At 40.7% G+C, this 52,705-nt stretch carries 44 protein-coding genes; 27 read left to right on the top strand and 17 right to left on the bottom strand.

Annotated elements, in window-relative coordinates; all coding sequences use genetic code 11:
- The first annotated feature begins 349 nt into the window (after positions 1-349).
- The 6 genes from ACE1AT_RS16440 to ACE1AT_RS16415 all read left to right on the top strand — a co-directional run bounded on the left by ACE1AT_RS16440 (position 350) and on the right by ACE1AT_RS16415 (position 5,584).
- Positions 350-1,222, top strand: coding sequence for a DUF4388 domain-containing protein (locus ACE1AT_RS16440; RefSeq protein WP_374870155.1), 873 nt, complete (start codon positions 350-352; stop codon positions 1,220-1,222).
- The gene (locus ACE1AT_RS16435; RefSeq protein ID WP_374870153.1) at positions 1,222-1,770 is read left to right on the top strand and encodes an ATP/GTP-binding protein; all 549 of its coding nucleotides are present in this window, start codon (positions 1,222-1,224) and stop codon (positions 1,768-1,770) included. The genes ACE1AT_RS16440 and ACE1AT_RS16435 overlap by 1 nt, the downstream gene beginning before the upstream one ends.
- A gap of 187 nt (positions 1,771-1,957) precedes the next feature.
- Complete coding sequence (locus ACE1AT_RS16430) at positions 1,958-2,548, top strand: roadblock/LC7 domain-containing protein (RefSeq protein ID WP_374870151.1); 591 nt, start codon at positions 1,958-1,960, stop codon at positions 2,546-2,548.
- Positions 2,549-2,588: 40 nt separating this feature from the next.
- On the top strand, positions 2,589-3,143 hold the full coding sequence (locus ACE1AT_RS16425; RefSeq protein ID WP_374870149.1) for a protoglobin domain-containing protein: 555 nt from the start codon (positions 2,589-2,591) through the stop codon (positions 3,141-3,143).
- A 334-nt stretch (positions 3,144-3,477) separates the two neighbouring features.
- The gene (locus ACE1AT_RS16420) at positions 3,478-4,356 is read left to right on the top strand and encodes a DUF4388 domain-containing protein (protein WP_374870147.1); all 879 of its coding nucleotides are present in this window, start codon (positions 3,478-3,480) and stop codon (positions 4,354-4,356) included.
- A gap of 349 nt (positions 4,357-4,705) precedes the next feature.
- Entirely contained in the window at positions 4,706-5,584 is an 879-nt protein-coding gene (locus ACE1AT_RS16415; RefSeq protein ID WP_374870145.1) for a DUF4388 domain-containing protein, read from the top strand.
- A 115-nt stretch (positions 5,585-5,699) separates the two neighbouring features.
- Here ACE1AT_RS16415 and ACE1AT_RS16410 read toward each other — a convergent pair whose 3' ends face one another.
- From ACE1AT_RS16410 to ffh, 6 genes are all read right to left on the bottom strand, one after another.
- Positions 5,700-6,110: a ChuX/HutX family heme-like substrate-binding protein gene (locus tag ACE1AT_RS16410; RefSeq protein ID WP_374870143.1), complete on the bottom strand. Its 411-nt coding sequence runs from the start codon at positions 6,108-6,110 to the stop codon at positions 5,700-5,702.
- A 157-nt stretch (positions 6,111-6,267) separates the two neighbouring features.
- Entirely contained in the window at positions 6,268-7,221 is a 954-nt protein-coding gene (locus tag ACE1AT_RS16405) for a PhoH family protein (RefSeq protein WP_374870141.1), read from the bottom strand.
- 211 nt (positions 7,222-7,432) lie between these two features.
- Positions 7,433-7,609, bottom strand: a complete 177-nt coding sequence (gene rpsU / locus ACE1AT_RS16400; RefSeq protein ID WP_009455158.1) for a 30S ribosomal protein S21 — start codon at positions 7,607-7,609, stop codon at positions 7,433-7,435.
- Between the two features lie 205 nt (positions 7,610-7,814).
- Positions 7,815-8,225, bottom strand: a complete 411-nt coding sequence (locus tag ACE1AT_RS16395) for a KH domain-containing protein (protein ID WP_374870159.1) — start codon at positions 8,223-8,225, stop codon at positions 7,815-7,817.
- Complete coding sequence (rpsP, locus tag ACE1AT_RS16390) at positions 8,206-8,466, bottom strand: 30S ribosomal protein S16 (protein WP_016861838.1); 261 nt, start codon at positions 8,464-8,466, stop codon at positions 8,206-8,208. Before rpsP ends, ACE1AT_RS16395 begins: the two co-directional genes overlap by 20 nt.
- 409 nt (positions 8,467-8,875) lie before the next feature.
- Positions 8,876-10,342: a signal recognition particle protein gene (gene ffh / locus ACE1AT_RS16385; RefSeq protein ID WP_374870137.1), complete on the bottom strand. Its 1,467-nt coding sequence runs from the start codon at positions 10,340-10,342 to the stop codon at positions 8,876-8,878.
- Between the two features lie 634 nt (positions 10,343-10,976).
- Here ffh and ACE1AT_RS16380 point away from each other — a divergent pair.
- Both ACE1AT_RS16380 and ACE1AT_RS16375 read left to right on the top strand, forming a co-directional pair.
- Positions 10,977-11,984, top strand: coding sequence for a pentapeptide repeat-containing protein (locus ACE1AT_RS16380; RefSeq protein WP_374870135.1), 1,008 nt, complete (start codon positions 10,977-10,979; stop codon positions 11,982-11,984).
- A 23-nt stretch (positions 11,985-12,007) separates the two neighbouring features.
- Positions 12,008-12,649, top strand: a complete 642-nt coding sequence (locus tag ACE1AT_RS16375; protein ID WP_374870133.1) for a Uma2 family endonuclease — start codon at positions 12,008-12,010, stop codon at positions 12,647-12,649.
- Between the two features lie 50 nt (positions 12,650-12,699).
- On the opposite strand, the gene ACE1AT_RS16370 is transcribed toward ACE1AT_RS16375, so the two are convergent.
- Complete coding sequence (locus tag ACE1AT_RS16370; RefSeq protein WP_374870157.1) at positions 12,700-14,091, bottom strand: aminopeptidase P family protein; 1,392 nt, start codon at positions 14,089-14,091, stop codon at positions 12,700-12,702.
- 842 nt (positions 14,092-14,933) lie between these two features.
- Here ACE1AT_RS16370 and ACE1AT_RS16365 point away from each other — a divergent pair.
- The 4 genes from ACE1AT_RS16365 (at position 14,934) to ACE1AT_RS16350 (ending at position 19,164) form a co-directional block, all read left to right on the top strand.
- On the top strand, positions 14,934-16,646 hold the full coding sequence (locus tag ACE1AT_RS16365) for an ABC1 kinase family protein (protein WP_374870131.1): 1,713 nt from the start codon (positions 14,934-14,936) through the stop codon (positions 16,644-16,646).
- 194 nt (positions 16,647-16,840) lie between these two features.
- Positions 16,841-17,215: a hypothetical protein gene (locus ACE1AT_RS16360; protein ID WP_374870129.1), complete on the top strand. Its 375-nt coding sequence runs from the start codon at positions 16,841-16,843 to the stop codon at positions 17,213-17,215.
- Positions 17,216-17,458: 243 nt separating this feature from the next.
- Positions 17,459-18,232, top strand: coding sequence for an ABC transporter permease (locus ACE1AT_RS16355; RefSeq protein WP_374870127.1), 774 nt, complete (start codon positions 17,459-17,461; stop codon positions 18,230-18,232).
- A 38-nt stretch (positions 18,233-18,270) separates the two neighbouring features.
- Complete coding sequence (locus ACE1AT_RS16350; protein ID WP_374870125.1) at positions 18,271-19,164, top strand: ABC transporter ATP-binding protein; 894 nt, start codon at positions 18,271-18,273, stop codon at positions 19,162-19,164.
- A gap of 66 nt (positions 19,165-19,230) precedes the next feature.
- Here the strand turns inward: ACE1AT_RS16350 and ACE1AT_RS16345 are convergent, their stop codons facing one another.
- The 3 genes from ACE1AT_RS16345 to ACE1AT_RS16335 form a co-directional block, all read right to left on the bottom strand.
- The gene (locus tag ACE1AT_RS16345) at positions 19,231-22,182 is read right to left on the bottom strand and encodes a substrate-binding domain-containing protein (RefSeq protein ID WP_374870123.1); all 2,952 of its coding nucleotides are present in this window, start codon (positions 22,180-22,182) and stop codon (positions 19,231-19,233) included.
- Positions 22,183-22,436: 254 nt separating this feature from the next.
- On the bottom strand, positions 22,437-23,546 hold the full coding sequence (locus tag ACE1AT_RS16340) for a precorrin-8X methylmutase (protein WP_374870121.1): 1,110 nt from the start codon (positions 23,544-23,546) through the stop codon (positions 22,437-22,439).
- A gap of 3 nt (positions 23,547-23,549) precedes the next feature.
- On the bottom strand, positions 23,550-28,037 hold the full coding sequence (locus tag ACE1AT_RS16335; protein ID WP_374870119.1) for a caspase family protein: 4,488 nt from the start codon (positions 28,035-28,037) through the stop codon (positions 23,550-23,552).
- A 499-nt stretch (positions 28,038-28,536) separates the two neighbouring features.
- Here ACE1AT_RS16335 and ACE1AT_RS16330 point away from each other — a divergent pair, with 499 nt between their 5' ends.
- From ACE1AT_RS16330 to ACE1AT_RS16320, 3 genes are all read left to right on the top strand, one after another.
- The gene (locus ACE1AT_RS16330) at positions 28,537-28,686 is read left to right on the top strand and encodes a plasmid partition protein ParG (RefSeq protein WP_374870117.1); all 150 of its coding nucleotides are present in this window, start codon (positions 28,537-28,539) and stop codon (positions 28,684-28,686) included.
- Between the two features lie 86 nt (positions 28,687-28,772).
- Positions 28,773-29,684 carry a CHAT domain-containing protein gene (locus ACE1AT_RS16325; RefSeq protein ID WP_374870115.1) on the top strand — a complete coding sequence of 304 codons (912 nt, stop codon included), beginning with the start codon at positions 28,773-28,775 and terminating at the stop codon, positions 29,682-29,684.
- Between the two features lie 25 nt (positions 29,685-29,709).
- Entirely contained in the window at positions 29,710-30,768 is a 1,059-nt protein-coding gene (locus ACE1AT_RS16320; protein WP_374870113.1) for a hypothetical protein, read from the top strand.
- 266 nt (positions 30,769-31,034) lie between these two features.
- Here ACE1AT_RS16320 and ACE1AT_RS16315 read toward each other — a convergent pair whose 3' ends face one another.
- The 4 genes from ACE1AT_RS16315 to ACE1AT_RS16300 all read right to left on the bottom strand — a co-directional run bounded on the left by ACE1AT_RS16315 (position 31,035) and on the right by ACE1AT_RS16300 (position 36,525).
- The gene (locus ACE1AT_RS16315) at positions 31,035-32,639 is read right to left on the bottom strand and encodes an iron uptake porin (RefSeq protein ID WP_374870111.1); all 1,605 of its coding nucleotides are present in this window, start codon (positions 32,637-32,639) and stop codon (positions 31,035-31,037) included.
- Positions 32,640-32,818: 179 nt separating this feature from the next.
- The gene (locus tag ACE1AT_RS16310) at positions 32,819-33,817 is read right to left on the bottom strand and encodes a ribose ABC transporter permease (RefSeq protein ID WP_374870109.1); all 999 of its coding nucleotides are present in this window, start codon (positions 33,815-33,817) and stop codon (positions 32,819-32,821) included.
- Complete coding sequence (locus ACE1AT_RS16305) at positions 33,814-35,367, bottom strand: sugar ABC transporter ATP-binding protein (RefSeq protein ID WP_374870107.1); 1,554 nt, start codon at positions 35,365-35,367, stop codon at positions 33,814-33,816. Before ACE1AT_RS16305 ends, ACE1AT_RS16310 begins: the two co-directional genes overlap by 4 nt.
- 138 nt (positions 35,368-35,505) lie before the next feature.
- Positions 35,506-36,525: an ABC transporter substrate-binding protein gene (locus ACE1AT_RS16300; protein WP_374870105.1), complete on the bottom strand. Its 1,020-nt coding sequence runs from the start codon at positions 36,523-36,525 to the stop codon at positions 35,506-35,508.
- A gap of 680 nt (positions 36,526-37,205) precedes the next feature.
- Between ACE1AT_RS16300 and ACE1AT_RS16295 the strand changes: the two genes are divergently transcribed.
- Both ACE1AT_RS16295 and ACE1AT_RS16290 read left to right on the top strand, forming a co-directional pair.
- Positions 37,206-37,583: a LacI family DNA-binding transcriptional regulator gene (locus ACE1AT_RS16295; RefSeq protein ID WP_374870103.1), complete on the top strand. Its 378-nt coding sequence runs from the start codon at positions 37,206-37,208 to the stop codon at positions 37,581-37,583.
- A gap of 92 nt (positions 37,584-37,675) precedes the next feature.
- Positions 37,676-38,050, top strand: coding sequence for a LacI family DNA-binding transcriptional regulator (locus ACE1AT_RS16290; RefSeq protein WP_374870101.1), 375 nt, complete (start codon positions 37,676-37,678; stop codon positions 38,048-38,050).
- Here the strand turns inward: ACE1AT_RS16290 and ACE1AT_RS16285 are convergent.
- Positions 38,047-40,056 carry a caspase domain-containing protein gene (locus ACE1AT_RS16285; RefSeq protein WP_374870099.1) on the bottom strand — a complete coding sequence of 670 codons (2,010 nt, stop codon included), beginning with the start codon at positions 40,054-40,056 and terminating at the stop codon, positions 38,047-38,049. The two genes, ACE1AT_RS16290 and ACE1AT_RS16285, sit on opposite strands and share 4 nt — an antisense overlap.
- Positions 40,057-40,238: 182 nt before the next feature.
- Here ACE1AT_RS16285 and ACE1AT_RS16280 point away from each other — a divergent pair, with 182 nt between their 5' ends.
- Positions 40,239-41,174 (top strand): alpha/beta fold hydrolase, encoded by a 936-nt coding sequence (locus ACE1AT_RS16280; protein ID WP_374870097.1) that lies wholly within the window; start codon positions 40,239-40,241, stop codon positions 41,172-41,174.
- Positions 41,175-41,295: 121 nt separating this feature from the next.
- Here the strand turns inward: ACE1AT_RS16280 and ACE1AT_RS16275 are convergent, their stop codons facing one another.
- Positions 41,296-41,592, bottom strand: coding sequence for a hypothetical protein (locus tag ACE1AT_RS16275; RefSeq protein WP_374870095.1), 297 nt, complete (start codon positions 41,590-41,592; stop codon positions 41,296-41,298).
- A gap of 660 nt (positions 41,593-42,252) precedes the next feature.
- Here ACE1AT_RS16275 and ACE1AT_RS16270 point away from each other — a divergent pair.
- From ACE1AT_RS16270 to ACE1AT_RS16240, 7 genes are all read left to right on the top strand, one after another.
- Complete coding sequence (locus ACE1AT_RS16270; protein ID WP_374870093.1) at positions 42,253-43,617, top strand: CmpA/NrtA family ABC transporter substrate-binding protein; 1,365 nt, start codon at positions 42,253-42,255, stop codon at positions 43,615-43,617.
- 127 nt (positions 43,618-43,744) lie between these two features.
- Positions 43,745-44,584 (top strand): nitrate ABC transporter permease, encoded by an 840-nt coding sequence (gene ntrB / locus ACE1AT_RS16265; RefSeq protein ID WP_374870091.1) that lies wholly within the window; start codon positions 43,745-43,747, stop codon positions 44,582-44,584.
- Between the two features lie 147 nt (positions 44,585-44,731).
- Positions 44,732-46,735 carry a nitrate ABC transporter ATP-binding protein gene (locus ACE1AT_RS16260; protein WP_374870089.1) on the top strand — a complete coding sequence of 668 codons (2,004 nt, stop codon included), beginning with the start codon at positions 44,732-44,734 and terminating at the stop codon, positions 46,733-46,735.
- Positions 46,736-46,894: 159 nt separating this feature from the next.
- Positions 46,895-47,764: a nitrate ABC transporter ATP-binding protein gene (locus tag ACE1AT_RS16255; RefSeq protein ID WP_374870087.1), complete on the top strand. Its 870-nt coding sequence runs from the start codon at positions 46,895-46,897 to the stop codon at positions 47,762-47,764.
- Between the two features lie 290 nt (positions 47,765-48,054).
- Complete coding sequence (locus ACE1AT_RS16250; protein ID WP_374870085.1) at positions 48,055-48,501, top strand: DUF3574 domain-containing protein; 447 nt, start codon at positions 48,055-48,057, stop codon at positions 48,499-48,501.
- Positions 48,502-48,593: 92 nt separating this feature from the next.
- A complete protein-coding gene (locus tag ACE1AT_RS16245) occupies positions 48,594-49,082 on the top strand; it encodes a HugZ family protein (RefSeq protein ID WP_374870083.1) in 489 nt (162 codons plus the stop codon).
- An 83-nt stretch (positions 49,083-49,165) separates the two neighbouring features.
- The gene (locus ACE1AT_RS16240) at positions 49,166-49,627 is read left to right on the top strand and encodes a hypothetical protein (protein WP_374870082.1); all 462 of its coding nucleotides are present in this window, start codon (positions 49,166-49,168) and stop codon (positions 49,625-49,627) included.
- 90 nt (positions 49,628-49,717) lie between these two features.
- Here ACE1AT_RS16240 and ACE1AT_RS16235 read toward each other — a convergent pair whose 3' ends face one another.
- On the bottom strand, positions 49,718-50,122 hold the full coding sequence (locus tag ACE1AT_RS16235; protein ID WP_374870080.1) for a thiol-disulfide oxidoreductase DCC family protein: 405 nt from the start codon (positions 50,120-50,122) through the stop codon (positions 49,718-49,720).
- 295 nt (positions 50,123-50,417) lie between these two features.
- On the opposite strand from ACE1AT_RS16235, the gene ACE1AT_RS16230 reads away from it, so the two are divergent.
- Together ACE1AT_RS16230 and dps are read left to right on the top strand one after the other, a co-directional pair.
- Positions 50,418-51,470, top strand: coding sequence for an aldo/keto reductase (locus ACE1AT_RS16230; protein WP_374870078.1), 1,053 nt, complete (start codon positions 50,418-50,420; stop codon positions 51,468-51,470).
- A 152-nt stretch (positions 51,471-51,622) separates the two neighbouring features.
- Positions 51,623-52,186, top strand: coding sequence for a DNA starvation/stationary phase protection protein Dps (dps, locus tag ACE1AT_RS16225; RefSeq protein WP_374870076.1), 564 nt, complete (start codon positions 51,623-51,625; stop codon positions 52,184-52,186).
- Positions 52,187-52,705: the final 519 nt, after the last annotated feature.

Raw genomic sequence — 52,705 nt, 5'->3', positions numbered from 1 at the left:
TAAACCTCGTCCATCTTGAAAAGAGGAGTTTTTCAAAAAGGACATTATGTAGGTTGGGTGGAACGGAGTGTAACCCAACATTAACCAGACTATAATGTTGGGTTTCGCTGTCGCTACACTCAACCTACAAAACTACAGTTCTCAAAGTAGACGTGGTTTATGTGAATATTAATTGACACTTGTAAATTTCAATGCCAGTTCTGATTGAATAAATCTAAATTTGTTTAATGGCTTAGATTTGTAAATATTTGACCTGATTGAAGAGTAATAATTTAAAACTGGCAGAATATTCAATAAGTTATTAGGGTGTAATCTTCATTGATTACTTTATTTATGCTTGGATGAGCTAATGAACCTATCTAGTTCTTTCACGGATTTTTCTTTAGCTGAATTGTTTCAACTGATTGACCAAGGCAGAAAATCCGGTTGTTTAAGTGTATGTACTCTACCAGATATTCACACTCCTGATTCTAAATCGCAATATTATTATATTTGGTTTCGACAAGGACGTGTAGTTGCGGCAGCACATCGCTTAAATGGTCAGGGTTTAGTCCACAAAATTGCTCAACGAAGTTGGGTAAGCCAGCAACTTATAGAAAAATATTGTCAAATATTTTCTTCAGAAAAACCCCTTGGTTTATTTCTAAAAGCTGAAGGTTTACTCAACACCGAGCAATTAAATTTATTATTTGCTAGTCAAATGCATCAAGTACGACAGTTGTTTGAAATTCAAACAGGTGTATTTAAACTTGACAGCAAAGCACCGTTACCTGTTAAAGAAATGACAGGATTAAGTCTCAGAGCAATAGAAATAGCTCTGGTGGCTTTAAGAACACTAAAAAGCTGGAAAATATTAGCTGATGCACTCCCAGATCCCAATTCGGCTATACACAGCATTGCTCAAGGAAAACCACAAATTCATTTACATGCTTTGGAGTGGCAGGTATGGGAATTTGCCAATGGTAGCATGAGCTTAAGTGCGATCGCCAATCAACTCAATCAACCAATAGCTTTAGTTCAACAAGCAGCTTTTCGGCTGATGTTGGCTTGTTTAATCGAAGAAGTTCCCTTAAACGAATCAACACCAGAATTGAGTAATTATCCTGTAGATTTAAACTTAGTTAATTCTTCTAAAGCAGTCAAATCTCCAGTCGAGACAACCATCAAGATCAGTACTTTATTTCTACAAAATATAGTTGGCTTTTTGAGGAGTAATAATTGATGGAGATCCTACGCATTGTGATCACTGGAGGCGTAGGTGCAGGTAAAACCAGCTTTATTCGTACCATCAGTGAAATTGAAACGGTAGATACCGATAGAAAAGCAACTGATGAAATCGCACTCCTGAAAGAAAAAACTACAGTTGCATTAGATTTCGGGCGATTAACTATTGCACCTAATCAGTCACTACATCTTTATGGCACGCCAGGACAGGCGCGATTTGATTTTATGTGGGATATCTTAATTCAAAAAGCCCATGCCTACATTTTACTAATAGATACACACCGTCCAGAACACCTGCGCTATAGTCGAAAAATTCTGCAATTTATGAAGCATCGGGTAAAAATACCGTGTTTAATTGGGCTAACTCATACTGATTGTCCTGATGCTTGGGACATGGAAGATATCGCATTAGCTTTGGGACTATTGGATGCAAATAACAGGCTACCAATCATTTCTGTAAATGCGACAGAACCGACTTCTGTCAAAGAAAGTTTAATTGCATTGATCGAAGAAATTACCAAATATTACCAGTATTTTAGCGATTAAATGGCATTCTCTTGTGTAAACAAACTCTCAGACAGAATGTAAAAGTTAAAACATGTAACAATATTTTTATCCTGTTGTACGTGATTTTCCTTGTTACTTATATTGAGCTATCTAAAGTCTTGGAGTCAGCTATTGACGCCCAATAATGCGATTCATCACGCTATTCATAGCCTGCTGTTTAACCGTTATGCTTCTGGGCTACTTACTAAAGCGATTGACTAGGGATGTTCAAAAAATACCCTCTGTGTCAACAGAAACATCACATTTGTCAACAAAAACACATTCACCAGAAGAAACAATTGCGGAAGATACAGCACAATCGTTACCCGTAGTAACGGTAGACAATCTGTTACCAACAACTTCTGATCAAGCTCATACATCTGTACCAAAGATTGTGGAGGACAAATTTATGATTAACGTCTCAATGCTGCAAGACGAATTGCAAAACTTCGTGTCTGGAACCTCTGATATTCAAGGTGCGGCTTTAGTAAGTCCAGATGGCTTGGCTTTGGCCTCTGTGTTACCAGGTGGGATGGATGAAGAACGGACTGCTGCTATGTCTGCATCTATGCTGTCGTTAGGTGAACGTATCGGTCGCGAACTGGTTCGTGGGAATGTAGAGCGTATTGTTGTAGAAGGAGAAAAAGGCTACGGCGTGTTAGTTGCTTGTGGTAGTGATGCAGTTTTATTAGTACTGGCTAGTGCAGGTGTCAAACAAGGCTTACTGTTCCTAGAAGTTAAACGTGCTGTTTCTAGAATTGCGCCTCTGTTAGCCTGACTAGGAACAAAAAACAGTCTCATATAAGGAGAAGTCAATCATGCCTTTAGAAACACTAGCCTTTTTGTCTACGCTAGAACAGCGTGTAGGCTTGACAGATGAAGACAAAGCCATACTGAAGTCCCAAGCTGATTGGGGTTTACAAGTTGCTCCCGAAATGGCTGACCATTTTTATGCCTATTTGGGGCGTGATCTAGAAATGAATGCAATTTTACATGATGGAAGCGGGCGTATCCATCGCTTGCGTGAAACTTTCATTGAATGGTTTCACGAAATGTTTACAGGTATGGATGATTGGGGTCAAGCTTACGCCGATCGCCGTTGGAAAATCGGTTTAGTTCACGTCCGTATTGGTATTGGACCTCAACACGTTGTTCCAGCAATGGCGACAGTAATTCACCAAGTAGAAAAACGCCTACAAATTGATGGTCAAACTCCAGAACTCAAAGATGCACTCAGTCGCATTTGCATGATTGATTTAGCATTTATTGAGCAAGCTTATGTAGAGGTATCATCAGATGCTGTTCTCAGAGAAACTGGTTGGACTCAAGGTTTGTTTAGGCGTTTAATTGCTACTGGCGCACGCTCAATGTAATTCTATATAAACACCATGCTATCTGATTGATTTAACTATTGATTAGTGGCTTGCAAAAACTCCTACCTGTGTTTAGAACAATAAATTACAGGGTGCATTCTCCACATAGCCTTAAGATTAATACTCTCATTTAAATTAAGAAAAATTTCTTATTTGTTAATAAAATTAAGCAAAAAATCCAAATTTTAGCTATACAGTTTACATATAACTTCTCTGGCTGCGAAAGCTTAATCATAAGTAAAATTCAAAAGGTATGTATAAAACTTGCCGCAAGCACAGACATGAATTATCAGGGTGCAAGTTTGAAAAATAGCTTTTTATAATATTTGAAACAATGAGTCTACATAGTTTCTTAACAGATTTTTCCTTGGCTGAATTGTTTCAGCTCGTAGACCAAGGAAGAAAATCTGGTTGTTTAATTGTTTGTAATTTACTATATGATCCTGCTTCAGCAGGTCAATCTCGATATTACTTTATTTGGTTCCGAAAAGGATGTATTGTTGCTGCGGCAAATTGTTTAAACAGCGAAGGTTTAATGAATCAAATAAAGCAACGCAAGTGGGTAAAGCCGCAAATAATAGATGAATATTATGCGATCACACCAGCAACTATACCTTTTGGTTTACATCTCAAAACAGCAGGAGTATTAAATGCTGAACAATTAAATTTACTCTTTGCCAACCAACTACGGCAAATTCGAGAGCTTTTTGAAATTCAAAAGGGTGTATTCAGACTGGATAGCAAAGCAACTATACCTGGGAAAGAAATGACAGGGTTAAGTTTAAGCGCCATTGAAGTTGCTCTGATGGCTCTGAGAACGCTAAAAAACTGGGATATTTTAGCTGATGTTCTCCCAGATACTAATTCGGCGATATGTAGCATTACCCAAAACAAACCCGATCTTCACTTAAAAGCTTTAGAGTGGCAATTATGGGAATTTGCCAATGGTACTATATCTTTAGGTGCGATCGCCAATCACCTGAATCAACCAACAAGCTTAGTTCAGCAAGCAGCTTTCCGGCTGAAAATAGCTGGTTTAATCGAAGAAATTCCTCTTGATACATCTATTCCAGAATTGAATGATTACCCTCTAGATGTTAACAACGTAGACTCCTCTATTTTACTAAGTCAAAAATCCACAGAATCAGAAATGACTACGCTCAGTACTTCGTTTTTGCACAATCTAGTTGGGTATTTAAAAAATAAAGTTTAAGAATCCTAAATCATTTGTGAACAAAAACATCCCCGACTTTGCATAAATTGTGGGGGATCTGGCTCTCTTAATTTTCACAACTCCTACACGGATTGCTATATATGCAAAATATCAAGCAGCAAACATTATAGTGACTTCACATATCGCTATAAAATAAAGAAAAATCAAAGTTTATACAAATTTGTAAATAAACATTTAGATTGTTGAGGAATTAAGTTATATAATTCTTCTAAACTTAATGCAAAAAAAATAAAGTCTAGCTTTGAAAAAAGCAAGTAAAAAATTTGCTGCGAAGATTATCTAGTGGGTGCAAGTTAGGAAAAATAACTATTTTAGAATAATTGAATTAATGAGCTTATCTAGTTCTTTAACAGATTTTTCTTTGGCTGAACTGTTTCAAATCATAGACCAAGGAAGAAAATCTGGTTGTTTAACTGTTCGTAGATTATTAGATGGTAATGCTAGCCAAGCAAAATCCCAATACTACTTTATTTGGTTTCGGCAGGGGCGTATCGTCGCTGTGTCAAATTCTTTAGATGGGCAAGGTTTAATCACTAAAATCAGCGAACGGAAATGGGTGCAGCCACAACTTACAGAAAAATTTTTGCTGACACCAGGAAAAGAAAAACCCCTTGGTTTGAACCTCAAAACAGCAGGAATATTGAATGCTGAACAACTGAATTTATTATTTGCCAGCCAAATACAGCTAATTCGAGAGCTTTTTGAAATTCAAAAAGGTGTGTTTAAACTTGATAGCAAAGCACCCATACCAAATCAAGAAATGACAGGGTTGAGCTTGAGAGCAATTGAAGTGGCTTTGATGGCTCTGAGAAATCTGAAAAATTGGAAAACCCTGGCTGAAGCTCTCCCAGATCCTAATTCTGCCATACATAGTATGACTCAAACTAAACCAGAAATTCGTTTACATGCCTTGGAGTGGCAAATTTGGGAATTTGCTAATGGTACTATTTCTTTAGGTGCGATCGCCAATCAACTCAATCAACCAATAATTATTGTTCAACAAGCAGCTTTTCGGCTGAAAATAGCTTGCTTGATAGAAGAAGTTCCCTTTGTCAAATCTACTCCAGAAACTAGTAACTTCCCTTTAGATTGTAGATTGGTAAATTCTCCTGGTTCGGGAAATAAAAAATCCACAGAACCAGAAATGCTTAAAATAGTTACCTCATTTCTAGACAATCTAATTGGGTATTTAAGGAGCAATATCTAGGAGATTTGCAAAAAATCAATTCGTAGGAGCGCAAATCCTTACGCCCTACTCATTGGTAAAATTATTTTTCGCAAATCACCTGAATAAAAATCTTACGCACAACAACCAACTACCACTAACTAATTTCAGCTAACGGTATAGGCTGCCAAACTTCTCCATATTTTTCCCGAAGAGTGTGCCAAGCTTCCACTTGTCCTGGTTCATACTCACCTGGTTTACCCCATTGTAAAAATAAACTCAAAGCAGATTCCTGTTTCTCGTCAAGTAACCGGATAGCGTATGTCGTGAAATTACCACGCTTTGCTTCACCTGTTTCAAATTTCACTTGAGTTATTTTGTCCATATTTAAGTGAAATTCAAAACCTTCTGTATGCATATTTGCGTATTTACCCTTAGGTAACTCTGCATAAAATAGCTTTTCGATTTTGCCCCGTGCTTCTAATACTGCGGCGCTACTAGTGACAATTAAACGCAAAGTCCCCAAAGTTTCGCAAGCTTCCAAAAATTCTTTTAATGTATTGGTCATTTGTCCTTTGTTCTTTGTCATTTGTTCTTTGTCATTTGTCAGTGGATAGGGAACTCTTAACAGGCAACTCTTAACAGGGAACGGGGAATAGGAAACAAGGACATAAACTAACGACCATGCCTAATGCCCACAATGCCCAATGCCCAACGCCCATTGACTATTTTTCATACTGTTCGTATGCATTAACAATACGTTGAACTAGGGAATGGCGCACAACATCTTTTTGGCTAAATTCACAAAAAGCAATTCCTTCAACATGTCTCAAAATCTTGATCGCCACTGTCAATCCAGATTCTTGATGTAATGGTAAATCGATTTGTGTGATGTCACCAGTTACCACCATCCGGGAGTTGAAACCCAAGCGGGTCAACACCATTTTCATCTGGGAAGCTGTCGTATTTTGGGCTTCATCCACAATCACAAAGGCATTATTGAGTGTACGTCCCCGCATGTAAGCTAGGGGAGCAACTTCAATCACACCTCTTTCCATCAATGATGGTACCTTCTCTGGATCGATAAATTCATTAATCGCATCATAAAGTGGACGGAGATAAGGATTAACTTTTTGTTGCAAATCTCCGGGCAAAAAACCGAGTTTTTCACCTGCTTCAACAGCAGGACGAGTGAGAATCAGTTTTTCATATTGGTTAGCAAGAAGCGCCTGTACTGCTACAACAACCGCCAAAAAAGTTTTACCCGTACCAGCAGGCCCGGTACAGAAAATCATGTCATTTTTGTGTAGGGCTTGGATATATTGTTTTTGCCGAAATGTTTTGGCCCGGACTTCTTCGCCTCGCCGAGTTTTAGCTAAGACATCTTTTTGTAAGTCTTGCAGTTCATCTTCTCGATGGGTGTCTAAAGCTTGACGAGCTGTGAGAATATCAGCACTAGAAACAATATTACCTTTGCTCCACAGATATTCAAGCGATCGCACTAATCGACTAGCTAAATCAACTTGTTTGTCTGTCCCAGAAATGTGTAGTTCCTGTCCTCGCAGCACGAGTTTAGCACCTGTTTGCTTGGAAAGAATTTTGAGATTATCTTCTCCTTGTCCAGCTAGAGTGATTGCACTTGCGATGTTCGGCAGTTCAATTGTTAAGGCATCTGCCATAGTATGTACTGTATGATTAATATCTTAAGATTGACATAAATTATTGTTCTAATTGGGAATTTGGAATTAAGTCTTTTATTTTTAACCAATAAAAAATCATTTGCAATTTATACAAAATCCCACCCCTGTTTAGGGGTCTTTAGGGGTGGGAACGTCAAGCCTCTCTATTTTTTCTAGGTTTGACTACAACAACTATTGAAAGTATTTGATCTTAGTAACGACTACCTTTACGTGCAGCCTCCTCTTTGCGCTTGCGGCGCAGACTAGGTTTTTCGTATCTTTCTCGGCGCTTGACTTCAGATAAAATACCAGCCTTTTGAATTTTCTTTTTAAAGCGTCTTAGTGCCGAGTCAATCGACTCGTTTTCACCTAAACGGACTTCAGCCACTCTTTAGTTTCACCTCCTTACAGAGATTATCTGAGTCACTTACTCTATAAACAAACCGCAAGTAATATTTAACTGGTTTTTACTGGCGGCAAAGTCTTATCTTGAATCAATGATCGTATTAAGTGAGGGGGTTACTCCTAATAAAGGAGTAAAAAAACACAACCATTTTGTTGATTGTTAACCCCATTTTTTCTCTAGTTAAGACCTAACGGGAACGAGATTTGATTACAGGACGGCTTCCGTTAACGCGTCTTTCTCTTGATTTAGGAGGCAATCGCTCTTCTCCCTCATCTTCAAAAGCAGCGCTCTCTCGACCAACACCATTACTGCCATAGATATCTAAGTATACTGAGTGACCAGCAGCTTCAGCAGCAGCAGCGATGACTGTACGAATTGCCTGGATATTACGTCCTCCGCGACCAAACACTTTACCTTTGTCTGTGCTTTCAAAAGCGATGCGAATCCAAGCTCGCTTACGAGTGTGATACATTTCACAATCGACGCTCAAAGACTCAGGAAATTCTAAAAACGGCTGCATCAAAAAACGTACTAACCCAACGTAGTCAGGACTTACTGTTGGGGATTTTGTGACAAATTTAGGAAGCGGCTTTTGCACTGACCTGTTCAAAGACATTAGCTTTCTGTAGGATGCGACGCACGGTGTCACTTGGTTGAGCACCTTGTTGTAGTCGCTTGACGATGCCGGGAACATCCAGTCGTACTTCATCGGTTCTGGGGTTATAGTATCCCAGTTCTTCTAGAGGACGACCATCGCGGCGAGCAAGGCTGTTAATAGCAATTATGCGATAGCTCGCTTCCCGCTTTTTTCCGTATCGCTTCAAGCGCAGTTTAATCATGATTGAGAGACTTTTCTCCTATTGTTAGCAACGAGTTTGCAGATAATTAATGAGGATTTGGGGCAGGGGGAAAGAGAAATGCTTAAAAGGGATTAATTTTCCCTTTTTTCTTTCTCCTTTACCCGACGCTGGCAAGAGCAGTTTTTGTAAGAGCTTGAATTTGCTCATTACTTTGTGCTAGTTCCTCTTTCTCAAAGAGGATCATAACTTGCAGTGCCGGAATGCTAATTTTAGCACTTGCATAGGCTTAACTGCTATTGGTCAATTGTCCTTTGTCATTTGTCATTTGTTATTTGTCAAAAGCCAATGACCAATAACTATTGACTATTGTACAGACGCGTAGACGCTCGTAAGAGCGGCTTCTCGTAAGAGTATAATCGCGTCTCTACCAATGACCATTGACCAATGACTATAAATTACCAAAGCCTTTCCTTTTTTTGTCCTTTTTGGGCTTCTTTTTGGTACTAGCACCGCCACTATAACCCCGCCATCCAGGAGGAGAAGGACGATTGCCACCAGCAGCTAGGGGATTGCCCATACCGCCACCGCCGCCAAACATTCCCGGCATACCAGGAAAGCTACCTTGACCCATTTGCTGCATGAGAGAACGCATTTTTTGGAAGTCACTTACTAGCTTACTGACATCCGCTTCTTTATAACCACTTCCACCCGCAATTCGTCGTCGCCGACTAGGCGAACTAGATAATAAATCTGGATTTTTGCGTTCTTCTTGGGTCATGGAATTGATCATTGCTTCGCAGCGCTTGAGCTGAGTTTCCCCCTGTTGCAGCTGATCATTGCTAAGTTTGTTCATCCCCGGAATTAATTTCAGGATGCCGCCCAAGGAACCCATGTTTTTCAGCAAGCGCAGTTGCTTGAGAAAATCGGTAAAGTCGAACTTAGCCGACAGAATTTTCTCTTGCATTTTCTCGGCATCAGCCAAGTCAAATTCTTCTTGGGCTTTTTCCACCAAAGTGAGAACATCACCCATACCGAGAATTCGTGAAGCCATGCGCTCAGGATAAAATGGTTGCAAGGCTTCGACTTTCTCACCTACACCAACAAACTTAATTGGCGCTCCTGAGATGCGTCGTACTGATAACGCTGCCCCTCCACGACTATCACCATCCAGCTTGGTAAGAATTGCACCAGTAATACCAATTTGTTCGTGAAAAGTGCGAGTCAGATTAGCTGCTTCTTGACCAGTCATGGCGTCCACAACCAAGAGAGTTTCGTGGGGTTGGACGACTTCTTTGATCTGGGCTAGTTCCGCCATCATATCTGCGTCTATTTGCAGGCGTCCAGCAGTATCAATAATTACAGTATCAATATTTTCTGCTCTGCCCCGCTCTACACCTAAACGAGCAATTTCTACGGGATCAGCATCACTTCCCATTTCAAACACTGGTACGTCAATTTGTTTACCCAGTGTTACCAATTGCTCGATCGCAGCCGGACGATATACGTCTGTTGCTACCATCAAACAAGTACGATCTATTTTGCGGAGGTGTAAAGCCAGTTTAGCGGTAGCAGTGGTTTTACCAGTTCCCTGCAACCCAGCCATTAAAACTATCGTGGGTTGATTTTGTGCTTGTTCTAGGGGTACATTTGTTTCCCCCATAATTTGCACCAATTCATCGTGAACGATTTTGATGAACTGTTGGTCAGGACGCACCCCAGTAATAACCTCGGCTCCCTGCGCCTTCGCTTCGACTTCGTTAATAAACTCTTTAACTACCTGGAGATTGACATCTGCCTCCAACAAGGCGCGGCGGACTTCCCGTAAAGCATCCTGAATATTAGATTGGGAAATTTTGTCCTGTCCCCGCAGTTTTTTCCAAGCAGCTTCTAAACGGTCAGCAAGTGCATCAAACATAGTGACTAAATTTGTTTACAAGTAGTTAGCTAGTGATAATATCTCTATACACACTAAGCATTAAAGGGCTTTAAAGGATTTTAGCGGCTTTTACCTGAGACAGACTCTAGCCGATTCTAAATTACTAAACCAGAAATTCTGGTAAAGTTTGAAGTTACTATTTACCAGCTTAGTGGTTTTGCTCTGCGAGTGTTGCCCTCAGAGAGTTCCGATTTTAGTGAAAATTAGACTAAGCAAGCTAAATAAAATAACATAATCGCATAGAAACAAATTAAAATTTCCTTATTGACATCTGGCAGTTTTCCGAAAAAAGTGGTAAAAATTACTACTAGCTATCCTGGGTCAGCACCTACCAGTTTATTCTTAATTCATTTTGTAATTGCCGAGCCAAGAGGCTTGTCATACATATTTTTGAGTTGAGTAATAAATTCTGTCAAAAATTTTTCTAGTTTTAATATTTAATTGGGACACAGAGTCTTTATTTTTTGTTTTATAAAAAAATACTAGTAAATCTAAACTAGCTTGAGTTTAGTGGGTTTTGACTTGTCCCATAAAAAATACTTGTTTTTTTACTCATAGTTACCTTTGAGGTTAATTTGAGTTGATTTTTATTAAAGCAATGGAGTGTTAAGGCATGACTTATCAAGAATTTGATGTGAACAAGAATATACTTGAAAAATTTTTAAATAAAGAAATGATAGATCAAGATTTAAATATAAGCTTAATTCTTGCTAATTTAACCAATGCTGAATTAGTAGGTGTTAACTTTAGTAGTGTTTACCTAAATGGTGCTAACCTCAGTGGTGCTAACCTCAGTGGTGCCAACCTCAGTCACGCTAACCTCAGCGATGCTAATCTTTGCGGTACAAAGCTGGCGATCGCTCAGTTAGTAAGTGCTAATCTCAGTAGCGTTAAACTCATAGGTGCTGATCTGAGCAATGCGAATCTACAACATGCTAATCTTAGCGCTGCCAACTTGAGCAATGCTCAATTAGTAGGCGTAAATTTCAGCAGTGCTAACCTGAGTGATGCTCGGTTCACAAATGCAAATCTGACTAATGCTAATCTCAGTGGTGTGTACCTGTGGAATGGCAATCTGAACCATGCTCAATTAGTGGATACAGACTTGAGTAATGCTTATATGAACAGCGCAAAATTGAATCACGCCAATCTTAGCTGTGCTGTTCTGAAAAATGCTCAATTGAGTAGCGCCAAAATGAGAAACGCCAACTTGAAGAACGCCAATCTACATGGTACACAACTAGTGGGTGCCAGATTAGATCATGCTAATTTAGAAGGCGCTAATTTGGAAGATGCAAATTTAGAAGGTGCTGACTTAAATGGAGCTAATTTAAGTGGTGCAAACTTAAAATCTGTCAAAATCAACCAAGCAACAAAATTAGATTATAAATGGCGTTTAATTTGGGAAATTTTAAATCATCAAAATAAGCCCACAGATTTAAGAAATGCCGATTTCGAGGATGCAAATCTTCAAGGTGCTGACTTGAGAAATACTGATTTGAGTAATGTGAAATTCACGCGAGCCAAAGTTGATCATGCTCTGTTTGGTTATAATCAGGGGCTTTCTGTGGAAATGAAGCTAGAGTTAAAACTAAGAGGAGCAGTGTTTGAAGATGAATAAAAGACGAGAGTAATCATAATGCCATGACTAGCAATACTCTGATCCCGCCAGAAGAAATTATCCACTTGTCAGGTATCAGTTGGCAAACATACGAAGCACTATTAAATGAACTCAGTGCTAGTCGTCGCCTACGACTTACCTATAATTATGGCAACCTTGAAATTATGGTTCCCTCGCCTGAGCATGAGCGTTATAAAAAAGTTATTGGTAGATTTGTCGAAACTCTAGCTGAAGAATTAGCAGTTAGGATAGAACCTCTTGGTTCTACAACCTTTAAACGACCTAATTTGACTGGTGCTGAACCAGACGAAAGTTTTTACATTCTCAATCTCAACGCTGTAAAAGGTAAAAATAGAATTGACTTGCAGCAAGATCCACCACCAGATTTAGTAGTGGAGATTGATATCACCAGTGGTTCTCAAGAGCGTTTGCAAATCTATGCCAGTATGGGTGTACTAGAAGTTTGGCTATATGATGGTAATTCTTTTAGCATCAATATCTTACAAAAGCACAAATATGTGGTAGTTAAGGAAAGTTTAGCATTTCCCAATTTGCCAATTCAGGAAATTTCTCGCTTTTTAGAACAGGTCGGACAGAAAGATTATTTGGATTTGATTAAGGAGTTCCGTTACTGGGTGAGAAGTCAAGTTCAGAAAGATGATTAGTGGTTGGATAAGTTTGTAGTGAGCGGTTCTAGCCCTCAAATATTCAAGCACTAAGCGTGCTTACTACAAACTAATTCCTCTACTCCACTAGCATCAGTTGGCAAAGCCTCCGTTAGTACTTCCCTGCCATTTTTTGTAACTAAAATATCATTTTCAATGCGGATACCACGTACATCAGCAAACTGAGATAAACGCTCCCAGTTAACAGTGTATTGGTATGTAGAACGTACTTCTTGATTATTGATAATCGCTGGGACTTGATAAAACCCAGGTTCAATTGTTACTAACATACCTGCTTGTAAAGGACGATTTAAACGTAGATAACTTAAACCAAAGCGATCGCTTCTTTCTCGTCCTGGTTCATATCCCGCTAAATCTCCTAAGTCTTCCATATCATGGACATCCAAACCCAGCAAATGACCAATACCGTGAGGAAAAAATAAAGAATGAGCATTCCTTTCTACCAGATTTTCGGCATCTCCTCGCAAAATGCCTAAATCTACCAAACCCTGAGCGATCGCAGTACATCCTAACAGATGAATATCTCGATACTCTACACCAGGATACACCTCGGCAATACAAGCATCATGAGCCGCCAAAACAATATCATATATATCCCTTTGGGTAGATGAAAATTTACCACTCACAGGCCAAGTACGGGTAACATCACTTGCCCAACCCATTTCTGTTTCAGCACCAACATCAGCAAGCAATAAATCACCTGGTTGTAGGGAGTGGTGATACTGCTCGTTATGCAAAACTTCACCGTGAACAGTCACAATACTCTGGTAAGCAGTAGTCATATTCTGGGCAATAATGACTTTTTCCATCGCTGCACGTACTTCTGCTTCGATTTTGGCACTCGGTGTTGCTGCCATACCTGCTTTATGTGCCTCAACGGTGACAGCAGCAGCTTTTCGTAATTCGGCTAGCGCTTGTTGATCGTGCGTCAGGCGTAACTCGATAATTGCTTGGGCTAACTCTAAATCAATGCCTTGCAGTTGATGTCGTGGTAGAATCCATCTATTCAAGAGTTGTGACTGTTGTGTCCAACTAGCTGGATCTTGGACAGGAATTGTCGCTACTCCTTCTAAATATGACTCTAATTCTGCCATGGGATAGGCAGCATCTGCCCCGATTTGAGTAGCGATTTCTTCTCGATTGGGCATTTTGCCATGCCATAGAGCGCTACTAGGTGCGGGATCATCAATGAATAGTTCCAGCTTACCTGCTTCGAGGCGAATAGCAGCATTCGCAAGCGGTAATCCTGCAAAGTAAAGGAAATGACTGCTAGCTCGGAAAGGAAAGACATTGGCTGGATAATTGCGGGGAATATTGCTTCCTGACCAGAGAATTACTGGAAAATCAATCCGAGTAGCGAGTTTTTGTCTGCGTTGGCGTAGAGTCTCAATCAGGGAATTGCAGGTGTGATGGATGGACATGACAAGGTAAAGATGGGGATAGGGGATCAGGGATTCTGACAAGTGCAGGTTTTTAATAAAGCAATTAGTGATGAGTGTAAAACTAACAGAATAATAATTGTTTTAGAGGGGATCTAGGACTAGCCCTTTCAAGGTGTAAGTTAAAGTGATGTATTTTTCTTGGTGTCTTTGTGTCTTTGTGGTAAAAAAAGGACTTTTGAACCACCAAGACACGAAGACACGAAGGTAAAATTGTTATTGTTTTCAATTCGTAATCTTTCTAAATAAAACTTTAAATATATGATTTAGCTCAGTAAATCAATTGTGATGGTCGTACCTAAGATCAAAGCGATCGCTCGTAGTTTTAAAATGCTGAAATTCTCATCAAACAGCTAGTCAGATTAATTTGAGAGCAATAAGTTTAACTTTGATCCCTTAACCTCCTAAATTCAGGGATCAGGAAATATCAATTTATTTTATCTTTCTCACGCATAAGTGCAAGTACTCACTCTTTTGTTAGTAAGTGTAAAATTATACTCAAATTTTTGATAAGTATTTTAATCTCAAAGTAAGCAAATTCAAGCTTTTTTCTGATGATGACAGACTCAACTACACGATAAAATTAATACTGTATAGATTATTGAGATGACTAACATCAAAAATTTATCTCTTTAGCAATAAGTATATATACTTTTATGTAGTAATATAAAATAAAAGATAACAAAGTAACTTTTAGTAAAGCTTGACTAAATTCTACAAAGCTACAGAGAAATAGTCAGGTAAGTATTTGTTGAGCTGGAAGGAAACCACATCCGGTTAACAGAAAGTAAATTCTTATTTTAGATGAAGAGGTAAATAAGGGAGTGAGCCTGCAAACCCCTAAACAAAATAATCGACGCTACGATCCTGATGAGATCGCAAAGTTTTACCGCTATCGTCCTTGGCTAGCCTGGAGACGGGCGCTCAGGATTATTTGGTCTTTTGCCATATTTATCTTGAGTTTGAAGTGGGATGAGTGGCAAAATCAAATTGAGCAAAACAAACTCAAACGAGCTACTCAACTACGTGAGTTACTAACACGTTTGGGGCCAACTTTTATTAAAGTCGGTCAAGCCTTATCAACACGACCGGATTTAATACGTAAAGATTTCCTAGAAGAACTGGTGAAACTGCAAGATCAGTTACCAGCCTTCGATAATGCGATCGCCTACCGACTAATTGAAACCGAACTAGGTCGTTCCGTCGAGGAAATCTACAGCGAACTATCACCTAACCCTGTTGCTGCTGCTAGCTTGGGTCAAGTTTATCGGGGTCGTTTACACAGTGGCGAAGAAGTAGCAGTAAAAGTACAACGTCCAAATCTCCGCCCAGTTATTACCCTCGATCTTTATTTGATGCGATGGGCTGCGGGTTGGCTAGCCCCTTGGCTACCTCTAAATCTTGGTCACGATCTCAGTTTGATTGTGGATGAGTTCGGAACCAAATTATTTGAGGAAATAGATTACCTCAATGAAGGTCGCAACGCCGAGAAATTTGCTACTAACTTCCGCAATGATCCATATGTTAAAGTCCCAGCTATTTATTGGCGCTATACTTCCACACGGGTTTTAACTTTAGAGTGGCTCAATGGATTTAAGCTCACCGACACTAAAAAAGTCAAGGAAGCTGGTTTAGATCCGGAGGCGATCATCGAAATTGGCGTGACTTCAGGTCTACAACAGCTATTAGAATATGGTTTCTTTCATGCTGACCCCCACCCTGGAAATTTATTTGCCATGCCTGATGGCAGAATGGGTTACATTGACTTTGGGATGATGGATCAGCTAGATGAAACTACTAAAGAAAGTTTAGTAGATGCACTGGTACATCTAGTTAACAAAGATTACAACGACTTAGCCGTAGACTTTGTCAAACTGGGATTTTTAACACCAGATACAGATATTTGTCCGATTGTACCTGCCCTAGAAGCAACATTAGGCGATGCAATTAACAAAAACGTCGGGGATTTCAACTTCAAAACCATCACCGATCAATTCTCGCAACTGATGTATGATTATCCTTTCCGAGTTCCCGCCAAGTTTGCTTTAATCATTCGTTCGTTGGTGACTCAAGAAGGTATTGCTCTGAGCCTCAACCCCAACTTTAAAATTGTGGAAGTAGCTTATCCCTACGTAGCAAGACGTTTGTTGACAGGCGAATCTCCACAATTGCGCCGACGGTTATTAGAAGTGCTATTCAAAGATGGTAAATTCCAATGGCAACGCTTAGAGAATTTGATTGCGATCGCTCGTAATGATCATAATTTTGATGTTTTACCTACAGCCAAACTCGGATTAGAATATCTCCTATCTGATGAAGGCAAATATCTCTGGCGACAGTTGGTATTAGCTCTGACTGAGGATGATCGTTTGCATACCGAAGAAGTTCAACGTTTGTGGAACTTAGTCAAAGATGATTTAAAACCAAATCGATTGTTCGATGTCGCAATCGGAGTTTTGACAGACTTATCCAAACAGAGAGTTGCAGCAATATTACCTTCAGTAACTGCGATCGCCAATTTTGGTATGAAGCCCTAAAACCTTGATACAGTAAGCCTGGAACTAAAATTTCAGGCGAATAAATGAACTCGGTTTCAAGGTAATTCAAGAATGATTATTACGCTTGATGATAAGATAATTTTCGCTGCGAAAAATTTGTAGAGGCGTTGCAATGCAACGTCTCTACACATCGGAAAACCATTTTTCAAAATTCATACCAATCAGGAGTTTTCATGTACTACTACCCTTCACATCCGCCATATTTACTATTAATTTTTGGCTTGTTTGCTGCATTAACCTCTGGTTTAGCATTAGCCGGAACACTAAAGCTAATTGTTAACAAATGGCGGAGTGACGGAGCAGAAAAATCCAATTCTCAGTTGTCGATTAAACAATTATCTGTGCCATTTTTGGGAATAACTGGCGGTGTCGTATTATTTATGTGTTCTGGTTTTGAAATATTTGGTTTTCCACCTTTGCTTGCTTATGCAGTCGGTGTACCAGTAACTATTTTGACTGCGCTTTTAGTTTGGTTGCAGTTGGGAAGTATGATGTCTTTTGTACAACGGCAAGGAATGCAATCTCTTGATTTAGATACTTTAAAGTAAATCTAATTCATTTTTGGATTATTCACTTTCTTGCTCTGATATAAAAGAAACCCGATCGCACGGAAGCGATCGGGCTTTTTATTAATGTACAGCTTTACGCCCTTTCTACGCAACATTACTTAACATTTGTGCTAACTTTAAGGTATCTTCTTGAAAAAGCGTTATCTTTGGCTGACCAGAGCAAGATTACTTAGTCCTATTACTCACAATACTTACACTTAAGATTGTAAATAAATTAACAAAATGAAATTATGGTGTGAAGCGATCGCTGTAACTCAGCGTATTTTAATTGAATTATTACGGCGAAGACGTAGCCTGATTTTTTGGATTATTTTCCCTATTTCTATTCTGCTGATCAACGGATTTGTGTTAGCAGAAAGTATGAAGCTATCAACAGAACAAGGTTTTGAATACGCTGCACCTTCAACTTTAGTGGGAGCAGCACTATTTTTTAGCTGTTTGGGTGGTAGTGTCGCCACTGTCGTCTCAGAAAGAGAACAGCAAACACTCAAACGCTTATTTATTTCACCTTTGAGTGGAACATCCTATTTTGTGGGAATTTTTCTAGCTCATAGTTGTATTGGTTTTGGGCAAACATTAATTATTTATACTATTGCTGCTTTTTGGGGTGCTACGTTCAAGGGTTCCGTCTTTTTGGGTGCAATTATTATATTTATGAGTATTGTGGCTTATGTTGGTTTAGGCTTTATTTTGGGTACTCAATTAGCGCGTCGTACTGAAGATGTAAACTCCCTGGTAGCTGCTTTTGGTGTCCCTTTGTTGATTTTGGGCGGAGCTTTTTTCCCAATTCGCTTTTTACCGAAAGCATTACTTGATCTCACCAAAATCAACCCTATTTATCACATGAATCAAGCTCTTTTAGCAGTATCAACACAGGGGAACAACATAGAAGATATTGCGTCTCATTTCCAGTTCTTATCAGGGTTTACTTTGATCATGATTTTGGGTGGATGGTTTTCTTACCGCAGAATGGTAATGCTAGAAAGAAGACTTTAAATTAGCTTTATTTCTTGCAACCTACTTAATTATTAAATATGCTTCATATAGAAAAGCTCAATAAGTCTTTTAAAAACAGGCAAGTTCTTCAAGATTTAACATTGTATGTTGCTCCTGGAGAAATTTATGGTTTACTAGGTGCAAATGGAGCAGGAAAAACTACTACAATTAATATTATCTGTAATTTATTAAAAGCGGATAGCGGTGTAGTCAAAGTTAATCATCAGTTCGTTTCAGAAGCAACTAAAAAACTCATTGGTATTGCTCCCCAAGAGAATTTATTATACAGGGGTCTTTCTTGTGAAGAAAACATCAAATTTTTTGCAAAAATTTATGGTTTAGACAGAACGCAAAGGCAAAAACAAATTAAAGCCACTTTAAAAGCTGTAAATTTATTAGATAGAGCTAAAAGTCCGGTAGAAACCCTCAGTGGCGGAATGCAGCGACGCTTAAATATCGCTGTGGCTCTGGTACATCAGCCAAAGTTAGTGATTTTAGATGAACCAACTACAGGTTTAGATATTGAAGCCCGATATGAGATTTGGGAATTAATTAGACAATTAAAAAATCAAGGAATTACTATTTTATTAACTACTCATTTATTAGATGAAGCAGAGCGTCTGTGTAATAAAATTGGTATTTTAAAAAATGGACAGATTTTAGCTGAAGGTAGTCTAGAACAATTACGTACCTGTATTCCAGCTACAGAAATTCTAGTAGTACAAACTCCAGAAGAAGAAAAAATGATCGCACGAGCTATTACATGTGGTTTTACACCCCGGCGTTATGGTAGCGATTTAGCATTTTGGTTGCCGGAGCATTTAGAGTTAAAGGATATTATCGCGCATTTTGATGGTATTAATATTGACTCTATCTCACGCCAACCAATTAGATTGGAACATATTTATCTAGAATTGACACAAAAATTTTAGAGGACACGGGGAACACGGAAGAATTTTCTCCCTTGTCCCCCTTGTCCTCCTTGTCTCCCTTGTTCCCTATTCTTCGGGATTCTCCTGGGAAAAGTGCATACGAATGGTTTTAGCTTGCTGACCATTAGCATTTGTTGCAGTCATAACATAGTCAATTAAGCTGTCTGTAAAGGGAATACGCAGGTGGAAAGTACCATCTGGTTTCAGTTTGATAGCATGACCAGCAACAGCAACACTTGAACCCGGTTCAGTAGCTCCGTGAATAATTAACTCTGCATCAGCAATAAACCAGAAATCTTTTTCTGGGCGACTAAAAACACGAGCAGGTGCGGAACGTGCAAGTGATAACCAGTTATTATTTGCTGTGGTATAACCAATTTCAGCCATGTAATTGCGATCGCCTGTAGGGATAGCTACATAGCGATCTTCTGTAGTCTCTTCACATTCGTATTGCTGCACCAGCACAGGATTTTGATAACTCAGGTCAATGTCAGTGGCGTCATATAGCCGTAGTGTAAATTGAGAACCACCTTGCGATCGCAGTGCTTGTTTGGCTTCATCAGATACTTGCCAAGAAACGTAAGCCCATTTCGGAGTACGTGATGTGAGGACAATAATATTTTCTGACTCTACATTTTCGGGTGTGGTCGGTGCTGTGGTTACTGGGGTAGCGTTGTCCACAGTATGAGTTTGTGGTGAGTCAGGATTTTGGTTTTGATTGTTGCTAATGCCATAAATAGTAGCCCAAGAACCAATTCCTGCAACTGTCGATGGAACTTGTTCTGTGGGATGAGAGTTAATTGCAGAGGGATCTGGTGTTGGGGTAGTTTGGGTTATTTCTTCTGTGACATTAACGCTTGCTTCGGCTGTATCTGCTACTTTATCTAATAAATCCTCGGATACTTCTGGTTGTTGTGGAGTAGTTTCTACCTCTGAGTCAACAGTACTATCTTTTGGAATAGATGTATTTTCCCAAACATCAGGTAAATGAGGAAGTTCAGTATTAATAACTATTGATGGCGTTTGCAAATCTAAAGGTTGTTGATTTGTGTCAGGCTGTTGAGGAACAGTTGGTGTTTCGTGCGTGGATGTAACATCTGTGACATCTGGCAACTCTAATTCCGGCTGCTGAGGAACAGTTTGTGTTTCATGTGTAGATGTAACATCTGTGATCTCAGATAGTGATGGTAATGGTGTTTGTATGATGGTTGCATCTTCCCAAACATCTGGTAAGGGAGAATAAATATTTACCGATGGTGCTTGTGTCGGTGCTTTTACTTCAATGACATCACCATTGGATAGCATTTGCTCTGTGACATCTGAGTGTTGAGCAGATAGTATCTGAGTATTATCCTGTACTAATGTTGGTTGTGGATCAGATGAAATCTGAGTATTTGGCGACACTTGGGGATAGGAAGAATTGACAACCGTCACAGGCGCTTCTAAGTCTAATCCCGAATTATCAGCCGCAGGTACTTGTACAGAAGAAGATGAATGATTGATGTCTCTAACTGCTGTTGGCGCATCTTGATCACTAGCAACATCCTGATCTTTGGCAGTGATTTCTGCATTTTTCTCAGACCATTTCGATACTAATGTGCTTCCTGCTCCAATTGCAGTAGCACCAGCAATGCTAGCAGCAACAGTAGGAGTTAAATGCTTGGCTGTATTTTGCTCAGATGGGATGCTACTTGCTTCTTGTGTCACATCACTAGGTGTTGTTTGAGTCACAGGGTTGACATTTGTCGTCTGTGATAACATCGTGGTGGCATCTGAAGAAGAAGCAGGGGGACTAGAGTCGATTGTCACGTCTGCTGTCTGTACTTTGGCATCTGCAACGGCTGGGCGTCTTCTTCGTAAAAACCACAGTATAAACCCGGTACTAGCTCCAAGTATGAGTGCCAAAAATGACCACAACAAAAGTTGTTGTTCTGGGTTTGTTTGATTGCTCTGGACAGGAGAAGTTAACGTAGAACTATTTGTAGTATCTGCTTGAGCTGTGGTGATATTGTTTTCAACTGTTGTTGGTGAGACGCTAGCAGCAGATGTAGTATCTGTGCTAGGTGGAGTCGTGGCGCTAGTGGTTGTAGTTGCTGTTTGGGAATCAGCAGATACTATAGCTGCGATCGCGTCTGCTTCGATTTTTCTGGCTGCTTCTACTGCATCTTCTCCTGGTGCATTGGTCACGAAACCAAGAAAAGAAGCGACATTGAGACTGGGATTTTTCTTGTAGACGTATACTAAAGGCTGTGAAAAAGGATATTTAGAATTGCTCGGTAAAGTTCGATCTACCTTGAGCGATCGCACACCTTCAAGTTTCGATACCTGATTAGCCAAAACATAGCCAATACCGTCTTTACCCAACTGTTTGACAACTTCGACTGTACTATCCTCGTTTAGCTGAGTTGCAGTTGTACCAGTTGTAAATTTGGCTTTCTCGAAGGCTGGGTAACTGCGAAAAGATTCACGGACATCACTATTAGCTGGACGGTCAATAACCCGGATTTTACCCTTAGCTCCTCCGACTTCTGACCAATCTGTAATTTCTCCGCGAAAAATTTTCGCAAATTCCTGGTTAGTCAGATTTCCTTTGAAAGGATTATCTTCACCAACTATGATCGCAATCTTTTCTCGACGTAGGCGGAACTGTTCTAAACCTTGGCTTTTTTCTTCTGGCGTTAAACCACGACTAATCGCTGCGATATCTATTGTTCCTGCTTGCAAAGATTGCAGCGCCGCATCTACACCATTAGCAGCAACTTCCACCTTCACACCAGGAAACTGATTTTCAAACCGTGTTTTCATGGTTTGATTAATCATGTTCATGCTATTTGAACCATCAATCCGCACAGTAGTACCACTTGGTACTTCTTTGAGTAGCGGAAAAGACGGAACATTGGTAGATTGCGCCAGTGCAAAGTCTGACACCACAATAGAAACTGCCATGGGCGTTGTTGTTAGCATTAGCAACAACGCCAAACTGACTATTGAGTTATCTTTTTTTTCTTTTTGCCACATATGCCCTCTGGTCAACAAGTTAGAGGAAATTAGGTAGAGTAAACGACAAAAAAGTCGGTTTTAATCACATGTTGTTTAACATAATTTTTGGATAGTATTTTAGTTGAGATATTCTCCTATAAAAATAAATTTTTACTGCAATAATTTATAACTGGCATGTTAAAACAGATTCTTGGCTAAAAAGTATACTTTGTCAACTTTATGCCAAAATCCTCCTACACCCCTATACCCCTACACTCTACACCCCTAAACCCTCAATGACTCAGATAACAATGACAATCAGGCTTCTCAATCACTGACTCAACCAAAGCATTGAGTGCAGTAGCTGCTAACAAACCACCTCCGACAGTTCCTTCCACCACAATCCAAGCAGCATTTGTTTGCATCAGTTGTCGTTTAGCGGCGGGTGCATGGCTAAAGCCAATCGGCATACCAATGACTAATGCTGGTTGAATTTGCTGTTGTGCGATCGCTTGGCAGATTGATAATAAGACTGAAGGTGCATAACCTACCACTAAAATGCAATCTTTTGTTACTTGTTTTAATTTATCTCGCCATTGTTGATGTTGCCAAAAAGCTTGCTCTGCTTCAGCAGCCGTAGTTACGTGAGGATTGTCAATCAAAGTTTCCAGACGACATCCCAAATGAGCTAGTCGCGTTTGATCAACAGCTGCTGCAACCGTAGGAATATCTGCAATCACTTCACATCCAAACTTCAGAGCTTCCCGACTTTTGGCGATCGCTCCCTGACTCAATTTGAGAAACGAGACTAAACTCACATCTCCGCAAGCTAAGACTAATTGAGAAATCAAGTGTTGTTCGATCTCAGAACATGCTGATAAATCTGGTAATAAGTGTTGTAAAGATTCGTGAAAATCTTCTGGGTGAGCATGAATTTGAGCATCTAAACCGCTCCAGAGTTTTTCTAACTCCCCTAATCCGACTTTTGTTTCTACTTCGATTAACTTGAGTTGGGCTAGAACTTCAGCTTGGATAATTTGACAATCGCGATCGCGTCCCAACAAACCCTCTAATGCAGATGCAGTTTGTCGCAGTTGGGAAATTTGCTGCATCACAGTTCGATATTGCTGTTGTAGTTGCAGCATCAAATTTACATCTGTATTGCTTGGTGGTTCGACTTCCAGAATTTGGCGAATATGATTCAGTTGAAAACCTTGTTGTTTTAATGCCATAATTCGCTGTAATCGAATGACATCTGTATTTGTGTAAAGACGATAATTGCTGCGCGATCGCATGGGTTGGGGTAATAATCCTAACTGATGGTAATGTCGTACCATCCGGGGCGTGATCCCACCCCCCACCGCCTCAGTGAGTTCTTTGATCGTCAAACCATTAGCTTTCATACGCTAATTATTACAAAGATGGCGATCGCTAGGATGATTTTTCAGATAATCATCTAGGCGATCGCAAGCCTGCTTCATCAACTGATCAAAAGAGGAAATCTGCCACAAATCAACAGTATGATCGTCTCCTGCGGTAGCTAAAAACTTGCCATCAGGACTAAAATCAAGACTCCGAATGATCAACCCATGATGCCCTGTCCACATAGCAAACTGCTGTTGAATCTGCAAATCCCACAATTCTACATTACCTTTACTGTCACCACTCACAAGCATCTTGCCATCACGACTGAACGCTACTGAATTTACTTCCGCCCCATATACCTGAAATATTTTTTCATTGTCGTTGCCCTTGTCCTGCAAATCCCATAAACGGATCGTACCATCCTGACCACTGCTAGCTAGTTGCTTACTATTTAGGCTGAACGCTACGCTAAAGACAGGGCCTAAATGACCAGGAAAATCACGCAACTTTTGACCCTGCAAATTCCACAGGCGAACAATACCATTATCTCCGGCACTGGCCAACATCTGACCATCGGGACTAAATGCTACTTGCCAGACACGGTTTTGATCTGCTTTCCACTGTCCCAATGATTGACCCTGCAAGTTCCACAAGCGAACCGTTCCATCATCTGCGCTACTAACTAATAGCTTACCATCCGGACTAAAACTAACACTTCTGACCAAACCTTGATGCCCTGTGAATTTTTGCAACTGCTGACCCTCTATACTCCACAAATAGACAGTGCGGTCTTCAGCACTAGCCAACATCTGAGCATCCGGACTAAAACTGACACTTCTGACTGGGCCTTGATGCTCTATGGATTTTTGCAACTGCTGACCCTGCAAATTCCACAAGCGAACAGTACCGTCATCTCCTCCACTTGCCAGTAGTTTACCATCTCGGCTAAAACTGACACTCCTGACCGGGCCTTGATGTCCTTGCAATTCTGGATAATCCTGCAAATTCCAGATGCGGACTGTACCGTCATCTCCTGCACTTGTTAGCTGACCATCCTTGCTCAAACTGACGCTTCTAACCGGGCCTTGATGTCCTTCCAGTTTCTCCAACTGCTGACCTTGCAAATTCCATAAACGCACAGTACCATCACCTGCGGCGCTAGCCACTCGCTGACCATCCGAGCTAAATTCCACACCCCAGATTCTACCTTGATGCCCTTCCAATTGACTCAACTGCTGACCTTGCAAATTCCATAAACGCACAGTGTTGTCTTCTCCGCCAGTCGCCAGTAGCTGGCCATCGGGGCTAAACACGATACTGTTGAACTCACGTTGATGTCCTGCAAATTGCCTTAACTGCTTACCTTGTAAATTCCATAAACGCACAGTACCGTCATCTCCGGTGCTAACCAATAATTTGCCATCTGGGCTGAATACCACACTCCAGACATCATCTTTATGACCTCGAAAAGGTTGACCAATTGGGTTTCCCTGCAAGTCCCATAAACGCACAGTACCGTCCTGTCCGGCGGTAGCGAGAAGCTCACTATTTGCGCTAAAACTAAGGTTGTGAACAATGCCTTGATTTGTATTCCACGAGCCTTTGTTTTCACCCTGCAAATTCCACAAGCTGACAGTACCGTCCTCTGCTACGGTAGCTAAAAGTTGACCATCCGGACTAAAATCAAGGTTTTTGACAGTGCGTTGATTTGTCTTCCAAAAGCCTTTGTTTTGCCCGTGTAAATCCCACAGGTAAACAGTATTGTCTTCTCCAGCACTAGCTATTAACTTACCATCTGGACTAAAACGGCTTCTGACCGTGCCTTGATGTCCTTCGAGGCGATTGCTTTCTTTAACTGTGTAAACTGCCCTTTGCAGTGTTCCTCTGACTTGCTCGCGTAGCTCAGATTTTGGTGGAAATAACCACAAAAGTGGTTGTTTGAGAGAATTTCCTGCCCGTAGACTCTCAATCATCCCATCTAATACTTGCTTCTGCAACTTTATTTCTGCATTTTCTCTGGAAGTACTAGTTTGACCTATCTGTGCATTTCTTTGATTAATCAAAGTTGTGGTAGTCAAACCGCTTAAACCCAAAATTACCCCAATCGCAACGCTCCAACGCAGATGAATGTTTCTTTGTTTTTGTCTAAAGCTTTGCTGTACAAATTCAGCTTCTAATTGATTAAACCAGTTATCGGGTGAGTTGAGTTTTTCATGCAGTACTTCCAGATAGGGATTCGCATTCCAAAGAAACTGTTGTGGTTGATCACGCGATCGCTCTTGATTATCTGGTGTTTGTCGCTGCGATCGCACAAATTGATGATTTATTTTGTTAAACAAGTTTTCGATCAAGTAAAAGCTGCGATCAAGCCAATTTAAAACAGGTTCAATCTTGGCGATCGCCTTTGATGGTTGTTCGTTGCTTTTAATATTTTTCCACTCTTGTGCTGCTGGAGTCAGCCGTCGCAGCAAAATTATATTTTCTTCTGCATCTTGTTTCCACATCCCCAGTTTTTGCCATTCCTGCACTAAAGCATCATGAGCAGGTTCAACATAGGGTTGTCCTTCTACATCTTGTCCTTGTACAAGTAGGCGCGCTACCGAAAATCGCCTAATTACCTCCATCACCCTGGCGTTTTCTGGTTCTGGATACTCCAATTCCGATAATGGTACTCGTCTGCGCGCCAATTCACCACCCACCGCTACCATTCGCAACATCACATAACGGATAGTCTGCTCATAAGCTTTATCCTGTTTGACTAACTCCTCATATTCACTGTCGGCTCTTTGGGTGAGACTTTCTCTCACTCCACCCAGTTCTTGATAATCTGTTTCAGTGATGGCTCGGTCAATAGTTTCACCTCGTTGTTGAGCAATTCTCTGCCGTTTGAGATATTTAAGATAAAGCTCACTCAGTGTAAAAGATAACAGAGGCAGCGCACCGGGCATATTTGCTACTTCATCAATCAGGCGATCGATCAAAGGATAATTAGGATCGTCCGATTGAAAGTACATCACTTTGGCAGATGCTGGTTCTTCTATTGCTTGACGCAATTCTGTCCGTGTCATTGGTGGCACAATAAATCGAGCCGCTGTCCAATGTTGCTTGAATGCGGTATCTCTAAATTGAGATTCAAAATCCAAGCGTAGCGTCAGTATTAATCGCAATTGCTGGGAATAATTTTTTACTGCTTTTGCCAGAAATTTGAGAAATAATTCTCGCTCTTGTTCCTCTTTGCACATGGTAATCAGTTCTTCAAATTGATCAATTACCAGTAACAATTTTGACTGAGGATTTAACTCCATCCAAGTTGCCAATTTGGCGGAAAGAGTTTCTACTTTATCAAAGGTAGGCAGGCTGGTAATCGAAGAGATCAAAGAATTTTCTGATGTTAATGTATTATTTAAAGCTTTTAATGGAGACTCACCCGGACGCATTGGCGCTAGAATACGCCACTGTTGGTGAGTAGTGTCTAACTTTTTTATGTAAGCAATTAATCCCGCCTTCACCAAGCTGGATTTTCCCGTACCAGAAGCCCCTAAAACTATGGTCAACGGTTGCTGACAAATGTGTGTAAATAACTGTTCGGTTAATACTTGTCTGCCAAAAAACAAATTACTGTGTTCTTCGTTAAAAGATTCTAAACCGCGATAGGGATTTTGAGATTCATCCAAAGGCGGTGCGGGTGGTAAATTGAGTGGATGTCCTGGTGCAAGAAAAATATACTCGCCTTTGTCATGTTTTTTCAAAGGCCAAATACCGGGGGTTTGGCGTCGGCGATTTTCTTGGGTTGGTGGTTCAATGCGATCGCGCAAATACAAGTATAATTCAGTAGCAGTTATTACCCCGTCTCCCGCAGATATACCCTGTTTTGCTGGAGGATATATATCTGCTCCACCTTCTAACGCTTCTAATAAAGCCACAGCAAAGGGCGAATGGTTGCCAATTTGACCACGTTCTGTATTCAAATTAAAAGCATCTAAGGCTTTTTGGTCATAAGCAGCACTAGTTATTATCTGCCAAGCTGGGTCAGTAATAAAACGATCATAACGTTCTTTGTGAATGACTTCTGGCGCAGCTAATAAATCCCTTGTACTCGACCAACGAAATGCACCAGCAAAGCAGCAATCGAGAATTCCCAAGAAATGACGACAGGGTAAATTACTCAAGCACTCCTGCAAATAAGTCATTAGTAGATAGGTTTTGGGATCTCCGAGTTTGGCATCTTGGGGAATTAAATAACCTTCTGGCCCATCATCACCATTAAGGGCAATTCCATGACCAGCAAAATAAAATAACAAGCGGTCATCTGGTTGAACTTGTTGTGGTAAAGTTTTTTCGAGGAAATTTTTGAGATTGTTAAGGGTGGCTACCTCATCTAAGCATACCCATACTTGATAACCATGCTTTGTCCGCAGAATTTCTATCAGTTTTTTGGCATCATTGACCGCATTTTGCAAGGATGAAATGCCATTACCATATTTGTTAATCCCGATGACAAAAGCCATATTGCGCGAGAACTCAGACATAGCACCCTGGCTCCTTTGTTGTCTACACAAAGTGTTCAGTAAGTCAAGTTCAATCTATTTTGATGGTTTGCTTACTTAATTAAATGGGTGAAACCACACGCAACTTATGCATTTAAAATTCTATGCAGCTTCACAAAGAATTGGTATTACAGTATTTGAAGCAGAAAGCCCATGAGGGGAAGTTGCTACAGGCTGCGCGAAACACGCAAACGTGAAGGTGGAAGTTGCTGCAAAGAAGAATAATCGCCTGTTTTCAGAAGTGCATTGTTTGATTTTTGTAAGCGATCGCCCCAAATGAGCATAATGTACAAACCAAAGACCTCTCCAGAAATGAGATATCAACTCTGACTATATAAGGCTTTTATATTGTTTTTTGGAGATGTCTATTAGACCAAAAGAATTTGCTTCTTCAAGAGCATTTTTCCGAAATCGCCATTTTTACTTTTGTAGGTTTATCCATGTTGGAATCAAGCACACGAATACCTAAGCAAATAAAGAAATGCACATTAGCGTTACGGATGACTTGAAGAAGCGGTTCCATGCCACCTGTGTCATGCGGGGTAAGAAGATGAGCCAAGTAGTAATTGAGCTAATCGAGCAATGGCTCGAAAGCAATGAGGTTCCCCAAGCTGGTGAGATAAAGAGGTAAGAGGTTAGTACCAAATTGGATGTTCTTATTACTGGAAAAACTATTTGAATGAGAATCTGCTCAACTATGTAACTGGAGTTTAGTCAGTGGTACAAACAATCTTAATCTTGGCAGCAAATCCTAAAGGCACAACACCGTTGCGTTTGGATGAGGAAGTGCGTGAAATTGATGCTGGATTGCAGCGAGCTAAACAGCGCGAGCAGTTTGCCTTAGAACAGAAGTGGGCAGTCCAACCGAGGGATATCCAGCGAGCAATGCTGGATATCAATCCACAAATTATTCATTTTTCTGGGCATGGAACGGGAGATGAGGGTCTGGTATTTGAAGATGAAACAGGTTCGGCAAAGTTAGTCAATGGAGAAGCTCTAGCGGAACTGTTTGATTTGTTTGCTGATCAGATTGAGTGTATTGTCCTTAACGGTTGTTACTCTCAGGTGCAGGCAGATGCGATCGCTCAACACATTAACTATGTGATTGGTATGAGCAAAGCAATCGGAGATAGAGCAGCCATTGAATTTGCCGTGGGCTTTTACGATGCTCTAGGAGCAGGAAAGCCTGTTGAATTTGCCTATAAATTTGGTTGTGCTGCAATTCGGTTAGCAGGTATTCCAGAGCAACTAACCCCAACGTTAAAGAAGAAGCTTTCTAATGGATTTAAAGACCAGCTTTCAGTCCCCAATAAACCAGTATCTTCTCCAGATGTGGGACTAAACGAGTCTAATAGAGAAATACTTGCAAAACTCTTAACACGTAGTGGACGTGCAGAATACTCTGCTCGAAAAGCACTTTGTATAAAAATTGGAATTGAACCAAATCAACTTGGATTTTTAAGGCAACTTACCGATGATGACTTTGCCTTAGAGCTAATTAGCTATTTGCATAGTATAGATGACATACAAGCACTTTGTAAAATCTGTAAGGAACTAGAGATTGTCTTTAAAAGAGGTAAGTACTCGACTGATATAGAAAATATTAAATCAAAACTAAATTGTAAATAATATAAAAGCTTAGGTTTAAATCTTTATGTCTTTAAATTACTTAGAATTAACAGATGTAGAAAGACTAGCAAATTTATTGCTTCGTAGCGAACAGTCAAAAGCACGACAAGCACTATGTATAAGAATTGGAATCGAGTCTTCTCGACTTAGCTTTATCAGAGATTCTTCGGATTCGGACTTTGTTATACAGCTAATTGAGTATTTAGATAGAATAGGCAACAAAGAATCTCTTTGTAAACTTTGTTGTGAAGAACTATTCCCTATTTTTTGTAAATCAGAAATAGATGCATCTATTTTAAGACAAATTGCAGCCAGACTCGATTGTAATCAGAATTTGATACACAATTTAAATAATAATACGGAAAAGAAGACAACTCAGACTGAAAAGATTGTCAAGCCTAAAATTAAATTACTTGTTGGTCAAGCATCTTTTTTACTTATTTCGGCTCTGTCTTTAAGTGCTATTTACAGTTATTTATGGTTCCCTGATATATGGTTATCGGCAAAAACTCAAGTCAAAGTCAATGCTGGAAGCGATCCTTGGCTTGCTGGTATGCCCCCAAATTCTAAGGCTAGTTTCTGTCCTAACCCAAGACCAGGAGACTCTCCTAGCATAGCTCCGGAAAATTCTCCTACTGAAGTTAAAGAAATACCTATTAAACCTAGTAGTCATCTTACGTTTAAAGTTCTAGAAGGTAAAACTAAAGTCTTTAATGAACAAGATTATTTTGGACCAGAAGGTGACATTAAAGACCTAAGAACTCATCGAGTAAAGGAAGAAAACGGTATTTCTGATATCCAAGCTCCTATAAATTCTCTTGTAGGTGTATTCTTGGGCAGAGAGGAGCCAAACAAAGATTCAGCACCAAACACCTTATTTTTTGGTGAAGAAGCTAAGCAGAATTATTTAAAACTTTATCCTCAACTTAAGCAAGTATTCTTTATCGGTGATGGAATAAATAACATGGGTATACGACAAAGAGTGATTGTGCCGTTAGGAGCCACACGCCTTTATCTTGGAATCATGGATGGTTGCAATTGGAGAGACACTGACGGCTATTTGGATGTAGAAGTGCTTATTTGAGGACTAAAGTCCTCACTACAAACCTTTAATTATTTACGCTGTTCTACTTAGCTTATTTATAAATGGGTGAAACCAAACGCAACTTATGCAGTTTTATGGAAGGGATTAATTTTTAGAGGTCAAATTAGCGATCGCATGACTTCTGAACAGAGATAAACCGAGGAGTGCGATCGCAAGCTATAAAGATCGAAAATAAGAGCGAAAAGTTAACAGCAACTTTGCCTGAATCCGCGTCACTTTAGTGCGCGGAGTGGCTCAACCTAGATTTAAAAATCGAAGGTTGTGCGAATTAAACCTACATATTGTGTATCATTATTATTGTTATTTTCCGGGTTAAGAATCATCCAAAAACCGGGAGTAACTGATATATTGTCGTTGAGTTGCCAGCGATAAAATGCCTCAATGTGGTAAGCGTTCTCGCTCTCTTTACGGATATCACTGCTGGATACATGCGGTGGCACACCAATAAGAATTCCCGGTAGATTGCCTTTACCCCCAACATCAGGAAAAGACGCACCAATTGCCCCAAACCAAGCATTGGCATGATCACCATTGTTGACGGAAAGTGAATCTGTTCCACCCCTGCCATTAGAAATAGCACTGACACCAGAACTTTCAGCATTTGCCCAAATATATCCGCCCCAAGCATGAATCTGAAAGTGTGGCGAAAAGCGGTAATATCCTTGCGTACCTACTATATTACTAGAAGTAGCAATGTTATCTCCAAAAGGAGAAATAGCCAAGTTACTACCTGCTCCACCAGTAAGATTGACTCTACCACCAGGCCCATAGCCGTGGGAGTAAGCAACACCTACTGCTCCTTGCTTACCGTAATATACCAAGTGAGCTAAGGTGTTGTAGCCGCCATCAAATAAGCCGTTGTTTGAAGATGGGAAATTAGGGTTATCTGCCAAATAGCCCAGAGTCAGCATGAGGTCGTCACTAAGCTTCCAATTCACAGCCGCACCACCACCGCCTCGTCGGAACAGAGGACTGTATGATCCAAAAAGTGAGGGAACCCCGTTGCCGTCATCAGCGATAGTGGCAGGAGTTACGGTGTCTGTGATGTCGGTATAGCCAATGCCTGTAGGCCCAACGATAAAAGCAAGGGAATCACTGACCGGAAAGTAGTAACGGATGTGGGGAATACTGAGATCATTGTTGCTATCGGTATCAAAATTTAGCCGTGTCATTCCGGTTCCTGTCACCGACGCAATCTGACTATTACCATTAGAATCCAAAAAATTGCCGAATTCTAGACGGACTCGCAATAAATCTTTGCCTGTAAAACTGCTCTCCAAATTGAGACGACCTCGATCTGCAAAGTAGGTTTGAGAGCGATCGCGATCATCACCCACACTATTACCAAAAGAATCACTCACGGCAGTAATTATTTGAGCATTCAGCTTGGTAGTCGTGGAAAACTGCTGCGCCTCTAGTGTGGCTGTACGCGCCTCTAGCACATCTACCCGCCCGCGTATAGTAGCCAGTTCTGTAACAAACTCTGTCTGTAATTTTTGCAACACAGCCAAGTCTTCCCTATTAACTAGCTCATTAGTACCTGTTGCAATTAACTCACTAATCCGGTTCATGCAGGCATTTAAACCAGCCGCAAATTCATAACGGCTCAAGGCACGGTTGCCGCGATAAGTTGCATCGGGATAACCTGCAATACAGGCGTAGCGTTCGACCAGAGTTTGTAGTGATTGAAAAGCCCAATCGGTTGGTTTGACATCAGAAAGCTGAGAAACAGAAGTAACCTGTCCCTGTAAGCTGCTATTAGTATCTGCTGCAAGAGAATGATCTTTTAAAAGTGTTGCCCAGACTAATGGACATACTAATAATAAGAAAGCAAAATTTTTTACCAACATCTACAAAATCCTCCTATACCCCCACACCTTTTTTCTATTAACTCAAAACCTTAACTGAACCATAAATCTGGAAAAAGAAAATTTCTTGGTGTCTTTGTGTCTTTGTGGTGAAAAAATAATTTTTAAACACCAAGACACTAAGACACAAAGAGAGGACAAGGGAGATAAGGGCGAATCTTTTAGCGTCTAGAACGTCTGCGGAGGCGATCTATCATGACTGCCACAATAATTACCAAACCCTTGACGACTAGTTGCCAGAAGTAAGACATGTTCAACAAGGTCAAACCATTGTTGAGAACAGCAATGATTAATGCACCGAGAAGCGTGCCGCCAATAGTACCAATACCGCCTGTAAAGCTGGTTCCACCAAGAATAACAGCTGCGATCGCATCCAATTCGTAGCCTTGACCTAACATGCCAGTTGCACTATAAAGACGACTGGCACTCATAATTCCTGCCAAACCTGCCAATAATCCACTCACACCATAAACAAATAGCAACACGCGATTGACTTTAATACCGGTTAATCGTGCTGCTCGTTCGTTACCACCGACAGCGTATATTTGTACACCTAAAACTGTTTGACGCAGGACAAACCAACTCACTGCTACAGTCAATAAAGCAATGATTACTAGCCAGGGAAGGGGACCCACGTAGCTATTACCCACCCAAGCAAAATTGATGTTACGGTTAATGACTGTTGTGCCATTGGCAACCAAAAAGGCCACACCCCGCAAAGCTGTCAGTGAACCCAAGGTGACAATAAAAGGCGGCACGTCTAAAAAGGTGATCAAAGCGCCGTTGACTAAACCCAAAAGTAATCCTGTCAGCAAACCAGCTGGTACTGCAAACCAACCTAAAACCGGAAGCAGCGATACTAACACCGCAACTACAGCCGAAACAGCCAAGATTGACCCAACTGAAAGGTCAATACCGCCGGTGAGAATTACAAAGGTCATCCCGGTTGCTAGCACAATGTTGATTGATGCCTGACGTAAGATGTTGACGGCGTTACCTATTGTCAGAAAGTTGGGACTCAGGAAGGCAAATAAGATGCAGATCAGTACCAGAATCGGCAAAATACCTGCAACTTGAATTAGATTGTTGATTGATTGACGCTGGCGTGATTTGGGATGCTCACCTGGTCTATTGTTGACAGGTCTTAAAGTTTGACTCATGATGCTAGTACCTCCGCAGATCCAGTTGCATAGTGCATAATGTTTTCTTGGGTAATCTCTTTACCAGGGCTGTCGTCCAGTTCGCCCACCAGTTGTCCTTCTCGCATGACTAAAACGCGATCGCTCATGCCGACAACTTCTGGTAATTCGCTGGAAACCATGAGAATTGCCACTCCTTGGACTGCTAACTCGCTGATAATGCGGTAAATTTCGCTTTTGGCACCGATATCTACGCCCCGTGTTGGTTCATCCAGCATCAATACTCTGGGTTTAATGGCTAGCCAACGTGCTAGCAGCAGTTTTTGCTGATTCCCACCGGAAAGATCCACTGCTCTAATTTCCAAGTTAGCCAGCCGGATATTAAAGTTTTCTACTGCTTCTGTGGCAATCTGATTAACTGCACCCCAGTTAACAATTCCAGCTTTGGCATCCTGCTTGAGTCTATTAATACCAATATTCTTACGGGAACTCATCTCCAGAAATAAACCTTGGTCTTTGCGGTCTTCTGGGACGTAGCCAATACCAGCAGCGATCGCATCACTGGGCGAATTAATCTCTAGTTTTTGACCATTCAGGAATACTTCACCGCTTACCTTGCGGTCAGCACCAAAAATCAGCCGAGATACCTCTGTGCGTCCTGCACCAACCAGCCCCGCTAGTCCGAGAATTTCTCCTGCATGAAGCTGAAAACTAGTTGGCTGAACCTTGCGTCCGTCACTCATATTTCTGACTTCTAGCACTACTGGGCCAAGATTAGTTTGTCGTTGATGTTCGTAAAAGTCCTGCATTGAGCGACCGACCATCATCTGTACTAATCGGTGCGGAGAAATTTGATCACGGGTGAGACTACCGATATATTGACCATCGCGCAGCACGCTAATCCGGTCAGCCAGGGCATATATTTCTTCCATGCGATGACTGATGTAAATAATAGCAATGCCATCATTGCGTAGTTTACGAATCACTTCAAACAAACGCTCAGTCTCGCGGTCAGAAAGTGCTGCTGTTGGCTCATCCATTACTAAAATGCGGCTTTTGTCTTTCAGCGCCCGCGCAATTTCTACTTGTTGCTGTTCAGCGATCGCCAAAGTGCCAACGATATCATTTGGTGCAAAACTAGCCCCCAAGCTTTCTAGCACTTGCTTGGCTTCGAGTTCCATTGCTTTGCGGTCTAAAAACTGACCTCGCTGTAACTCGCTACCCATAAACATATTTTCGGTTACGGTTAAGTTGGGTGCGACATTCAGTTCTTGATAGATGAGATTAATACCCGCCTTACGTGCTGTACCCGGATCGGTAATTTTTACAGGCTGACCATTGATCCGAATCTCGCCTTCATCGGCAATGTAAGCCCCAGCTAGAATCTTCATTAATGTGCTTTTGCCTGCTCCATTCTCACCCATGAGGGCGTGAACTTCTCCGGGATAAATTGTCAGATTGACATTTTGCAGAGCCGGAACACCATGAAATCGTTTCGTAATCCCTTGCATTTCTAATACAGGGATGACAGTTGATGCATGAGCAAAATCTGTTTCAGTATTTGTTGTCATTAGCGAATCCTAAAAATTGGGGAATAGGGATCGAGGATTGGGGATTGGGGAACGGGGAAAAGGGGGAGACAAGGGAGAAAATTCTTCCATGTCCCCCGTGTCCTCCTTGTCCTCCGTGTCCCCTCAATCCCCGATCCTCTACCAACCTGTGTATGTACTAACGTTGTTTTTTGTAATCAGCTTGACTGGAATCAAAATGTTGGGTGACTCAGGTTTTTTCCCATGTAAAATATCATTGCCAACCTGAACTGCTTTTTGAGTCATACCTCTAGGATTTTGAGTAGCTGTCGCAGCGTATAGACTATCTTTGGAAGCGATCGCTTCTATAGCTTCTGGCGCACCGTCAACTCCAACTATGAAAAAGTCTGTGCGTTTTGCTTGGCTGGCGGCGAGGTCTACTCCTACACCACTCGGATCGTTGATCGCAAACACAGCATCAATCTTAGGAAAACTTGTCAGTAGATCACTCATGACTCTGAGTCCCCCATCTCGGCTTCCTTCTGCGTTCTGGTCTTTAGAGAGGATTTTGATATTGGGATATTTGGATAACACTTTCAAGCAGCCATTCACTCGCTGGATGACTGAAGTTACTGGAGGCCCGTTCACAATTACCATATTGCCTTTGCCTTTGAGGCGATCGGCAATATATTGACAACTAACTTCTCCGGCTTGCAAATTATTGGTGGTGACTGTAGCATCTACGTCTGCTTCAACGGCCGTGTCTACTGCAATCACGACTTTACCTGCTTGCCTTGCTTTATCAACAGCTGGTCTAATTCCTTTACTGTCAGCAGCATTCAGGATAATGATATCGGTATTAGCAGCAACGAAATTTTCGATTTGATTAAATTGCTGGTTGAGGTCATAGCCACTAGAAACTACAGTCACTCTGACATCATCACCCCCGATTTTCTTCGCTTCTTTCTCGGCTCCCTGGGCCATCACGACGAAGAAAGGGTTACTTAGATCGCCAACGGTGACACCAACTGATTGTAATTTGACATCACCATCTTTGCTCTGTGTACTTGTGTAGGTGGCGGTGTTGGTATCAGTGTTAGTAGCAGTGTTGCTATCGGGAGAATTATTTGTGCAGCTGACAAAGGCACCACTGATAATACTTAATATGCTAGCTGCGATCGCAATTTTTTTCACATTCACCTATATCAAAATCATGCATTTAAATTTGAGACAAGTCATCCGATTTTAGATTTTGGATTGGCTCCACTTCATGGAAGATGGAAGTTTGTAACATCAAATCATGATCTGATTTGAGATTCTAAATTTGATATTCAATTTTTATGTTTTCAATCAATAGGGTGAGTACTGCACTACACTAAGGCATCACATGATTTTTTGTGAATCTAAATTTGTAAGTGCATTTTGATTCTTGTATTTTTGATTTTATTTGGTTGTTTTATATTAGTTGATTTTGTACATTTTCAAAAGAAATAGCCTGCTTCAAATGACTTTAACTAAACCAATCAAAATGTTACATCTTGATCATCGAAAGTCTTTATTTTTAAACATAGTTAAAATTCAAGTGATTTTGAGCTTGAATCTAATTTTACAAATTCAACAGTTCAAAATTAAATTACGTTCACAAATTTTAACGACATACTATAACAATAATTGACTTTTAGCTTTATGATGTTAATAGGTGGATGCTTGTGTTTTTTTAATTATTAACACAAGCATAAAAGCAAAAAAGATAAGATTTTCAATAGGCAAGTTCATCAAGACTGCGACGTTTAGGTATTCTAATTTAATCTTTGTATTTGTTACTTAGTAGAGTTTCAAATTTTAATATTTTAGTTAAATATTTAATAGATGTGCTTAAAATGAGTAAACGAAAAATCTCAATTGAAGATATTGCTCGAAAAGCAGGCGTTTCTCATTCCACAGTTTCACGCGCTTTACGAGATAGTCCTCTAATTAGCCCTAAAGTGCGAGAGGAAATTAAGAAAATAGCACTGGAGATGAATTATGTACCTAATGCGATCGCTCAAAGTTTACTTTCTTCACGCACTAATACCATTGGGGTAGTAGTAACTTCAATCGCAGATCCCTTTTATGCTGAGGTAGTAGAAGGAATTGAACAGGTAGCGAGATCGGCTGGTTTGAGTGTTTTGTTAAGTGCTTCACACCGAGATTTTGACCAGGAAATAACAGCTATTGATAATTTTCAAGTCTTGGACACACTTGTATTGGTTATCTAGGTGTAGGCGATCGCAGCAGTTCCAACCAGCTGCGCTTAGAAGGATATCGGAATACTCTGAGTGAGGCTGGTTTACTATAAATTACTGACTGGGTGGCAATTAATGATGCAGATTGTACAAGAATCAGCGATGTTGATACCGGACAAAAGATGTTACCTCAACTATTGACTGCTGGGGTAACTGGCATTTTTTGTTATAACGATATGGTAGCAATTGGCGCTTTGTTGGCTTGTCAGCAACTAGGTATTTCAATTCCTCAAGATTTAAGTCTGGTTGGATTTGACGGTATTGCTCTTTCTCGTTATGTTACACCGTCACTGACGACAGTCTGCCAACCAATGTTGGAAATCGGCCGCTCTGCCATGCAAATGTTACTCGATTTATTAGCGGGAAAAACCATAGAAAACCGGGTTTTTTCACCTTTTTTGGTAAAGCGGGGTAGTAGTGCGATTTTATGTAGGAATTAGGGACGTATAGTTGTAATCACAATTTGACTGGCAATCCAATCATCATAAAGTTCTTCCTCTTCTGGCATGGCTACAAGATTGCGAGATAAAACTCTGTTCATCAAACGGTTAAGCGTTCCTTGACCTCGGCTTGCTTGTTTCACTAAGCGAGAAGGCAAATCCAGTTCTTCTTGTTCAAGTAAAGTAGCATCAAATTCGGCGGTGCTGACAATCAGTTTGAGAACGTCTTTCATCTGTGTCATTCCTTGTCTCCACAGTTTTTCTGGGATTGTGGCATAGATTTCTCTGCCACCTAATGCCCAAGCTTCTTGTTTTGGCTGTAACCAAATACCTCCACCATCAAATAAACCTGCACTGACTGCGTAGCGTTCTGTCAAATCCAACAGGGCGCAGTACAAAGGTTCTTGACTGGTATTTTTGAGTTTGACTTTAAAAGTGGGACTCTTCGATTTGCCATTTTCCTGTCGGTACTCAAGCCGAATTTGAGTATCTTGCAGTTCTTGTCCCTCTTGATAAATTAGCATTTGCACGGCATCCGGTCGAATGCGGCTGGTAGCAGGGCTGGAGAGTTCAACAATATTTGTCCAACGGGTAATATGTTCTAAGCGTTGAATCACCTGCAAGGCTGTAGCATTTGTGTAACCTTGGATAGAAGCAACTAAGGGACGATCATCGGCTGGGCGTGTGATTAAATATTTACCGTCACGGGCAAGTAACTTAAACTCAGCAGTTTCTGGTGTAGCAACTTCACGAATATACAAAGAAGGCTGGTTTCCGGAACTTGCACTCAGCAGTTTAGAGCGAACAAGTTCTAATCCTGGTGCTTCTCCTGACATTAATACACCTTTGGGCGGTAGGGGTAAACTGGTGACTACTGCCTTAAAAGTCATTTCTGGTGCTAAGTTGTCAATACCGCTAATTTGAAGTTTACTGAGTTGCGGCATGATTTCTAATACTTGAGCTTCACCGATCGCTGCTGACAATTGCTGTAGTTGTTCATTAGGTATGTCAAAAGGAAACAATGCTAACAAGGTTGTCTCATTCCCCGCAGGTTGAGGAAGCCCGTGTACAGCACCACCGTCAATTACCCAATCGTACTGTGGATGATAATACACAGTAAAGTAGGGATTGTGTCGGGCGATCGCTCCTCCTAAAAACGGTTGGTCTAATTCACTTAAAATAGTTGCTTCTATTTGCGGAGATTGATCTGTAACTTTACTACGAACTAGGGCATGAGTGCGTTTAAATAAATCTCGATAAGTCAAATTACCATTGGCTTTCTTTAAAGTATCAAGCAAAAAGTAAGAAAACACGCCTCGACTTTGCCCATCTCCGTTATACTCTTTTGCTAACTCACTATCCAGACACGCTGCTAAGAAAATATGTTTTCCTCTAGGAAAATTCCAGCCAGTAGGATTTGCTTCTAAACTACGGGAAGCAGAAAGTTGACTAGCTTCTGCTAGGGAAAAAATAAAGCTGTTTAAAGGCCGCTTGCGCCTGTCGATGGGGGCTTGACGAACTGCTGTTTCTGCTTCTAAATCACCACGAGTCCCAGAACCAGAGTGGCAACAATCCATAATCATGGCAATATGGGGATTGTTTGCGGCTACTTCTGCAATCAGTTTTGCTAATTCTTTATCAGCCAAGTCCCAACCCCCCGGACTTCGGCTGTCGTAACAAACTAAAGTTTCATTTAATCTGTCTGGTTCCAAACTCCAAAACTCTTGTGGGGCTTCCTCTTGACTACCATGTCCTGCAAAGTAAAAAAATGCCACATCTTCAGTATTAGCTTGACATAGATGCTGACGAAAACCATCAATAATAGCCTGACGAGTAGCATTTTGATTTAGTACTGTGCGTAAATATAGCTGATATCCATCTTCACTTACACGCTTTTCCAAATACTCTTTGACAGCCATGATGTCATTAACACAGCCCTTAAGTGGAGGGACAGGACTGATATACTCGTCAATGCCAACTAGTAAGGCGTAGATATTACGAGTCATAATTATTATACTTTGAAGTATAGATGCTACGATCCTCAACTACAACAGAAAATCCCCAGTTTCCAAATTTTTTGCACAAACAAAATTGTTATTTATTTTTTCTGTCTAGTTGCATTACTGTCAGATACTTTTCTGAGGCAGTAGACTGTAGCTGAAAGCAGAAAATTTGCAAAGGTAAATCAATGCTCTGGCTCATACTTATGATACCCCTGTTGGGGACTTTGATAGTAGTTGCGATCGCTTGCCAGTGGTACACAAACCAAGCGATTCGACAAGCGGAAGCATATTTTCCTCCCCAAGGAAAATATGTAAAAGTAGCTGGAGTGAGATTACACTATGTTTGCAAAGGTTCCGGTCAAGCGGTAGTTTTATTGCATGGTAATCCTGGTTTTTTGCAAGATTATCCACCCGAAACTATTGATCGCATTGCTCAAAAATATAGCGTTTACGCTTTTGATCTTCCTGGATATGGTTACAGCGATCGCCCAGACTTAGTCACACCACAGGTACAAGCGCAATTACTGCGTAACGCCTTACAAAAACTTGGGATCGACAGACCCATATTAGTTGCTTATTCAGCAAGTAGTGCGATCGCTCTTGCCTATGCACTGCGTTATCCTGACGAAGTTGCGGGTATTGTTTTCTTTTCTGCTATTACCTATAAAGTTGATCAGGCACTTTTGCCATTAGCAAGATTTGCTCAGTCGTCATTCTTGGAAACTCTGCTCAAATTTATTCCACCCGTTTTAGTAGGGTATATTTTGTTTACGTACTTAAAGAAAGCATTTTTACCTAAATCCGCAAACGCCGATTATTTAAAAGCAGCACAAGCATTGTGGACAAGACCAATTCAAATTCAAGCTTCTCTAGAAGACAGTAAAAACCTGCAAACAGCGTTAGACGAAATGAAAAAACGCTACAGCGAGATTAACGTCCCAGTTCTAATTGTTGTAGGTGATGCTGATAATTTTATATCTGCCAAAGAAAATTCTTACCGATTGCGCGATCGCCTTTCTCACTCCCAACTAGTTATTGTATCCAACACAGGTCATGCCATCCCCCAAAGCCAGCCACAAGAAGTGGTCAAAGCGATTTATATTATTGGCAAACAGATTTGAAGACAAGGGGGACATCTCAATTCAAAATACCCTTCGGGAACGCCAAGGGCGTACAAAATTCAAAATTAGAAAGGGGGACATGGGGGACACGGAGGACAAGGGAGATAAGGGAGAAGACGCCTCATACCCTTACCAATGACAAATGACCATACATTTTTCTAAGTAATTCCTCTTTTGTATAGTTTTGAGTCACTTGTGCAGAACTAGTCTTGTGTCCCAACTCGCCAAAATCTATCGTCAGTACGTAAGCCGGTTGTTTTGCCTTTAGGTTATCTGTGACTTCAATAATTTGACCAACTCGAATATCTACTTTCAGAAAATCAGCAAAAGTAATCTCTTCTAAAGTTGCTAAAGTTGATTCCTCTGTTTCCATCACTATATTAAAGTTATACTCTGCGGGACTACCGTAACTTTTCACAATTCAATAGTGTTCAAGGTTTTGCCCAAATCAATATGCAAATAATCTCCACAATAACTAATTAATTTAATATTTTGTAATATCTTCTGTAGACATAGAGAAAACTAAAACATTCCATTAGTAAATATCTATGATACGACATTCCTAAATCATTCGTGAACAACAAGATCCCCGATTTCTCAAAGAAATCGGGGATCTGAACACCTGCGACTCATCAAAATTAATGGGATAGACCACTAGTTAGCTTAATATTTGTTGAACTAAACATAGATTTTAATTTATAGAGATCATAAGAACTGAAATAATCAATATGTCTCAAACTATGTCTTGACCGCATATATAAACTTTTACTTATCTTAATAATCCAATATTTATTTAATAAAAATGCTTTCAAAACTAACTACTTTGGCTCGAAAAGCTGTAAGCTATTTTCATCAGGTTTAATTATTCTTTAATGATTGTTTCAGTAAGATACACACGGCTGTATTTGCAAACACAAACTTTTTACAAGGGGTTTCCGTCGCCTTTTTTTGAACGATAAGGGCTGATATAAATCACCATGCATAGTTTTAAACAGGTTTTTTTGTACAAGAAACATAAATTGTTTCCTGTGCCAGTTTTTCATACATACAAAGATGAAATCCACTAAAAGGAGATACTGTGTCAGACTTTTTGAATCAAATCTCTCGTCGTAAGTTTATAGTTACAGCTACTGCTTCTGCGGGTGCTGTATTTCTCAAAGGTTGTTTGGGAAATCCACCGGAACCAGGTGGGGGTAATGCTCAAACCCAGTCAGCAGCACAGCCAGTTGCTAATATTAGTCCGGAATTAGCACCAGAAACAAAAGCAGTCAAACTGGGATATATCCCGATTGTAGAATCTGCGCCTTTGATTATTGCCAAAGAAAAAGGCTTTTTTGCTAAATATGGCATGACTGACGTTGAACTTTCCAAACAAGCTTCTTGGGGTTCAGCACGGGATAACGTCGAAATTGGCTCGGCTGGTGGTGGTATTGATGGTGGTCAATGGCAAATGCCTATGCCACATTTAATTACAGAAGGTTTAATCACCAAAGGCAATCAAAAAATTCCCATGTATGTATTGTGTCAGTTAATTACACACGGAAATGGAATTGCGATCGCCAACAAACATCTTGGAAAAGGTATAAGTTTACAACTCGCTAGTGCGAAATCTCTGTTTACTCAACTGAAATCATCAACTCCCTTCACCGCAGCATTTACTTTCCCCCACGTCAATCAAGATTTATGGATTCGTTATTGGTTAGCTGCTGGTGGTATCGACCCAGATGCAGATGTCAAACTGTTGACAGTACCAGCAGCCCAAACAGTCGCCAACATGAAGACAGGTACAATGGACGCTTTCAGTACAGGCGACCCCTGGCCCAATCGACTCGTTAAAGATAAAATCGGCTTCATGGCTGCATTGACAGCAGAAATTTGGAAGAATCATCCCGAAGAATACTTCGCCATGCGTGCAGATTGGGTTGATAAAAATCCCAAGGCGACTAAAGCATTACTTAAAGGGATTATGGAAGCACAGCAGTGGTTGGATAACTTTGACAACCGCAAAGAAGCTGCTACAATTCTGGCAGCACGTAACTATTTTAACCTTCCCGCAGATATTCTTGCAGATCCATTCCAAGGCAAATATGACATGGGAGACGGTCGCAAAATAGATGATAAATCAATGGCAGCATTCTATTGGAAAGATGGAAAAGGAAGTGTTTCTTACCCCTACAAGAGTCATGATTTGTGGTTTATTGTAGAAAATATTCGCTGGGGTTTCTTACCAAAAGATTATTTAGCAAAAGCCCAAACATTAATTGATAAAGTCAACCGTGAAGATATTTGGAAAGAAGCAGCAAAAGAAGCAGGAATACCAGCCGCCGACATCCCCACAAGTACATCACGTGGCGTCGAAGAATTCTTTGATGGTGTGAAGTTTGATCCAGCAAAACCAGAAGAATATTTGAAGAGTTTGAAAATCAAAAAAGTCAGTGTTTAAGTTAGTTGTTACTTGTTAGTTGTAGTTGTTAGTTGTTAGTAGAGCAAATGAATGACCAAGCACCAACTATCAACCACTAACCACCAATTACTATCCTCAAAGCATCAACAAATAAAGGAACAAAGCAATGACAGTAGCCAGCAGAAGACGTAATAATACAAATTTAGATAATGGCTTAATATCCCGCCTACAAAAACAATTTCCTGAGCTTATACCTCCTGTTATTGCCATTATTGTCTTTCTTGCTATCTGGCAATTATTTTGTTTGCTTCCGGGAGCAACACTACCAGGGCCAGTACAGGTGATTCAAGACACCTGGATATTAATTATGTATCCCTTTTATGATAAGGGTGGTATTGATAAGGGTCTGTTTTGGCAAATTTGGGCAAGTCTCCAACGAGTTATAATTAGCTACACCCTAGCCGCAATTGTTGGTATTGCAGTGGGCATTGTCATCGGAATTAATAAAACAATGCACAAAGCTTTAGACCCCTTGTTCCAGCTATTAAGAACCGTACCACCTTTAGCTTGGGTTCCTATTTCTTTGGCAGCTTTAAGACAAAACGAACCTGCTGCATTGTTCGTGATTTTTATCACCGCTATTTGGCCAATTTTAATCAATACCTATGTAGGCGTCACCCAAATTCCCCAAGACTACAACAACGTCGCGAAGGTTCTGCAACTCAATAAAAAAGATTACTTTTTGAATATTCTCATTCCTGCTGCTTTACCCTACATTTTTACAGGTTTGAGAATTGCGATCGGTCTTGCTTGGTTAGCAATTATTGCTGCGGAAATCGTCATGTCCGGGATTGTGGGAATTGGCTTTTTCATCTGGGATGCTTATCAAAATAACAACGTCAGCGAAGTCATACTAGCCTTGTTTTACATCGGTATCGTCGGTCTGTTGTTAGATAAACTCATGGCTTGGGTTCAAACACTAATTTTGCCAGCAGAACAAAAATAATTAATTGTCAATGGTCATTGGTCATTAGTCATTAGTCATTAATAAAAATTTGAAAAATAATGAATGGCTAAGAATTAAATACCAATAACAAATGACCAATGACAAATAACAAATGACTAAGGACTAAGGACTAAGGACTAAGGACAAATGAGTGTATTCGTTGCTGTTGACCAAATTGATAAAGTTTTTAATCTCACAGGTGGTGGACAATATATTGCCCTCAAAGGTATTGACCTCCAAATTAAAAAAGGCGAATTTGTTTCCTTAATTGGTCACTCTGGTTGCGGTAAATCCACCTTATTAAATATGATTGCAGGTTTGGATTTACCAACAGAAGGTTTAGTCACCTTAGAAGGGAAACGCATCACCAAACCAGGCCCAGATAGAATGGTGGTGTTTCAAAACTATTCACTATTACCTTGGCGAACAGTCAGAGAAAATATCGCCTTGGCAGTAGATTCTGTGATGGCGGATTTACCTGCGGGAGAACGTCGGGCGATAGTAGAAAAACATATTGACATGGTGGGTTTGCGTCCCCATGCCGAAAAACCTCCGACAATGTTATCAGGAGGACAAAAACAACGAGTTGCGATCGCTCGTGCTTTAGCCATTCGCCCCAAGTTACTATTATTAGATGAACCCTTTGGTGCGTTGGATGCCCTCACACGGGGTAACTTGCAAGAACAATTAATGCAAATCTGCGAAGAAAACGAAGTTACCGCCGTCATGGTGACACACGATGTAGACGAAGCAGTGCTGCTATCTGACAGAATAGTCATGCTTACCAATGGGCCAGAATCAAAAATTGGTAACATTCTGGAAGTAGACATCCCCAGACCCCGTAAACGCATGGAAGTAGTTGAACATCCCAGCTACTACAGTTTACGAAGTGAAATGATTTACTTCCTCAACCAACAAAAACGTATCAAAAAAATTCGGGCCCGCAAAACCACAATTGTTGCCAAGCATGGTTTAGAAAAAGTCAATCTCGAAATCGGCTTCGTACCTCTGACAGCTTGCGCCCCTCTAGCGGTAGCCAAAGAAAAAGGCTTTTTTGCTAAACACGGCTTAGATGATGTAAACTTAGTCCGCGAAACCAGTTGGCGTGGTATCGTCGATGGCATTAATGGCGGATATTTAGATGCAGCCCAAATGCCCTCTGGGATGCCGATGTGGTTAACCCTGGGAGGAAATGACAATCAACCCCTCCCAGTGGTTACTTCCCTCACCATGACACGCAATGGTAACGCCATCACCTTAGCAAAACGCTTTTACGACCAAGGTATACAAACCGTTGCCGAATTTAAACAATTCTTGAAGAGTACCCGTACCCAACGGCACATCATGGGAGTGGTACATCCTTCCTCCATGCACAGTTTACTGTTACGTTATTGGCTAGCGGCTGGAGGTGTTGACCCCGACGCAGATGTCGATATTAAAACCATTCCCCCAGCCCAGATGGTAGCCGACTTGCAAGCTGGAAGTATTGACGGTTATTGTGTAGGCGAACCCTGGAACTACCGTGCTGCTTCCGAAGGTAGTGGCTTTACCATCGCCACCGACTTAGAAGTTTGGTTAGGACACCCAGGTAAAGTGTTGGGTGTACGGGAAGATTGGGCGACTGCATATCCCAATACCAATATTGCCCTCACTAAAGCTCTACTGGAAGCTTGCTATTACTGTTCGCGTCCAGAAAACGCCGAAGAAATTCGCCAAATCTTAGCGCGACGGGAATATGTCAGCACCGATATGGAGTATATCCAAATCGAAGATCCCAATAACGCCACCTGTGACTTAGACCATCCCCTGCGGGAATATGCTCATCACCAATTTTACGGAGAGTCTGCCATTAATCGCCCCAGTCGCACAGAACAAATATGGATTATGACCCAACTAGCACGTTGGGGTGAAGTACCTTTCCCTCGAAATTGGGTAGAAATCGTGGAACGTATATGTCGAGTCGGTGTGTTTAGTACCGCCGCTCGCGAATTGGGTATGGACATCAATTACACCCGTCAGCCAATCAAGCTGTTCGATGGCACCAACTTTAACGCCGATGACCCCATCGCCTATCTTAACAACCTCAAAATTAAACGCGATTTCTCAATTGCCGAAGTTATTCTCGACACTCCAGTTAGGAGAGTAGCCTGATTTTGGGACAATGAGGACAATGGGGACAACTTCTCAGTTATCAGTTATCAGTTAACAGTTACCAGTTACCAGTTTAATTTGATCACTGATAACTGATTCATGCCCAATCCCCAATCCCCAATCCCCAATCCCTAATCCCCAATCCCCTACCTATCCACCATGCAAAACCGTAACTTTACAATTACTGACACCACTACAAATACGCTGGGAAGACCTTTAGTGACTGCAACTTCTAATCGTCAACCTTACTTAGAAATTAAAGACGTTAGCAAAGTCTATCCGACAAAAAATGGGCCTTTTACCGTATTGGATGGAGTAAACCTCAACGTTGGTGAAGGAGAATTTATTTGCGTTATCGGTCACTCTGGTTGTGGTAAATCTACTCTCCTCAATATGGTATCGGGTTTCAACCATCCTACTAATGGACAGGTACTATTAGAAGGCAAAGCTATTACTAAACCCGGCCCAGATAGGATGGTGGTGTTTCAAAACTATGCCCTATTACCTTGGCGGACTGCTTTTGAAAATATTTATATCGCAGTGAATGCGGTTTATCCTAACAAACCGGAAGCGGAAAAATCAGCAATTGTCAGAGAACACCTAGCTATGGTGGGGCTGGGTGACGCTATGGAGAAAAAACCCCCGCAAATGTCAGGTGGGATGAGACAACGGGTTTCCATTGCTCGTGCTTTGGCAATTCGTCCTAAAGTCTTGATTTTAGATGAACCTTTCGGGGCGTTGGATGCGATTACTAAAGAAGAGTTACAGGAAGAATTGCTGAAAATTTGGAATGAAAACCGTTGCACAGTGTTGATGATTACCCATGACATCGATGAAGCCCTATTTTTAGCGGATAAGTTGGTCATGATGACCAATGGCCCCCGCGCTAAAATCGGCGAAGTCATGGAAATTCCTTTCCCCCGTCCCCGTGACAGATCCCGAATTATGGAAGATCCGCAGTACTACAAATTGCGTAACTATGCCCTAGATTTCCTCTTTAACCGCTACGCCCATGATGATGTTGGTTAATGTGATTGGGTGATTTTGACTTCCGCTATAAACCAATACGGTTCAGTTAAGGCTAAAAACTAAAACTAGCGTAGGTTGGGTTGAGGAACTAAACCCAACATTATCAAGGCTTTGTTGGGTTTCGCTTGCACTCAACCCAACCTACATTTCTTCTTAACTGAACCGTATTGCGCTATAAACTATACAGATCCCCGACTTTTCTAAAAAGTCGGGGATTTTTATCTTTCAAAGAAATCGGAACATGACTATCAAAACGTGAAGCTATAGCTTAGTGATTTCAATACTAAATTATGACTACTTTGCAAAAAAGTTTAAACAGTTTAATTATTACAGGTTTACTTTTTATCAGTCCTATCTATACAAATACTCTTGTTCGCGCTCAATCTTCTCAAATCTCTACTTCTCACGCAAGTGTAAAGATTCTCACGAAAGATGAGTTGTATTTTGGTTTATCTAAACCAGGAGGAAAGACAGTATCTGAGGCTGAATGGCAATTATTTTTGAACCGTGTGATTACACCTCGCCTCCCGGATGGACTCACTGTGATGGATGTCTATGGACAGTATTTAGACTATTCTGGCAAACTAACTAAGGAAAAAACGAAGCTAGTTATTTTGATTTATGAAAATAGCCAGATTCAAAATCAGAAAGTTGAAGAAATCATAGCAAGTTATAAAAAAACATTTCAACAAGAATCTGTTTTACGTGTAACTAGTAGTGTTAAAGTATCTTTTTAACAGTTAACAGTTATCAGTTATCAGTAAAAGTCAATTGAAATAGAAGCAAATGAAATGGCAACATGAGGGAGATGCCAATGTAATCTATTCTCATGAACAATCTAGAACAAGCCCAGATAGAATACGAAGCTTTTATTCAAAAATTCCAAAGTGCTATTATTGCCACAGCTAACGGGCAAGGAATACCGAATGCAAGCTACACACCTTTTGTAATTGATGAGTTCAAGAACATCTATATATATATTAGTGGTCTGTCAACTCACACCCAAAACTTAGTTGTTAATCCTCATGCTAGTGTAATGTTGATCGAGGACGAAGATAAAACAGAGCAGATTTTTGCCCGTCATCGGTTAACTTTTGAGTGTACAGCAACTTTGATCGAGCGTGACTCCGATACTTGGTATGAAATTATGAATAGTTTTCACGCTCGTTTTGGTGAAATCATGGAAGTATTGAGTGGTTTACAAGATTTTCGCATGTTCAAGCTGACTCCCAAAGAAGGACGCTTTGTGATTGGTTTTGGTGCAGCTTACTTTATTAGTGGTGATGATCTCAATCAACTAAAAGGTCGGTCAGCTTAAAGAAATCAGAATTTGTTACATTTTTATACGCGAGATTGCGAAATTTTTGTATTGCAAAAACAGATGAATTGATGAGGAAGAACATGCGATTTTTACTGTGGGGAGTCATTGCCAGCTTAGGAATTTTACCATTGCCAGCCCTAGCACAGGCACAAAAACAGGTATCTGATACCCAAGTTGCGGCGATGGTGGAAGCATTACGACTAGCTGCACCGAATACAGGTAAAGCCAATGATGGCTATTATAGCGACTGGCAAGTCAAACCAGAAACCCTTAAGGGTTGGTCAAGAAATTGTTTGAAAAAAGAAGTTACACCAACACAATTTGAAAATAGTCCAGAATTGGCACGTCAAGTTATTTCATGTATTATGCGGCGTGAGTTGAATACTCAGTACGCAGCTAGTAAAAATAATGAAATTGGTGCTGTACGTGGGGCTGCTTGTTGGTGGATGACTGGTAATTATACAGGCTGTAATAGTGGTTTTACTGGTGCTTATGTACAAAAAGTTGTTGGCTATTATCAACAACAGCGTTCTAAGCTTTAAAAGGAAGTTTGTAATGAGGGCTAAAGCCCTCACTACGAACGTATTAAAATTAGTGTGGTTCGCATATTTTGTCCTGCAAAATAACTCAGTTCAAAATTTGCAATTATTTTCAGCACAATATACTGAGTGATAAGTGCTAGGACGCTTGCCAAACAGACTGTAACGATTGTCGCGAACTTGTTCGTAAATGCGATCGCCTGTCCATTTCACCCCAGGTAAAGCCCGATACGCATCGACAAACACACTACCCAATGGTAATAATCGGCCAATTTCTTCCGCCGCCGCACTACCTTGCCAACGTTGTTCCGGTGCATTAGCATTAATCAAAATCACACCCAACTCACAATCTTGAGGTGTAATTCCCCATTCTTGGAGTGTTTGGTGATCTTGCATAGGAATGTAACGAAATAGCTTACCTTTGTCTAGATTTTCCAGCAGTTGCACCCAGGTAACGCAAAGATTGCAATTTCCGTCATAGATTATGTAGTAGTTCATAGTCATTGCTCATTAGACCTCTTGCACGAATGCAAAACTTGCCCTCATCCCCAATCCCTTCTCCTAATTTTCGGAGAAAGAGAGTCAATTTAAAAGTCCCTCTCCCAAGCTTGGGAGAGGGATTTAGGGTGAGGGCAAGAGGTCTATTAATCATTGGTCGTTAAAATGTAGAGACTTTCGTATTTCGCGTCTTTACTATCCACCAAAAGTAAGATATTGGCATTTTTAGCAAGAACAGACAAGAAAATTATACGGGTATTCGTTAAACTCTATTTTGGCAAGTAAGAGGGCAGTCATGAGATATAAACTCTTGGGTAAAAGCGGGTTACGAGTATCTGAGCTCTGCTTAGGAACCATGACTTTTGGTGAAGACTGGGGTTGGGGTGCGTCCCAAGATGAAAGCCGCAAAGTCTTTGATGCTTTTGTCGAAGCTGGCGGTAATTTTATTGATACCGCTAATGGTTACACCGATGGATCTAGTGAAAAGATTGTCGGTGAATTCATCGCCTCGGAACGGGAACGCTTTGTAGTTGCAACTAAGTATTCGTTTCCTGTGCAGATGAATAACCACAAAAGCAACCCCAATGGTAGTGGGAATCATCGCAAAAGTATGATCGAGTCGCTGGAAGGGAGTTTAAAACGCCTCAACACTGACTATATAGATTTATTTTGGTTGCACGCTTGGGATTTTATGACTCCTATCGAAGAAATCATGCGTGCTTTTGATGACCTTGTACGTCAAGGAAAAGTATTATACATCGCCATTTCCGATGCACCTGCTTGGGTCGTTGCTCAAGCTAATACTTTGGCGCATTTCCACGGCTGGACACCATTTGTAGCTCTCCAAATTGAGTATAATTTATTGCAGCGGACTCCAGAGCGAGACTTATTACCAATGGCAAAAGCCTTTGACTTAGCTGTATTACCCTGGTCTCCTCTGGGTGGTGGCGTATTAACAGGTAAATACAATCAGAGTCAGGGTAATGGTAATGAACAAGGGCGACTTGCAACTACTGCTGGTGGAAATATTTCCGACCGTGCTTTAGCGATCGCCGAAGTCGTTACCCAAGTTGCCCAAGAAATTGGACGCACACCCTCCCAAGTCGCACTGGCTTGGTTACGCGCTCAATCTGGTGTCATTATTCCTATTATTGGGGCGCGGAAAGTATCGCAGATTCAAGATAATTTAGCTTGTGTTGACATTCATCTGTCACCAGAACATCTGCAACGTCTCAATCAAATTAGTCAAGTTGAACTTGGTTTTCCTCATGACTTTTTGCAGAATGATGCGATACGCGATCGCCTCTTCGGTGGCACATTTAACTTAATAGACAATCATCATTCTTGATGTTAGGGGGGGGTGTCTACTAGAATTCAATTATTTTATAGCGACAAGATAAAAATACCATCTGTCGCCAGAGAGTTTCTTACAGCAGCGTAGAATTTGTAGACTTGTCTTGTCGATCCAAAACAACAGAACTAAAAAAGAGAGTTAGGACCATGGCTGATAAGCTTTCATCACGTCTTTATCCAACCCGTATTGACCTTCCTGCTGATGCACGTGTCAAACTCGTTGAACTCCTTAACCAAACTCTAGCCGCAACAACAGACCTCAAAACCCAGACAAAACAGGCGCACTGGAACGTCAAAGGAACTGATTTCTACCAACTACACGAATTGTTTGATGAAATTGCAGGTGAGTTAGAAGAGTACGTTGACATGTTTGCGGAAAGAATCACCGCTTTAGGTGGTTATGCTTGTGGTACAGCCCGGATGGCAGCAGCTAATTCTATTTTGCCAGAATATCCAGTTGATATTTTGGATGGTATACAACATGTTACCGCCTTGGCAGACCGCTTTGCACCTTATGCTAAACACATCAGACAAGCGATCGACACAACCAACGATTTGAGTGATGCAGATACAGCCGATCTTTACACCGAAGTATCTCGCACTATTGACAAACGGCTGTGGTTCTTAGAAGCTCATCTGCAAGCAGCAGAATTAAAATCAGAAAATGGTACGACAACTGCTAAAACTAAAGAAAAAGTTGCTGCTAAATAATTAAGACTGTTTAGTTAGGTATTGGTAGGGTGCGTTAGCACTTCTCGTAACGCACCCTACGTATCTTTTCAAAAATCAAATAGTAGTTCTATAGTATCTTTTTGGTAACTACCTTACTTTTAAGTATCTACTTTTCATTTGGAAGACATATACTCTAATATTGAAATAGGTAAAAACCAGGGTAAAAAGAAATCAATCAGCAAATCATACTTATGTTATCGAGATTTGATTAATCGTAATTTAACCTCTGGTGCAATATATGTTAAAACTGAGTTTTTAGCAAAATAGCGGTCTGTAAAGTGTTATTTATTCATAGTGAACCCTTACACTATCACGCTCATTTTTCAAGCTAAACCAAGTCTACTTTGAGAACTGTAGTTTTGTAGGTTGGGTGTAGCGACAGCGAAACCCAACATTATAGTCTGGTTAATGTTGGGTTACACTCCGTTCCACCCAACCTACATAATGTCCTTTTTGAAAAACTCCTCTTTTCAAGATGGACGAGGTTTTAATACTCAA

The organism is Pelatocladus sp. BLCC-F211 (assembly GCF_041928655.1).
Taxonomy (GTDB): domain Bacteria; phylum Cyanobacteriota; class Cyanobacteriia; order Cyanobacteriales; family Nostocaceae; genus Pelatocladus.
Note: the sequence above shows the minus strand (reverse complement) of the source record. Positions and strands in the feature narration are given on the sequence as shown.

Excerpts from the sequence above, each read along its gene's own strand:
- ACE1AT_RS16440 (WP_374870155.1), top strand. The coding sequence starts at position 350 with ATGAACCTATCTAGTTCTTTCACGGATTTTTCTTTAGCTGAATTGTTT.
- ACE1AT_RS16435 (WP_374870153.1), top strand. The coding sequence starts at position 1,222 with ATGGAGATCCTACGCATTGTGATCACTGGAGGCGTAGGTGCAGGTAAA.
- ACE1AT_RS16430 (WP_374870151.1), top strand. The coding sequence starts at position 1,958 with ATGCTTCTGGGCTACTTACTAAAGCGATTGACTAGGGATGTTCAAAAA.
- ACE1AT_RS16425 (WP_374870149.1), top strand. The coding sequence starts at position 2,589 with ATGCCTTTAGAAACACTAGCCTTTTTGTCTACGCTAGAACAGCGTGTA.
- ACE1AT_RS16420 (WP_374870147.1), top strand. The coding sequence starts at position 3,478 with ATGAGTCTACATAGTTTCTTAACAGATTTTTCCTTGGCTGAATTGTTT.
- ACE1AT_RS16415 (WP_374870145.1), top strand. The coding sequence starts at position 4,706 with ATGAGCTTATCTAGTTCTTTAACAGATTTTTCTTTGGCTGAACTGTTT.
- ACE1AT_RS16410 (WP_374870143.1), bottom strand. The coding sequence starts at position 6,110 with ATGACCAATACATTAAAAGAATTTTTGGAAGCTTGCGAAACTTTGGGG.
- ACE1AT_RS16405 (WP_374870141.1), bottom strand. The coding sequence starts at position 7,221 with ATGGCAGATGCCTTAACAATTGAACTGCCGAACATCGCAAGTGCAATC.
- rpsP (WP_016861838.1), bottom strand. The coding sequence starts at position 8,466 with ATGATTAAACTGCGCTTGAAGCGATACGGAAAAAAGCGGGAAGCGAGC.
- ffh (WP_374870137.1), bottom strand. The coding sequence starts at position 10,342 with ATGTTTGATGCACTTGCTGACCGTTTAGAAGCTGCTTGGAAAAAACTG.
- ACE1AT_RS16380 (WP_374870135.1), top strand. The coding sequence starts at position 10,977 with ATGACTTATCAAGAATTTGATGTGAACAAGAATATACTTGAAAAATTT.
- ACE1AT_RS16375 (WP_374870133.1), top strand. The coding sequence starts at position 12,008 with ATGACTAGCAATACTCTGATCCCGCCAGAAGAAATTATCCACTTGTCA.
- ACE1AT_RS16370 (WP_374870157.1), bottom strand. The coding sequence starts at position 14,091 with ATGTCCATCCATCACACCTGCAATTCCCTGATTGAGACTCTACGCCAA.
- ACE1AT_RS16360 (WP_374870129.1), top strand. The coding sequence starts at position 16,841 with ATGTACTACTACCCTTCACATCCGCCATATTTACTATTAATTTTTGGC.
- ACE1AT_RS16355 (WP_374870127.1), top strand. The coding sequence starts at position 17,459 with ATGAAATTATGGTGTGAAGCGATCGCTGTAACTCAGCGTATTTTAATT.
- ACE1AT_RS16350 (WP_374870125.1), top strand. The coding sequence starts at position 18,271 with ATGCTTCATATAGAAAAGCTCAATAAGTCTTTTAAAAACAGGCAAGTT.
- ACE1AT_RS16345 (WP_374870123.1), bottom strand. The coding sequence starts at position 22,182 with ATGTGGCAAAAAGAAAAAAAAGATAACTCAATAGTCAGTTTGGCGTTG.
- ACE1AT_RS16340 (WP_374870121.1), bottom strand. The coding sequence starts at position 23,546 with ATGAAAGCTAATGGTTTGACGATCAAAGAACTCACTGAGGCGGTGGGG.
- ACE1AT_RS16335 (WP_374870119.1), bottom strand. The coding sequence starts at position 28,037 with ATGTCTGAGTTCTCGCGCAATATGGCTTTTGTCATCGGGATTAACAAA.
- ACE1AT_RS16330 (WP_374870117.1), top strand. The coding sequence starts at position 28,537 with ATGCACATTAGCGTTACGGATGACTTGAAGAAGCGGTTCCATGCCACC.
- ACE1AT_RS16320 (WP_374870113.1), top strand. The coding sequence starts at position 29,710 with ATGTCTTTAAATTACTTAGAATTAACAGATGTAGAAAGACTAGCAAAT.
- ACE1AT_RS16315 (WP_374870111.1), bottom strand. The coding sequence starts at position 32,639 with ATGTTGGTAAAAAATTTTGCTTTCTTATTATTAGTATGTCCATTAGTC.
- ACE1AT_RS16310 (WP_374870109.1), bottom strand. The coding sequence starts at position 33,817 with ATGAGTCAAACTTTAAGACCTGTCAACAATAGACCAGGTGAGCATCCC.
- ACE1AT_RS16305 (WP_374870107.1), bottom strand. The coding sequence starts at position 35,367 with ATGACAACAAATACTGAAACAGATTTTGCTCATGCATCAACTGTCATC.
- ACE1AT_RS16295 (WP_374870103.1), top strand. The coding sequence starts at position 37,206 with ATGAGTAAACGAAAAATCTCAATTGAAGATATTGCTCGAAAAGCAGGC.
- ACE1AT_RS16285 (WP_374870099.1), bottom strand. The coding sequence starts at position 40,056 with ATGACTCGTAATATCTACGCCTTACTAGTTGGCATTGACGAGTATATC.
- ACE1AT_RS16280 (WP_374870097.1), top strand. The coding sequence starts at position 40,239 with ATGCTCTGGCTCATACTTATGATACCCCTGTTGGGGACTTTGATAGTA.
- ntrB (WP_374870091.1), top strand. The coding sequence starts at position 43,745 with ATGACAGTAGCCAGCAGAAGACGTAATAATACAAATTTAGATAATGGC.
- ACE1AT_RS16260 (WP_374870089.1), top strand. The coding sequence starts at position 44,732 with ATGAGTGTATTCGTTGCTGTTGACCAAATTGATAAAGTTTTTAATCTC.
- ACE1AT_RS16255 (WP_374870087.1), top strand. The coding sequence starts at position 46,895 with ATGCAAAACCGTAACTTTACAATTACTGACACCACTACAAATACGCTG.
- ACE1AT_RS16250 (WP_374870085.1), top strand. The coding sequence starts at position 48,055 with ATGACTACTTTGCAAAAAAGTTTAAACAGTTTAATTATTACAGGTTTA.
- ACE1AT_RS16245 (WP_374870083.1), top strand. The coding sequence starts at position 48,594 with ATGAACAATCTAGAACAAGCCCAGATAGAATACGAAGCTTTTATTCAA.
- ACE1AT_RS16240 (WP_374870082.1), top strand. The coding sequence starts at position 49,166 with ATGCGATTTTTACTGTGGGGAGTCATTGCCAGCTTAGGAATTTTACCA.
- ACE1AT_RS16235 (WP_374870080.1), bottom strand. The coding sequence starts at position 50,122 with ATGAACTACTACATAATCTATGACGGAAATTGCAATCTTTGCGTTACC.
- ACE1AT_RS16230 (WP_374870078.1), top strand. The coding sequence starts at position 50,418 with ATGAGATATAAACTCTTGGGTAAAAGCGGGTTACGAGTATCTGAGCTC.
- dps (WP_374870076.1), top strand. The coding sequence starts at position 51,623 with ATGGCTGATAAGCTTTCATCACGTCTTTATCCAACCCGTATTGACCTT.